The sequence below is a fragment of the Pristimantibacillus sp. Z349TD_6 genome (assembly GCF_056173205.1).
On record NZ_CM149662.1, the window covers coordinates 7,320,172 to 7,377,842 of the forward strand.

General features: G+C 41.9%; 46 protein-coding genes and 1 riboswitch (2 of these 47 only partly in view). Of the genes, 2 read left to right on the plus strand and 44 right to left on the minus strand.

Annotated elements, in window-relative coordinates:
• The 11 genes from argC to AC0VYE_RS31785 form a co-directional block, all read right to left on the minus strand.
• Nucleotides 1–1,027, minus strand: partial view of an N-acetyl-gamma-glutamyl-phosphate reductase gene (argC, locus tag AC0VYE_RS31735; RefSeq protein ID WP_475444755.1) — the 5' portion only. It extends 23 nt beyond the left edge of the window; the window shows 1,027 of its 1,050 coding nt (coding positions 1–1,027); the start codon lies at nt 1,025–1,027; its stop codon lies off the left edge, out of view.
• 324 nt (nt 1,028–1,351) lie between these two features.
• Nucleotides 1,352–2,236, minus strand: coding sequence for a YitT family protein (locus tag AC0VYE_RS31740; protein ID WP_475444757.1), 885 nt, complete (start codon nt 2,234–2,236; stop codon nt 1,352–1,354).
• 105 nt (nt 2,237–2,341) lie between these two features.
• Nucleotides 2,342–3,449, minus strand: a protein-coding gene (prfB, locus tag AC0VYE_RS31745) for a peptide chain release factor 2 (protein ID WP_441874784.1) whose coding sequence is annotated in 2 segments (ribosomal slippage) — nt 2,342–3,376 and nt 3,378–3,449 — 1,107 coding nt in all. Because the reading frame shifts where the segments join, the coding sequence is not laid out codon by codon here.
• A gap of 67 nt (nt 3,450–3,516) precedes the next feature.
• A complete protein-coding gene (gene secA, locus AC0VYE_RS31750; RefSeq protein ID WP_076266177.1) occupies nt 3,517–6,024 on the minus strand; it encodes a preprotein translocase subunit SecA in 2,508 nt (835 codons plus the stop codon).
• 140 nt (nt 6,025–6,164) lie between these two features.
• Nucleotides 6,165–6,710 carry a ribosome hibernation-promoting factor, HPF/YfiA family gene (gene hpf, locus AC0VYE_RS31755; protein ID WP_441874782.1) on the minus strand — a complete coding sequence of 182 codons (546 nt, stop codon included), beginning with the start codon at nt 6,708–6,710 and terminating at the stop codon, nt 6,165–6,167.
• Nucleotides 6,711–6,949: 239 nt separating this feature from the next.
• Nucleotides 6,950–7,147, minus strand: a complete 198-nt coding sequence (locus tag AC0VYE_RS31760) for a cold-shock protein (RefSeq protein WP_028608231.1) — start codon at nt 7,145–7,147, stop codon at nt 6,950–6,952.
• A 511-nt stretch (nt 7,148–7,658) separates the two neighbouring features.
• Complete coding sequence (locus AC0VYE_RS31765) at nt 7,659–9,227, minus strand: DUF2920 family protein (RefSeq protein ID WP_475444761.1); 1,569 nt, start codon at nt 9,225–9,227, stop codon at nt 7,659–7,661.
• Between the two features lie 197 nt (nt 9,228–9,424).
• On the minus strand, nt 9,425–9,553 hold the full coding sequence (locus AC0VYE_RS31770) for a hypothetical protein (protein WP_475444763.1): 129 nt from the start codon (nt 9,551–9,553) through the stop codon (nt 9,425–9,427).
• A gap of 44 nt (nt 9,554–9,597) precedes the next feature.
• Entirely contained in the window at nt 9,598–10,242 is a 645-nt protein-coding gene (hisH, locus tag AC0VYE_RS31775; RefSeq protein WP_475444765.1) for an imidazole glycerol phosphate synthase subunit HisH, read from the minus strand.
• Nucleotides 10,239–11,021 carry an imidazole glycerol phosphate synthase subunit HisF gene (gene hisF / locus AC0VYE_RS31780; RefSeq protein WP_475444767.1) on the minus strand — a complete coding sequence of 261 codons (783 nt, stop codon included), beginning with the start codon at nt 11,019–11,021 and terminating at the stop codon, nt 10,239–10,241. The genes hisH and hisF overlap by 4 nt, the downstream gene beginning before the upstream one ends.
• 28 nt (nt 11,022–11,049) lie before the next feature.
• Nucleotides 11,050–12,204, minus strand: a complete 1,155-nt coding sequence (locus tag AC0VYE_RS31785) for an N-acetyl sugar amidotransferase (protein WP_475444769.1) — start codon at nt 12,202–12,204, stop codon at nt 11,050–11,052.
• Nucleotides 12,205–12,974: 770 nt separating this feature from the next.
• On the opposite strand from AC0VYE_RS31785, the gene AC0VYE_RS31790 reads away from it, so the two are divergent.
• Nucleotides 12,975–13,319 (plus strand): hypothetical protein, encoded by a 345-nt coding sequence (locus AC0VYE_RS31790; RefSeq protein ID WP_475444771.1) that lies wholly within the window; start codon nt 12,975–12,977, stop codon nt 13,317–13,319.
• Between the two features lie 71 nt (nt 13,320–13,390).
• Here AC0VYE_RS31790 and fliS read toward each other — a convergent pair whose 3' ends face one another.
• From fliS to AC0VYE_RS31905, 23 genes are all read right to left on the minus strand, one after another.
• Entirely contained in the window at nt 13,391–13,816 is a 426-nt protein-coding gene (fliS, locus tag AC0VYE_RS31795; protein WP_076266182.1) for a flagellar export chaperone FliS, read from the minus strand.
• A gap of 72 nt (nt 13,817–13,888) precedes the next feature.
• On the minus strand, nt 13,889–14,242 hold the full coding sequence (locus AC0VYE_RS31800) for a flagellar protein FlaG (protein WP_475444774.1): 354 nt from the start codon (nt 14,240–14,242) through the stop codon (nt 13,889–13,891).
• Between the two features lie 212 nt (nt 14,243–14,454).
• Nucleotides 14,455–14,823, minus strand: coding sequence for a flagellar protein FliT (locus AC0VYE_RS31805; protein WP_076266183.1), 369 nt, complete (start codon nt 14,821–14,823; stop codon nt 14,455–14,457).
• A 62-nt stretch (nt 14,824–14,885) separates the two neighbouring features.
• Complete coding sequence (gene fliD, locus AC0VYE_RS31810; protein ID WP_475444776.1) at nt 14,886–16,358, minus strand: flagellar filament capping protein FliD; 1,473 nt, start codon at nt 16,356–16,358, stop codon at nt 14,886–14,888.
• A 135-nt stretch (nt 16,359–16,493) separates the two neighbouring features.
• Nucleotides 16,494–17,192, minus strand: coding sequence for an acylneuraminate cytidylyltransferase family protein (locus tag AC0VYE_RS31815; RefSeq protein ID WP_475444778.1), 699 nt, complete (start codon nt 17,190–17,192; stop codon nt 16,494–16,496).
• 105 nt (nt 17,193–17,297) lie between these two features.
• Nucleotides 17,298–18,341: a nucleotidyltransferase family protein gene (locus AC0VYE_RS31820; protein WP_475444780.1), complete on the minus strand. Its 1,044-nt coding sequence runs from the start codon at nt 18,339–18,341 to the stop codon at nt 17,298–17,300.
• A 264-nt stretch (nt 18,342–18,605) separates the two neighbouring features.
• Entirely contained in the window at nt 18,606–19,685 is a 1,080-nt protein-coding gene (gene neuB / locus AC0VYE_RS31825) for an N-acetylneuraminate synthase (protein WP_475444782.1), read from the minus strand.
• A complete protein-coding gene (gene neuC / locus AC0VYE_RS31830; RefSeq protein ID WP_256710790.1) occupies nt 19,682–20,746 on the minus strand; it encodes a UDP-N-acetylglucosamine 2-epimerase in 1,065 nt (354 codons plus the stop codon). Before neuC ends, neuB begins: the two co-directional genes overlap by 4 nt.
• A 52-nt stretch (nt 20,747–20,798) precedes the next feature.
• The gene (locus AC0VYE_RS31835; RefSeq protein WP_076266189.1) at nt 20,799–21,974 is read right to left on the minus strand and encodes a LegC family aminotransferase; all 1,176 of its coding nucleotides are present in this window, start codon (nt 21,972–21,974) and stop codon (nt 20,799–20,801) included.
• Nucleotides 21,971–22,972: an NAD-dependent 4,6-dehydratase LegB gene (locus AC0VYE_RS31840; protein WP_475444785.1), complete on the minus strand. Its 1,002-nt coding sequence runs from the start codon at nt 22,970–22,972 to the stop codon at nt 21,971–21,973. The genes AC0VYE_RS31835 and AC0VYE_RS31840 overlap by 4 nt, the downstream gene beginning before the upstream one ends.
• Before the next feature lie 20 nt (nt 22,973–22,992).
• Complete coding sequence (locus tag AC0VYE_RS31845) at nt 22,993–24,765, minus strand: motility associated factor glycosyltransferase family protein (RefSeq protein WP_475444787.1); 1,773 nt, start codon at nt 24,763–24,765, stop codon at nt 22,993–22,995.
• A gap of 145 nt (nt 24,766–24,910) precedes the next feature.
• Nucleotides 24,911–26,092, minus strand: a complete 1,182-nt coding sequence (locus AC0VYE_RS31850) for a flagellin N-terminal helical domain-containing protein (protein ID WP_475444789.1) — start codon at nt 26,090–26,092, stop codon at nt 24,911–24,913.
• 139 nt (nt 26,093–26,231) lie between these two features.
• Nucleotides 26,232–26,456 (minus strand): carbon storage regulator CsrA, encoded by a 225-nt coding sequence (gene csrA, locus AC0VYE_RS31855; RefSeq protein ID WP_076266193.1) that lies wholly within the window; start codon nt 26,454–26,456, stop codon nt 26,232–26,234.
• A gap of 15 nt (nt 26,457–26,471) precedes the next feature.
• Nucleotides 26,472–26,864 carry a flagellar assembly protein FliW gene (locus AC0VYE_RS31860; RefSeq protein ID WP_475444792.1) on the minus strand — a complete coding sequence of 131 codons (393 nt, stop codon included), beginning with the start codon at nt 26,862–26,864 and terminating at the stop codon, nt 26,472–26,474.
• 98 nt (nt 26,865–26,962) lie between these two features.
• Nucleotides 26,963–27,529 (minus strand): DUF6470 family protein, encoded by a 567-nt coding sequence (locus AC0VYE_RS31865; protein WP_339205360.1) that lies wholly within the window; start codon nt 27,527–27,529, stop codon nt 26,963–26,965.
• Nucleotides 27,530–27,541: 12 nt separating this feature from the next.
• Nucleotides 27,542–28,513, minus strand: a complete 972-nt coding sequence (flgL, locus tag AC0VYE_RS31870) for a flagellar hook-associated protein FlgL (RefSeq protein WP_076266196.1) — start codon at nt 28,511–28,513, stop codon at nt 27,542–27,544.
• A gap of 18 nt (nt 28,514–28,531) precedes the next feature.
• Nucleotides 28,532–30,091: a flagellar hook-associated protein FlgK gene (gene flgK / locus AC0VYE_RS31875; protein ID WP_475444795.1), complete on the minus strand. Its 1,560-nt coding sequence runs from the start codon at nt 30,089–30,091 to the stop codon at nt 28,532–28,534.
• Nucleotides 30,092–30,110: 19 nt separating this feature from the next.
• Nucleotides 30,111–30,614 (minus strand): flagellar protein FlgN, encoded by a 504-nt coding sequence (locus AC0VYE_RS31880; protein ID WP_076266198.1) that lies wholly within the window; start codon nt 30,612–30,614, stop codon nt 30,111–30,113.
• Between the two features lie 8 nt (nt 30,615–30,622).
• Complete coding sequence (gene flgM / locus AC0VYE_RS31885; RefSeq protein WP_076266199.1) at nt 30,623–30,889, minus strand: flagellar biosynthesis anti-sigma factor FlgM; 267 nt, start codon at nt 30,887–30,889, stop codon at nt 30,623–30,625.
• 108 nt (nt 30,890–30,997) lie between these two features.
• The gene (locus AC0VYE_RS31890) at nt 30,998–31,414 is read right to left on the minus strand and encodes a TIGR03826 family flagellar region protein (protein ID WP_076266200.1); all 417 of its coding nucleotides are present in this window, start codon (nt 31,412–31,414) and stop codon (nt 30,998–31,000) included.
• Nucleotides 31,415–31,528: 114 nt separating this feature from the next.
• The gene (locus AC0VYE_RS31895; RefSeq protein ID WP_475444798.1) at nt 31,529–32,413 is read right to left on the minus strand and encodes a ComF family protein; all 885 of its coding nucleotides are present in this window, start codon (nt 32,411–32,413) and stop codon (nt 31,529–31,531) included.
• Complete coding sequence (locus AC0VYE_RS31900) at nt 32,410–34,653, minus strand: ATP-dependent helicase ComFA (protein ID WP_475444800.1); 2,244 nt, start codon at nt 34,651–34,653, stop codon at nt 32,410–32,412. The genes AC0VYE_RS31895 and AC0VYE_RS31900 overlap by 4 nt, the downstream gene beginning before the upstream one ends.
• Before the next feature lie 194 nt (nt 34,654–34,847).
• Nucleotides 34,848–35,309, minus strand: coding sequence for a glycosyltransferase family 2 protein (locus tag AC0VYE_RS31905; RefSeq protein ID WP_076266203.1), 462 nt, complete (start codon nt 35,307–35,309; stop codon nt 34,848–34,850).
• Nucleotides 35,310–35,554: 245 nt separating this feature from the next.
• Nucleotides 35,555–35,638, plus strand: a riboswitch (cyclic di-GMP riboswitch).
• 31 nt (nt 35,639–35,669) lie between these two features.
• On the opposite strand from AC0VYE_RS31905, the gene AC0VYE_RS31910 reads away from it, so the two are divergent.
• Nucleotides 35,670–37,247 carry a SpaA isopeptide-forming pilin-related protein gene (locus AC0VYE_RS31910; RefSeq protein ID WP_475444803.1) on the plus strand — a complete coding sequence of 526 codons (1,578 nt, stop codon included), beginning with the start codon at nt 35,670–35,672 and terminating at the stop codon, nt 37,245–37,247.
• 152 nt (nt 37,248–37,399) lie between these two features.
• Here AC0VYE_RS31910 and AC0VYE_RS31915 read toward each other — a convergent pair whose 3' ends face one another.
• From AC0VYE_RS31915 to AC0VYE_RS31960, 10 genes are all read right to left on the minus strand, one after another.
• On the minus strand, nt 37,400–38,128 hold the full coding sequence (locus AC0VYE_RS31915; RefSeq protein WP_076266609.1) for a response regulator: 729 nt from the start codon (nt 38,126–38,128) through the stop codon (nt 37,400–37,402).
• Nucleotides 38,129–38,135: 7 nt separating this feature from the next.
• The gene (locus AC0VYE_RS31920) at nt 38,136–39,296 is read right to left on the minus strand and encodes a sensor histidine kinase (RefSeq protein WP_076266205.1); all 1,161 of its coding nucleotides are present in this window, start codon (nt 39,294–39,296) and stop codon (nt 38,136–38,138) included.
• A 76-nt stretch (nt 39,297–39,372) separates the two neighbouring features.
• On the minus strand, nt 39,373–42,078 hold the full coding sequence (locus tag AC0VYE_RS31925; RefSeq protein ID WP_475444806.1) for a stalk domain-containing protein: 2,706 nt from the start codon (nt 42,076–42,078) through the stop codon (nt 39,373–39,375).
• 191 nt (nt 42,079–42,269) lie between these two features.
• Nucleotides 42,270–46,652, minus strand: coding sequence for an Ig-like domain-containing protein (locus tag AC0VYE_RS31930; RefSeq protein ID WP_475444808.1), 4,383 nt, complete (start codon nt 46,650–46,652; stop codon nt 42,270–42,272).
• Nucleotides 46,653–46,834: 182 nt separating this feature from the next.
• Nucleotides 46,835–48,049 carry a methionine adenosyltransferase gene (metK, locus tag AC0VYE_RS31935; protein WP_076266208.1) on the minus strand — a complete coding sequence of 405 codons (1,215 nt, stop codon included), beginning with the start codon at nt 48,047–48,049 and terminating at the stop codon, nt 46,835–46,837.
• Between the two features lie 158 nt (nt 48,050–48,207).
• A complete protein-coding gene (locus AC0VYE_RS31940) occupies nt 48,208–48,483 on the minus strand; it encodes a small, acid-soluble spore protein, alpha/beta type (RefSeq protein ID WP_475444810.1) in 276 nt (91 codons plus the stop codon).
• Nucleotides 48,484–48,595: 112 nt separating this feature from the next.
• The gene (locus tag AC0VYE_RS31945; RefSeq protein ID WP_076266210.1) at nt 48,596–49,087 is read right to left on the minus strand and encodes a hypothetical protein; all 492 of its coding nucleotides are present in this window, start codon (nt 49,085–49,087) and stop codon (nt 48,596–48,598) included.
• A 79-nt stretch (nt 49,088–49,166) separates the two neighbouring features.
• The gene (locus AC0VYE_RS31950; RefSeq protein ID WP_475444812.1) at nt 49,167–51,257 is read right to left on the minus strand and encodes a hypothetical protein; all 2,091 of its coding nucleotides are present in this window, start codon (nt 51,255–51,257) and stop codon (nt 49,167–49,169) included.
• 213 nt (nt 51,258–51,470) lie between these two features.
• Nucleotides 51,471–54,053, minus strand: a complete 2,583-nt coding sequence (locus tag AC0VYE_RS31955; protein ID WP_475444814.1) for an S-layer homology domain-containing protein — start codon at nt 54,051–54,053, stop codon at nt 51,471–51,473.
• A 516-nt stretch (nt 54,054–54,569) separates the two neighbouring features.
• On the minus strand, nt 54,570–57,671 hold the 3' portion of the coding sequence (locus AC0VYE_RS31960; RefSeq protein WP_475444816.1) for an S-layer homology domain-containing protein. It continues 1,038 nt past the right edge of the window; 3,102 of the gene's 4,140 nt are visible here — the last part of the coding sequence; its start codon lies beyond the right edge, outside the window; it ends in the stop codon at nt 54,570–54,572.

Here is a 57,671-nt window from a genome sequence, read left to right on the forward strand (position 1 = left end):
GCAAACCGAGCGTCTCGTCCCAGCCCATCATCAGGTTCAAGTTTTGAATCGCTTGACCCGCAGCGCCTTTAACCAGGTTGTCGATAACAGAAACGATAGTTACACGATTCGTACGCTCATCGACGGCAAAGCCGATATCGCAATAGTTGGAGCCCCAAACTTCTTTAGTAGATGGCCATTGTCCTTCTGGACGAATACGTACAAACTTACGTCCTTCATAGTAGGAACGATAGAGATCAATAAAATCGCTAGTGCTCCGCTCGCCTTGAACGACAGCATACATCGTAGACATAATGCCGCGCGTCATTGGTACGAGATGAGTTGTAAAAGTAGTCACGACTGGCTTATTAGCCGTATGAGATAAAACCATTTCAATTTCTGGAATATGTTGATGCTGATTTAGCTTATATGCTCTTAAATTTTCATTAAGTTCTGAATAATGAGTGCCTAGCGACGCACCGCGGCCAGCACCGGAAACGCCTGACTTGGCATCAATAATGATGGTAGACGAGTCAATCCAGCCTTCTTTGACAGCTGGGAGAAGCCCTAACAGCGTCGCAGTTGGGTAACAACCCGGATTAGAAATAAATGGAGCATCCTTCACTTGGTCGCCGTATATTTCAGCAAGGCCAAACACGGCTTGCTTCAAGTAAGCCTCATCCGCTGCAGGCTTCTTATACCACTGCTCATATAAAGCTGGCGATTTCAAACGGAAATCTCCTGATAGATCTATAATTTTCAAACCAACTTCAAGCAAAGCTGGAACCAGCTTAGCTGCTACGCCAGCAGGTGTAGCTAGAAATACAACATCTGCCTTTGCTTTAATCGCAGCAGGATCGACATCATCAAGCAGCTCTTCGCTAATGCCAATGAGGTGTGGATATCCTTCTGTTATTGACGTACCTGCGCTGGATGACGAAATGACCGATGTCACCTCTGCCAGCGGATGGGATGCGAGCAATCGAATGAGTTCTACACCGCCATAGCCAGTTGAACCGATAATCGCTATTTTCACCTTTATGCTCATGTTAATCTCTCCCCGAAACTAGATGCTGCAAGCTGTCTTTTCCCCTGCTATGCAGCTTCATCTATTGCTCTTTCCGCACGCGGAAAGGATGTTTTCTTCCACAACTTATAATTGTACAACATTCGGAAGTTGATGGAAATACGCACATTGTTTCGTATTATTATACATTTGAATTCATATTAATACAACGAACAAATGATGATAATTTTGCTCAATTTATGAATTGTTTGAGAGATGCTTTCAACATAACAAGAACAAATGTTCTCGTTTCATTTTAGCACAAAAAGCTCGTTGTTGGTATCGTTTGGATATTATATTATTTCGTTAGCTGTCCAGCTTGAAGCCCTGCCCAATTACTTCTGCTGTATTGCTAATTATCACAAAGCTGCCAGAATCAATGGACTTCACAATTTGCTTCAGCTTCGGCACCTCATTTTGACCGACTACTACCATCAATACCGTACGCCCTTCGCCAGTATATCCGCCGTGACCATCAAGCCGCGTCAAACCACGATCCAAATCATTAAGAATAGCTTCGGCAACATCATCCGAATGGTCGCTGATTATAAAAGCTACCTTGGATAGCTGCAATCCGCTTTGTACAAAATCAATCGTCTTGCTTGTCACGAATAAACCAATCAAAGCGTATAGCGCAACCTCAGGAGAAATGATTATTCCAGCCGCAATAATGACGCAGCCGTCGAAACAAACGATCGCTAAGCTAAGCGGAAGGCCTGTGTAGCGATGTAATATTTGCGCAGCTAAATCCAAGCCGCCTGTCGAAGCCCCTCCTCGAAAAACAAGCCCGAGCCCTAGACCAACCCCGATACCGCCATAAATAGCCGCAAGCAGCGGATTGTCCGTTGGTGATGGCCAGCCGTTTGACAGCAGCACAAATAGAGGCAAAATAATCGATCCTAGCGCTGTTTTTGCGCCAAATCGTTTGCCAAGCAGCCACAAACCCGCAATAAACAGCGGAATATTAATCGCCCATTGCGTGATAGCAGGAGTAATGCCTGCTGCTCTTTGGACGAGAATAGATATACCCGATACACCTCCAGAAGCGATTCCATTAGGTACCATGAACATATTGAAGCTAATCGCTACGATAGCTGAACCAATCAGAAGCTGAACAATATTCCATACGGATTGGGTTCGTGGACTATAACTGCGTCCACCTTTTCTCCGCTTCGCCGTGCTTTCTTTCATCCCTTTTTATCTCCTCGCAAGCCGATTATCGCAAAAAGAAGAGTTCCACACGTTTACCGTGTTGGAACTCTTCACTGAAGCTATCCATTTGTATATGGTCGCAAATTACTCGTGACGAATCTGATGACGCAAATATCCATCGATAAAAGGGTCGATGTCGCCATCCATAACCGCGCCGACATTACCTGTCTCTACAGAAGTACGGTGATCCTTCACCATGCTGTATGGATGGAAAACATAAGAACGGATTTGGCTTCCCCACGCGATTTCCGATTGATCACCGCGTATATCCGCCAAATGCTTCCTCTGCTCCTCGATCTTCCGATCATAGAGCTTAGAGCGAAGCATCTTCATCGCACGTTCCCGGTTCTGAATTTGTGAACGCTCCTGCTGGCAAGCAACCACAATGCCTGAAGGGATGTGGGTAATACGTATAGCCGACTCCGTCTTATTGACGTGCTGTCCGCCTGCTCCACTTGCGCGGTACGTATCCACCTTCAGATCTTCAGTTCGGATTTCGATCTCAATGCTGTCATCGATTTCTGGGACTACATCACAGGAAGCAAACGACGTGTGACGACGACCAGCAGAATCAAACGGAGAAATGCGAACCAAACGGTGTACGCCTTTCTCTGCCTTCAAATACCCATAGGCATTAAAGCCCTTCACCAAAATGGTGACACTTTTAATACCGGCCTCATCACCGGGCAAGTAATCAAGAAGCTCAACCTTGAAGCCGCTCTTCTCCGCCCAGCGCGTGTACATCCTGTAAAGCATTAAACCCCAGTCCTGAGACTCCGTACCGCCAGCGCCAGGATGAAGCTCAAGAATCGCATTAAGCTTATCGTAAGGCTGATTAAGCAGCAGTTGAAGCTCAAACTCGCTAATCTTGCGCATGAGCTTCTCCACGCCGCTCACAACGTCTGATGCAAGCGACTCATCGCCTTCATCTTCCGCTAGCTCCAGCATCATCTGAAGATCTTCCTGCTCGCTGTTCATCCCGTCGTAATGATCCACAACTGACTTCACCGCATTAAGCTCAGAAATAACGCTTTGCGCTTTGTCATTATCATCCCAAAAATCAGGGAAAGTCATCTTCTCCTCGAAATTAGCAATCATTTCTTGCTTAAGATCTAAGTCAAAGGGACCCCCTAAGCTCTTGGAGCCGCTTGGCCATTTCACGCAGGTCTTGTTTAACCGTTATGTCTATCATAGCTTCCGCTTCACCTCAAAATAATGGTTCATTCTTTATTTTATGCCATGCTATTTGATGCCGTTCCTTACTTGCCGTGGCACTGCTTGTATTTCTTGCCGCTGCCGCAAGGACATGCATCATTACGACCTACACGGTCCTCACGCTTAGCAGGGCGCTTCTCCATAGCTTCTCCGCCGCCGCTTGTTGTAGTCGTTTGGCCTTGAGCTACTTCTTGACGCTCCAGGTTGCTCTCTACGCGTGCCTTCATAATGTATCTTGCAACTTCCTCGTGGATGCTCTCGATCATTTCCTTGAACATCTCGAAGCCTTCAAATTGATATTCACGAAGCGGATCCGTACCGCCGTATGCACGCAGGTGGATACCTTGACGGAGCTGATCCATCGCATCGATGTGATCCATCCATTTGCTATCTACCGCACGAAGCACAACGACTTTCTCGAATTCGCGCATCGTTTCTTCCCCAAGCTCTGCTTCACGCTCATCATAGGAAGCAACGACTTCAGCATAAATGTAGTCGATGATTTCTTCCTTCTCTTTGCCCCAAATCTCTTCCTTGGTCAAAGATCCTTCTTGCAGGAAGTTCGCTTGCGCATAATCAACGATTGCTTGAAGATCCCACTCCTCCGGAATATCCTCCGAACAGTGAGCTTCAACTATACGTTCGATGACAGGCTTAAGCATTTCCATAACTTCTTGGCGGATGTTCTCCGAACCAAGAATATCACGGCGCTGCTTATAGATAACCTCACGCTGCTGGTTCATGACATCATCATATTGTAGAACAACTTTCCGAATGTCAAAGTTATTGCCCTCAACGCGTTTCTGAGCAGATTCAATCGCTCTAGAAATCATCCGGCTCTCAATCGGTTGATCCTCATCCAGTCCCAGCTTATCCATCATGCCCATAATATTCTCAGAACCGAAGCGGCGCATCAGCTCATCCTCAAGCGATAGATAAAACTGTGATGAACCTGGATCGCCTTGACGTCCAGCACGACCACGCAGCTGGTTATCGATACGACGGCTTTCATGGCGCTCTGTACCAATGATATGCAAGCCGCCTAGTTCAGCAACCTCATCACCTAGCAAAATATCGGTACCACGACCAGCCATGTTCGTTGCGATCGTTACGGAGCCCGCTTGACCAGCGCGCGAAATAATTTCTGCCTCTTCCGCATGGAACTTCGCGTTGAGCACTTTGTGCGTAACGCCTCTGCGTTTCAGCATATCTGATAATTTCTCCGAGTTCTCGATAGAAATTGTACCTACGAGCACTGGTTGATTTTTACTGTGGCGTTCTACGATCTCTTCTACGACCGCTTTAAATTTACCGAGTTCGGATTTGTAGACAACATCTGCAATATCCTTACGGATCATGGAACGGTTAGTAGGCACTTGAATAACGTCGAGTCCATAAATACGCTTGAACTCTTCTTCCTCTGTCTTCGCAGTACCCGTCATACCAGCAAGTTTGCGATACATACGGAAGTAGTTTTGGAAAGTAATTGTCGCAAGCGTCATGCTCTCGTTCTGAACCTTCAGATCTTCCTTCGCTTCAATCGCTTGGTGAAGACCATCGCTATAACGACGTCCAGACATTAGACGACCAGTAAATTCATCAACGATGACAACTTCTTCTTCTTCCACAACATAATCCACATCGCGCTTCATAATAAAGTTCGCTTTCAGCGCTTGCTGTACGTGGTGGTTGAGCGTTACATTCGCATGATCGAATAGGTTCTCGATTTGGAATGCCTTCTCCGTCTTCTCAACGCCTGCCTCAGTCAGCATAACGCTGCGAAGCTTAATATCGATCGTGAAATCCTCTTCAGGCTTCAAACGGCCAATAAAGCGGTCTGCGGCGAAGTAGAGCTCCGTTGATTTAGCAGCCTGTCCAGAAATAATAAGCGGAGTCCGCGCTTCATCGACAAGAATGGAATCCACTTCATCGATAATGGAGAAATAAAGAGGACGCTGAACCATTTGTTCTTTGTATAGCACCATGTTGTCGCGCAGATAATCAAAACCAAATTCATTATTTGTACCATACGTAATATCGCATGCATATGCTTCTTGCTTCTCGTCATGCGACAAGCCGTGAAGATTACATCCGACAGTCATGCCTAGGAAGCCATACAGCTGTCCCATAAGCTCGCTATCACGTTGCGCTAGATAATTATTGACCGTAATAACATGTACGCCTTTGCCAAGCAATGCGTTCAAATAAACAGGAAGGGTCGCAACGAGCGTTTTACCTTCACCCGTTCTCATCTCCGCAATTTTACCTTCATGAAGAACGATACCGCCGAGCAGCTGCACATCAAAGTGACGCATGCCAAGCGTACGCTTGGATGCTTCTCTAACTGTTGCAAAAGCTTCAGGCAATATTTTATCTAATGACTCGCCTTTTTCAATTCTTGCTTTGAATTCCTCAGTTTTCGCGCGAAGCGCATCGTCAGATAAAGCAGTGAATTTTGACTCAATCGCATTTATTTCATCTACCGTCCGTTGGATCCGCTTTACCTCGCGCTCGTTATGGTCACCAAATATCTTTTTCACTAATCCGAGCATGGAATTCCCCTTTCGTAGTAACGCCTCTTTGCATTAAATTGTATCAGTTTGTCGACACCGCCGCAACGAGGATGATTGTAAAAGAAAAAGCCTCTCTCCATAAAGGAGAAAAGGCTCTTCAAAGTTGTGTATAATGATGGCTAGCCTTGCTCAATTAAACCGTATTTCCCGTCACTTCGTTTGTACACAACACTGACCTCTTTGTTGTCCACATTCGAGAAGACGAAGAAATTATGTCCGACCATATTCATTTGCAAAATCGCTTCTTCCACATCCATAGGCTTGAGTGCAAAACGCTTAGTACGAACGAGCTCTAGATCATCCTCTTCTTCCAGAACGCCCACCGCGGAGCCTTCTTCTTTAAATAGAGCGCGTACACCGCTGCTTTGACGGAACTTACGATTTACTTTAGTTTTATGTTTACGTATTTGTCGTTCGAGTTTGTCCGCAACCAGATCAATCGATGCGTACATATCCTCGCTTTTCTCCTCGGCTCTTAGCATGACACCGGTGAGCGGTATGGTCACCTCAACTGCATGTTTCCCTTTGGTGACGGATAGTGTTACGTTAATTTCGGAGGTGATTGGTGCTTCAAAATATTTATCCAATCGGCTGAGTTTCTTTTCGACGTAGTCTCTCAATGCGTCTGTCACTTGAAAGTGTTGACCTCGAATGTTGTAGTTCATGGGGAACTCCTCCTTTACATAGTCTTATTATAGCATATGTAGGCGTTCAAATCAAAATAGTTTTTTATCAATTTAGAATATTCAGATAAATAAAACTATAGAACTACTAGACTTGTCACAACTTAGTCACGGACACCCTATTTTACTTCAGACAACAAAAAAAAGCCCCGGTTTCCCGGAGCTTGGTAAGTTACTTGTTTAATGATCCAAATTATAGGTTGGCTGGATCAGCCGGATAATTACAGTTTAACTACGTTAGCTGCTTGTGGACCACGAGCGCCTTCAACAATATCGAATTCGACGGATTGGCCTTCTTCAAGAGTTTTGAAACCTTCAGTTTGGATAGCGGAGAAATGAACAAATACGTCGCCGCCTTGCTCAGTCTCGATAAATCCATAACCTTTTTCTGCGTTAAACCATTTAACTTTACCTTGCATGTGCAAACATTCCCTTCATCTTCAAATACTGTGAGGCATCGCTTTGTATAACCCACAATTTGACTATAACACCCACTTTATTGAATTGTCAAACAATTTATTGTAAGCGGATACACAAAGGTCTAATCGCACTACTCACACTTATCGGATGATGTCGATTCCTAGTTATTATGCCCTAAAGGTGAGCGTCATACGAATCTTCAATCTGCGGTATCTGCTCAAAAAATATTTTAAATAGCATTAAGCATGTAGACTGTTTTCCTTAGCTAGTTACAAACAAATTAATTAACCTTTGTTTCTTTATTTATGTTGAGGAAACACAAAGAAGACGGGTGATTGTAATGCCCGACTTCTTATGTATATTGTCACTACTAAATTTAGAGAAAAGCGATACGGTTTTGTTGAAGGATCATGAATTCGAGACTGGATTGTGGGATATGTCCGAATACGTGCTAAGTTGCTCCGACCATGACCACAAAACATTTGTTATATGGGAGAGCTATATCGACGTTTAATGGGTGATATAGGGTGTGATAATATGGTGCAGTTCTTTCTTCCACGCTAAAAAATAGGGTATAACTTGTTGTGATAACTGGTTATCCAACAAATCCCAGTCTTCATTGTTGAAATGTACAACAGTCATTGAAAGAGAGTTTTTGAACTGCTCATTAACTGAGCGCAGGTTATTTTCACCTAGGAATCTGGAAAACGTATCTATTTGTAAATTTATAGCTGTGTGTGCATCTAGTATATCCTGCATAACTCCAAAAGTTTCATTATAATCTCTGTCCGCTATCTTAGTAACGATAAAGTTAAAACCTTCATCTATTGACTCGCAAACATCCAATAATTTGCTCATTATCTGATATGAATTTATTAAATTATATTCTGTTTTTATGTTATCTGTTATAGTGACTTTCATTGTAAAATCGTTTTTGAAATTAAAAACATAATTTTTGATACCACAATTTAATGAGTTGACTTCATTATTACTAAATTCATTTTCACTCGTTTCTTTCACCAATCCATATTCCTTGTCTTGTTCAGCAACATGATCAAACAGTTTTCGAAGGGATGCATCCATTGCGTGTGCATATGTTTTAAAAAGCGCACCGTCAAGGTCATTCATTCCGACTCGTTTATAGTAGGTAGAATTATAATTAATCAACAGCGCAGTCACTTTATCTTTGTCTTCCACGGAAGCTATTTGATCCTCTTCGCAATGAAAAATATAATATCGTGTATCCGATTTAACCCTATGCTCTCTAACTAACAGATTACGAATCTGCTTATGAGAATCACCAAAATAGTAGGGTGATGTCTCATCCTTGATCGTCCAAGGATTGTTATATGCGAATGGCACAGTATAAAGTTTGTTACGGAAATTAACAGTAACAGCTAAATCAGTTTCTAATATTTCTCTACCTACAATATATTTCATTTCTGAACGTGAAAATCCTGAGTTGTCAATGATGACTGAGAATGTATGGGGTGCAAATTTGCCACAAAGCATAGCTATATATCCGCCGTATGAAGAACCGTAGGCAATTATTTTTTTCTTATTTACTGCAGGGTAATTTTTGAGAACTTCACCTAGCACAGTTAGGTTATCCAGAGCAGGTAAAAATCCAAAGGACTGGTACTCTTGCCGTCCCGTGATCTTTAAAGCTTGACATTGATGATCTAACTTGGATATTCCTTTGCTTTCTAACAGTTCCCCTACCTTCGTATAAAAATCGTTATCAGACGAAATATTATGCCAGTAAGTACTTGGAACTCCATAGACCGTTTCCATATTATGAATGAAGTGGTCGTCCAATTTCGTCTCGGTTCCTCGGTATATACCAAAATAATTCAAGGCGACCACTATACAATTATATTTTTCAGCAAGGTATGGATTTAATTTTTCTATTTGATAACTTGAATTAGCAAGTCCACCAAACCCTGGGATAGTTAGTATCAATCCAGTTTCTTCAGTTACACCGGCATCCGGTAACGTGACATAATAGTCCAGTTCTTCTCTGTCAAAACCTAACTCAATATCTGCATGAGGTTTAATTTTATAAACTAGAGTCCCCAAAGTCTATTCCTCCGATTCTATGTTGTTAGCGTGTTAGTTAATTGATATGAAGAGTTGTAACATTATGATAATTATCGGAAAAGCAATGCTCAATGTTTAATTCTTTTAACGCAGGGCTATTCTCAATTCTTCAACCGTAAGAGACTTAAATAAAAAAAAAGCCACCCTCAGGGCGGCAACTCAATCTTTTAATTCGATTAAATGACTGTCGATCGTGCTTGTTTGAACGTGTTTCCACTCGCTTGTGAAGCTGGTTGCTTATATCGTTTAGCTGCCTGAATCCAGGTTTCTTTTAAATCAATTGGATGGAAAAGCACTTCTTCCACAGGTTCTACATCCTTCTTTATATTCAATTCAATTATATATTCTCCTACTTTAGTTGAATAAACTGTTCTAGAATTTGAAGCCCGATCTCGCCACTTTTTTCTGGATGAAACTGGCACCCATAGACATTGGAAAGTTTGACGATGGCTGGTATATCCCATCCGTTATACTGAGTATTTGAGAGGGTCACCTGTTCAGAACTGGGCCTAGCCATGAAGGAATGAACAAAGTAGACAGCGCTCCCCTCCTCCGTCCCTTCCAGAATCGTATTTTTCCATGTTGACGTTTCTTTTCCACGTCTCAGCTCATTCCATCCCATATGCGGTACTTTATGGTTAGTACCTGTCGTTGTCCTGAGTGGAATGGGAATAACGACGCCCGGAATCAAACCCAAACCTTCATTATAACCAAACTCTTCGCTGCTTTCGAATAGCAATTGCATACCTAGGCATATACCCATTAATGGCTTTTCGCTAAGAGAAAATCCTTGAAGTGCCTCCACCAACCCGTGATTTTTTAACGCTCGCATGCCGCTTCCAAACGCTCCTACACCCGGCAACAATATGCGTTCTGATTGATTAAGGACTTGTGGGTTACTTGTTACTTCTACAACAGCCCCACAGAACTCTAATGCTCGTTTGACGCTCAATATATTGCCAGAACCGTAGTCTATTACAGTTACACGATTCATCTTTGTCTCTCCAGTGCCCTAACATGTTTAACTTTTATTTGTTGTTTCGCTGCATATAACCTAAGATCGACTAAAGAAATCCGATCATAGTGTAGTACGTCTGCCATAGCAACTGCGTCCGCATAGCCATCTTTCACTACCGCTTCAAAATGCCCCATTTCACCCATCCCGCCACTAGCAATTACAGGAACGGGGACCTGTGAACTTACCGCTTTCACTAGTTCACAGTCAAAGCCCTTCTTAGTTCCCTCTTGGTCAATGGAAGTCAGTAAGATTTCTCCAGCTCCCATCCGTACCGCTTCAATCGCCCATTCCACAACATTCAGCCCTGTAGGCTCACGCCCATTCTCAATGTAAGCTTCCCACTTCGCATCCCCGATCCGTTTTGCTTCTATAGACAAAACCATACATTGGGATCCAAAACGACGGGATATCTCTGTAATTAACTGCGGGTCACGGGTAGCTGCTGTATTGACAGCAACTTTATCAGCTCCTGCTCTCAGCAATCGCTGGACATCGTCAGAAGAACGTATGCCGCCCCCAACTGTAAAGGGAATGAATACATTTTCAGCTGTATATTTCACGATTTCCGCTAAATTATTACGCTCGTATAAACTAGCAACAGAATCCATAAAGATAATTTCGTCAATGCCCGCCTGGTAATATCGTTGTGCAAATTTCTGAGGATCTCCAACAACCCTCAATCCTTCTAAATGAACCCCTTTTATTAACTTGTCACCCTTGATATCGAGTCTCGCTATTATCCTTGTATTCCCCAATACAAATCACCGTCCTACTGAAGATCTACTATTGCCATATAGCACGTTTCAATCTCCAGTTATTCGCTTCTTTTTCCCATATATGATCTGCACGCCAGCTATCAACAACTTTCTCGAATTGTTCTTCCGTAATTCCGCAATACTCTAGGAATTCCTTGTAATACTTTTTTGGAAACTCTCCATCGTATTTCTTGACTAGAGCAATTCCTTCTTCGCGAGTGATCTTACCGTCACGGATCTCATGCGCGGTATCAGATGTCGTGCGCCCTATACCAAACTTAATGAAGCCCAAATAATAATGAAATCCGTCTATTTTGTCATCCAAGCTTGCATATTTGGAATATGTACCTTCTGAACGTTCAGAATTGGCATTAAATCCAGTATTTTCGGAACAATAGTAATAATTTTCTTGTGGATCCCAAAACTTATAGTATCCATAGAAATGAATCTCCGTCTGGTTTGCAATGATACTTTCATAACTAGGTGACTTATAGGGAAAAATATCTTGATCCGACACACCATGTTCTGACCAAAATTCTGGCGGAAGCCCCGAAAAGTAATGTTTGTCATGATCTGCAATTTCGCGGTTTGGCTTAAATGCATTCTTCATGTCCCCGCCGTACTCTACTTCGCCGTTCTCCCCATACATAATAAGAGAAACATTATTCTGAATAGCAACTTTTAGAGGAAAATTCGTCTGCCCATAAATGAAAGGCTGGAATGGATCACCAAGATGCAAAAATGATAGTTTGGTCATTAAACGATGAACTTTTCCATTTGGAGTACCTAATACGTTGTCGAAGCCTGATGCTATGAATTGATCCAGATTCTCACGACCTATTTGGGTTGGTAAGTGGGGGGCCCATGTTACCGTTAATGGGTTCATACCGTATTTGTATTTTAATTGATGCGCTACAAAACCTCCATCCTTGCCACCGCTGCAAGGCACAATGACATCATAAGAACCATCACTCTTACGATGTTTATCTAGCAATGTTATTAATTCCTTTTCACGCTGGTTCCAGTCCACATTAGTACGCTTATACCTGGCATAATTACAAGCGCTGCAAACTCCGTTCTCGTCGAAAGTTATCCGGGGTCTTTGGTTCGAAATCGTGCATTCTTTGCAATACAAAATTTGTTCAGGCAGATTGTATCTCCCTTTTACGTCTTGTTTCATCATTTTTATTATCCTTTCATAAGAGATTCGAATTTCTCGACATAATCGCCATTTGCTCGTTCAAAGTCATTTAATCGTCCAATATCAACCCAATATTCTCTTATCGGGAATACAGCTGCCTCTTATTTCTTCCCATAATAGTTTGAAACAAACTAGACATATCGAAGAACGTCATTGTTGGAATAAGCTCAAGCAGTTCGAGTTGAATCACATAGATACCGCTATTAATAAAATATTTCTTTACGGGATTTTATTCGATTTCAACCAGTCTCTTAATAAATCTGTAAGTGACTTGAAATTCATACACACACACATCGCAGCCAAAACATTCATCTCGTTGTGGTAATCTAGCAACTGCTTAAAATTAACTTTGGTCAACAAATCTCCATTAACAACGAATAGCACTTCCTAGGGTATGTCCTCAATTAAACTTAAGGAACCTGCCGTTCCCATACGTTCTTTCTCATAAATATACCAGATTTCTACCCCCAACGATATCCGCACTTGAAATATTCCATGATCATCTCTGCCGTATAATTTACTGAAATATAAAACCCATGGAATCCAGATGATCTGAAATTTTCCAATATAATCTCTCGCTGTCCGACTTCGCGGCAACTTATATCGTTAACAGCGATCACTGCTCCGTAACCATGGAGAACAAACGTTACCGTGTATTTACCTATGAAGGACCGCTTGCGGATACAGAAATTGCTAAGGTGTTATTATATTGAAAAGGTAAGTTTGATGCTGCCGTGTGTCTGTTTTGTATCGTGTGTACTGATCTCAGCTTGGATCTCGTTACGTTCCTAAGCTATTACCGTATACGCTGGCATATTGAAACGGGATACCGCTACTTCAAGGAGTTGCTTGGATTTGATCAATACCAATTATTTTCTTTTAAGGTCATTAATCGTTACTGGGTCATACAATTTCTGACCCAAAATCTCTTAGAGCTGCACCGAATGCAATGGTCCACACTTTCAACCAAGTTAACCCTTGGTGATGTGGTCAAGAGATTCCGTCACCAGCAAAAGGGGCAATTATTGCTCTATTACTTTGAACAAGCGATGCAAAAGAAGCCACTGTTCGACAGGGATCTGAAGATGAACTCATAACGCGCTAATGACCACATGCACTACCTGTCTGCCTTCTTTAGGCTCGGATCGTTAATTTTGCAAGATTCAAGTTAAATAACTGTCGATTGTGTTTGTTTGAACGTGTTTCCACTCGTTTGTGCCGCTAGCTGGTTATATTGTTTAGCTGCCTGAATCCAGGTTTCTTTTAAATCAATCAGATGAGAAAGCACTTCTTCAACCGGTTCTACATCCTTCTTCATATTCGCCTCAATTAATCGCATATTAAAATACTCATATAAGTGTAGCAAGTTTTCTGATATAGGATTAGAACGATCGATTGTAATAACAAACTCACTAACTATATCCTGAACCCGTAGCAGACTTGTATTTGCATCTGAATAACGTTGTTCTCTAATTGCTTCAATTCCTTGACGGCAAAAACGAATAGCGCCATCGTAGAGCATAATAAGTAGTTGTCCTGGAGTTGCCGTTTGAACTGTGTTTTGAAGATACTTATTACGTTGTTGAAGTTGCATTGTTTATCCTCCTAGAACTAAATTAAAATGTCATTTATGTGCTGTGTGAGTTCATCATCTTACAATAATGAATTAGCCTTTCTTATCGATAAGTATACCAGCCATTTCCCACATTTTAGCGACAAAATCCAACGTTTTCTCTGGAGGAATCTCACGAATGACTTCACCCGATGCACTGTCTAATACTTTCACTGAAATGATATTCGTTTGTTTATGCACAGAAAACTCTAGGTTTGTGCTTTTCCCTTCGATGGCCTTAATTGCTCTATCGATGGCCTTAACCAGCTGTTCTTCGCTAATTGCGACATGCTCACCGCGGGCCTCTGCCTTTTTCAGTTCCGAAGAACTTGAAAATTTCGAAAGTTGTTGAGAATCACTTACCGTACTTGAACTCTCTTTCACTGCCCCAATATTAGCTAAATCCATACTAGTAGCAACTCTAATCGACGGATTACTCGTCACTGTAGCCGGTATATTAGTGTTCATTACCTATCATTCCTTCCGCATCAATAGTCCTAGTTAATATATCGGTAACTATTCTCTTTTGCATTAGAAGAAATCTTGTATATTTTATTGGGTATATCACAATATGAATAAATAAAAATAGGCCTCTCCTAAGAGAGAGCCTCTGCCCACTATTATTTCTTTTTATCGAAAAATGCACCGTATGGAGAGTGTGAGTTACCATAATCCCCATATTGCTGATTAACAGCTTGGCTTCTCTTCATGTTCATTATTTCAGATCCCAAATTCTGTTTCTTACGATTCATTATTGGAAAAATTCTTTGATCAACTTCATATGCTGGTTGAAGATAGGTTTGTATCTGAATCTCGGTAAAAGAACATCCGTGTTCCAATGCTTCTGACACAAGATCAATCACCTCTTGTCTCTTATCCAGAAGTTCTACCCATTCTTCAGGCTCACTATTATCTTCTAATATTCTCTGCTCCAACGTAAATGTATATGATAAAAAATCGTTAAGCAGAGAATCTAGAGAAGTATTCATAGTATGTAACCCACTCCTTCTGAAGCTGTTAAAAAATGATTTTTTAAAAAAATCCAGCTAACTTAACCTAGTTGTTGTGATAACCAATTTCCTTGGGCATTCGCTTTACTCATCGCAGTTTCCATTGCGGTGAACTTCTTCCAATAACGACTTTCTATGTCCTCTAATCGTTTTTCCCATTTACTAATATCTGTATTAATTCTAGTTAGACCTTGACCAAGAATACTCTTGTCTGAAAATGATCCAGAACTTCCAGCTTTCTCTGTAAGTTTAGCCATCGTACCGTTAATTTGATCGTATAAACGCTCGATCAAGCCACTCTCGGAAAATTTAGTAGTAGCATCTGTTGAAGTACTCTTTTTAGTAAACAGATCCATTATAGCATTCCCATTTATAGAAATGGCTTCTTTTAGCTTCGTTTCATTAATATAAAGCTTCCCTTTTTCTGAATAATCACCCGTTGTAATTCCAAACTCACTTAGATTATCATATTTTGCATCCATTCCAGCGCCAGTAACATTCGCTGATAAAGCTAGACGCATTTGAGATAATGCATTAGATAACAAAGCATCTTGGCGCAGTAAGCCGCTCTTGGCCTTTTGTTCCCATTGTTCAACTTGCTTATCGGATAATGATTCCTTCTCTTCGTTTAATAAAGGTTTATAATCTCTGTAGGTGCGTTCACTTAACTTACCGTTTATCTTATCAATAATTTCGTTATATTTGTCTACATATTCTTTAACTGATTTAAAAACTGCGTCCTCATCGGGTTTTAGACTAATTTGTGCTTTTCCTGGACCTTTGATGTTAAATTCAACACCATCAAATGTAAATGTATTACTATTGATTGCATATGAAACGCCGTTAATAAGTGCGCTTCCTGCTGTTCCAGCTACAGCTGGTTTGTTTTGCGGGGGAACCGCTGCATTGCCCAGTTTAGATTGAAATTCAGTACTTATATTAATAGCTGGATATTTTCCATTCGAAGTGAACGTTATGGATTTATCATCTTGCATAAAGCTAGCTGTAACACCTGTTTGTGATGATAGTGCGTTAATTTTTGCTACCACGCTGTGTATGGTATCCGTGATGGTTACATCAATACTATGCTTATTAGGATCTGAACCAATTGTGAAGGCAAAATCCTCTGCAATTAATGTAGTCCCATTTACCAAACCATCTTTAATCGTAAACTTCGAGGTTTCAGCCTGTGCTGCTACAGGGGGCACCTGTAATTCTACATTATATATAGAAGCATTCGGACTCCCCTTTTGTTTTACAGAAACAATTGAATCATTATTAGAAGTTAATACCTTCTTTTGATAAGTAGATTGCAGCTTCATATCAAAGGTTTTATTTTTCAAATCGGATAGGAGGGCGTTCATTTCTCGATATTGGTCGCGTCTCCACTCTTCTGTTTGCTTCTTTTGAATAAGTTTATTTAGCGGTGCGCTCTGAGCTTTCATGAGATTTTTGACGATTGACTCTGTATCCATACCTGAAACTAAGCCACCCATACGAATTGGTGTTACCATAATATCCCTCCTAAATTTTCTTATTTATAACGGCTAGACTTATTCGAGGATATTTCCTCTCTGTAACTCTGTTATCGCTTCTTCCCAATCCGATACCACCAACAGAATCTTATCTCAAATATCCCAATGGCTGACTTATTGATGACTAAGTTTGTTTTTCATCAACAAATCACAAATTAAAAAATCCTCTTCTGTATCAATGTCATAGGAACGGTTTTTTGGCATGATATATGCGACCGTGTCATCGGTTACAAATGATTTGGCATCAGCTAACGTATCAACACTAGCTACATATACCGCCCCGTTCAATGCATAGACCTTCTTTAGATCCTGGCGACGTGATGCCTTTGACACCTGTGGAATAAGAGGTTGCAATCTATGATTCCCTTGAAGATTATACATCCAATATGGTGATTTTTCTGGTTCTGTTACGCTAACACAAGAAGGAGCATCAAACCCCAACATTGCGTCAATACAACCATCAATATCCTCTACGCTTCGCAATGGAGAAGTAGGCTGAAGCAGAATCACAAAATCATAATCAGGTAATTCGTTCAGAACATGAAAAACCATATCCATGCTTGATGTTTCATCCTGCGCAAGATGGGCAGGCCGTACAAAGGGGGCATCGCAACCATGAATGCGTGCAATCTCCATAATCTCTGAGTCCTCGGAAGATAAAACAAAACGATCGATATATTTCGATTTTTTCGCTTCTTCAATCGTCCAAGCAATGAGCGGCTTCCCTGCTATTTCCCGTATATTTTTTCGTGGAACACCCTTAGAACCGCCTCTTGCAGGAATGATGGCTAGACACTTCTTCTTATTAATCATAAGCTTCATTCCTAATCGAATATTTCAATGTCCAATCATCATGTCTATTAAATTTAATAGGTCTTCATTTTTACATCTGTACTTACCGCAAAATAATATTTAAGTTTAGTTTAGCTTAATATCCACATTGGCTTTTTCATAATCGTCCATTCTTCCGATATCCAGCCAATATTCTCTCAACGGAAAAGCAGCAATTTCTTTTTGTTGATCCATTATTTTTTCGAAAAGCTCTGGCATATCATAAAATTGCTCTTGGGGAACTTCGCTCAACGCTGCTGGATCAAGCACATAAATCCCAGCATTGACAAAGCTTTTGTGTATGGGCTTCTCAACAATGGATAACAATCGATGACTCTCCGTTTTGATGACACCATAAGGAATTTGATATTCATACTCCCGAACACACATGGTTGCAACTGACTTCGTTTCATTATGGAAATCCAGCAGCTGCTCAAAGTTTATTTTGGTTAATAAATCACCATTCATAACAAAAAAAGGAGCATTGGGCTTTTCTGTTAACAAGGAGAGAGCACCTGCTGTTCCAAGCCGTTTATTTTCTTCAATATATTGAATGCTTACGCCTAAATGAGCGCCATCTTCAAAATAGTCTTTAATCACTTCTTTTTTATAATTGACTGCCAGAATAAACTTTGTGAAGCCGAACTTTTTAAAGTTTTCAATAATTAACTCTAAAATGGGTTTGTCACCCACTCTAAGCATCGGTTTTGGAATGTCATTTGTAAGCGGCCTTAGACGGTTACCAAGACCTCCAGCCATTAGAACAACTACATTCTCTTTCTGTAATACTCCATCAATATCATCCGAAAACAGAATATATTGAATTTTCTTTTCATGATTGACAATTGGCAATTGCTTTAATCGTCTTTTTCTCATCAACTCTTTGTAATGGAATGTCTTCTGCCCTGCCTTTTCGTACACTGGCGTCTCATTCATTACGAGCTGGATGGGGGAATCAAGGGGTCTTCCCTTTAATATGCCACGCCGAATATCACCATCGGTTACGGTTCCAAGTAATCTATTACTCTCATCAACAACCACTGCGAACTGCAATGAAGAATTATCAATAACTTTCATCGTTTCAATAATCTCCATTGATGGGGGAATTAGAATCGGCTTCCAATTTTTCATCTTCACACTTCCTTAGTAGGCACACCTTACACTTTGCCATAATCATTGACCGACTTTAAACCGAGTGACCCAGAAACAATTCATACATGTCTTCCAATCGCCACATTATAAATAGTGACATCGCAATTCAATGTACCAGTCATGATGACACTCGAAGATGTGTTTACTATTGTATTATCGGCAATTATAGTGAAAAATTGAATAGTGTTACCTACCAAGAATTGAGCCCCAACAACTAGATAGACCTATGTAGAAGAGGTCTAATTATTCATTGATCAATTCATCTTCATTATAATTTTTCTTAGCGGTTGTACCTAACAATGACCAATATTGAAGAGGTGACATGCCAGTTCCTGGTCGTTTAACAATTATATTCTGTTCCGTAAAGGTGTCACCTTCCTTGATCGATGTTAAAGCAACTAAGCTTTTTCGAGCGACGGTTTGGGTTTTCAGTTCATTTTCTGTAGGCTTTTTATGGCCATCTCCCAATGACTCTTCTACAACTCGAATGGCAGCTGCCATTTGTTTTAATTCTTCAGGTTCCAAGGATGCGCGGTGATCTGGTCCTGGTAATGAACGACTTAGCGTAAAGTGCTTTTCAATTATCTTGGCGCCACGAGCTACTGCAGCAATTGGGACATAGATGCCTTCTGAATGATCAGATAGACCGATATCTACTTGTAAATCGCTTTTTAGCTGATCCATCGCAGTCAAATTAATGGCTGAGAATGGCGTTGGATATTCAGTCGTACAATGTAAGACGGTTACATATTGTTTCAACCACTTTTTCGCTTCATCCGTTTTATAAAATGCTCTGACAGCGGTTAAGTCCACAATTCCTGAAGGATATGCCAATCCATAAGCAATGAATGATAGCGCGTCGTGTATGTCTTGCATTGTGGCCATGCCTGTCGATAATATAATCGGTTTTTGTTTCGTAGCAATGTAATGAACAAAAGGAAAATTTGTTAATTCTCCTGATGAAATTTTAACTGTATGTATGCCTATCTTATCTACCAAAAAATCAACGCTTTCCTTATCAAACGGGGTAGATAGAAATTCTATCTTCTTTTCATCACAGTATAACTTCAACTGATTAAATTGCTCGTAGGACAACTCCAACTTTTTCAGCATTGCATATTGTGAAGTCTCCTCACCGATGTTTTCCACTTGGTAAGAAGCCTGCTTCGCTTGTTTCGTTACCAAATTCTCGGTCTTAAATGTTTGAAATTTAACCGCATCTGCTCCCGAACTCACTGCAACATCGATAAGCGCGCAAGCTAAATCAAATGAACCGTTATGGTTTACACCAGCTTCTGCAATAATATACGTTTGATGGCTCATATATCGTAAAACTCCTTCTGAACTGAGTAGGAAGGTAACTCTTTAAGAATACTTATAATCTTTGTAGATACATTCCCTGTGCCAAATATATGATCATAAGGTTCTTGAAATCGTAGAGCGGCCTCAATAGCATCTATAATAGAAGCTTCATTCAGTGCAGCATCGAACACAGATGATGGCCTCTGGCGTCCCGCTTGTCGATCACCGCAATTAACAGTAGGAGTCCCTAAATACGGAGCTTCAATTAACCCGCTAGATGAGTTGCCAATGACGATATCCGCATACATTGCTGCGCTTAAATAGCGAATCTGACCAAGCGAATCAACTAATCTTGCATTTATATGTGTTCGAACAAATTGTTCAATCTCTTCATTGATGTATCTACCGCCATTATCAGCATTTGCTTTAGTGAATACTAAATGCACATCGGAATATGTCTTTAATGCAGCAAGAAGAGCATGAATACCATCGCTCTCACCATTTGTTTCCGGATGGTAGGTAATGAGAAAAAAAGACTTGTCTTTATCTAGTGATAAATTTGCATATAGCTCTTTTTTGTCCATAAGAGGAAGCTTTTTAATATTTTCAATTCCTGGGGCACCAACTTTCCATACTCGATCAGGTGTCTCTCCAAGCTGAATAACCCGTTTTCGGTGCTCCTCTGTACTTACAAAATGCCAAGTTGCCATTTTTGTAATGGAGTGACGAATCGCATCATCATAAGCACCAAAGGTTAATTCACCACCATGGATATGAGCAATTGGTAGGCCTTGTATTAGTGCTACTTGTGCAACCGAAAGCATTTCGAATCGATCACCTAACAGGATAATCAAATCTGGATTTAAACGTACTAGCGCATCTGCAAATCCGATTATAGCCAAGCCCATTGATTTAGAAACACCTGTCGCCGTATCCGAAGATAACAATATTTCTATTTTCTCATTGATCTCAAAACCATCAGCTTCAATTTGCTTATACGTTTGACCAAATTCAGGGGACAAGTGCATCCCCGTCGCAATGACTTGTAACTCTAAATCTTGATCCGAGTTAATTTCCTTCATTAGCCAGTAATGCAACCCATATTCCGCTCTTGTACCTGTGACGACACATATTTTACGTTTGATCCTTATTTCCTCCTTTTAATGGAGTGGATGGAATGTTAATGACTCGTTTATTTAATTGGTTAGTTATAGAGAGATCCGACTTTGGACAATTGGAGTATGGAGCTAATTCGTTTAAGGGAGTCCAGATCGGTCTTGCCATCACGCCTTCGCTATTCAATTCATCAAGAACGAAATCACGAGAGTGCTTACTCTCATCCACTAACAGCGTCTGCAGCCAGTAGTTACTTTTCCCTGATGGCGGTTCTACAAATAATTGTACTCCTTCAACAGGCTCGAACAATTGCTCATATTGCTTTGTTAATCGTCTCTTCGAAGCAACAAATGTATCCATCTTCTCCAATTGCGCACAACCAAGAGCAGCATTGATATTTGGCATTCGGTAATTATATCCGATTTCATCATGACGGTATTCCCAACGATGTGGCATTTTAGCTGTTGTCGTAAGGAATTTTGCATAATCAGCAAGCTTCACGTCATTGGTTAATATGGCACCACCGCCACCGGTAGTCATAATCTTATTACCGTTAAAACTAAGGGCTCCAACAAGCCCGAACCCTCCAGTATGCTTTCCTTTGTAATAAGAGCCTAGTGATTCTGCCGCGTCTTCGACAAGAATAAGGTTATAACGCTCACAAACATTAATTAGTAAATCCATATCTACAGGATGTCCGAATGTATGCATAGGAACGACAGCACGAATGATACGCCCAGTCTGTTTATTAATGAGATGGCTATTCCTCATCTCACCAATCTCTTGAATATATTGTTCAAGTTTCACGGGATCGATTCCCATTGTCCGTTCCGAAACATCAATAAAATGAGGAACTGCCTGTAAATAGGAAACGGCATTGGCGGTTGCAATAAAGGTTAGCGCTGGAATGAAAACCTCATCATTAGCTTGTAAACCAGCAATCTTGAGAGCGATATGTAGAGCGGCTGTTCCATTAACAACAGCAACAGCTCGTTCCACACCTGTGTATTCTGCTAATTTAATCTCGAAATCATCGACATATTTGCCAACAGATGAAACCCATCCCGATTGAATACAATCTGTTACGTACTCCAGTTCTTTCCCACTAAAGGTTGGTTCGTGTAATGGAGTGAATGGTGCATTTCCGTGAATGTCCTTTATACTCTGGGCGATGCTTTTCCATTGATTGATCATATATTGTATACATCTGCCTTATATTGTGATAAGTTCTTTGGATTTGCGAACCATTCAATGGTCTCTTTCAAACCACGCTTAAACCCATCGATTCCCCCATAATTAGGCTCCCAACCGAGTAGTTCTTTCGCTTTTTGATTATTTGCCCAGAGTCGTTCCACTTCACTTTTCTCAGGACGATGACGAATTTCGTCTGTTTCAATTTCGATATCCACTCCCATAACTTCCGCAATTATAGAAGCTGTTTCACCAATTGAAATTTCGTAGTTGCTTCCGATATTAATGACTTCGCCAAGCGCTTTATCACTATTCAGAATGGAAACAAACCCATTTACAGTATCTTGTACATAGTTAAAGTCTCTCGTTGGACTCAGGGCTCCTAGTTTGATTGTCCTCGCGCCGGAAGCAAGCTGTGTAATAATAGTCGGTATCACAGCGCGTGCAGATTGACGTGGCCCATACGTATTAAAGGGGCGAATAATCGCTACAGGAGTCTCGAAGGAACGGTTGAACGCTAATGCCATTTGGTCAGCACCGATTTTAGAAGCCGAGTAGGGCGACTGTCCTTGCAAGGGGTGATCTTCATCAATCGGTACATATTGGGCAGTACCATAAACTTCGCTCGTTGAGGTATGAACGACTTTAGCTATATTAAGCTCACGTGCAGCCTGCAGCACATTTAGTGTACCTTTGATATTTGTATCTATATAAGTATCCGGTGAATGATAGGAATACGGAATCGCGATTAATGAAGCCAAATGCAGCACTTTATCACAATCTTTCATCGCTTCCTTAACTCCATAGGGGTCTCTAATATCCCCAGCGAAAACTTCAAAATCTGACTTATACGAGGAATGATCCAGCCATCCCCAAGAGTTAAATGAGTTATAATAAACAAATGCTTTTACATCATATCCTAACGCTACCAATCTCTCTGTTACATGTGAGCCTATAAAACCGTCTGCTCCTGTTACAAGTACTTTCCCAGATGTATTCAAATGCCTTCACCCCGGTTACACTATTTGAATTTGTTCAAACTTTCTTCAAGTATATAAATAATAGCTTCAATGACAACAACACTTACTGTAAGAAATTCAATTTGGATATCTTTGTTTCTTCTGAAATTTTCTGAGGATAGTATGTTTTCAATATCATAAAGCTTCCAAAATGTTGTCAACATAGCAGGCTGCAAATTATGTCTTAACAACCAATTACTCGTGATAATACTGTATAATGCATCACTTCTCTGTAATTTACTTAATATTTTTTGCATTTCTTTATCTGATGGAGAATTAGCAATCTTTAATTTTGTGATAGCAGTTTTCTGGTTCTCAAATTTCAATCTAATATCCGTGAAAAACTCAACTTGCCCTTCAATCACTGTTTTCATTTGTTCTTTAGACAATGAATACGATTGCTTATCCTTGATTACATCCTTAACCGGTTGCATTTGTTTTGAACAGTACTGTTGTAATACATCCTCGAGACTCATTTGAGTCGTATGCGCGATTTTCGAGCCCCCTTCGGTCGCATTAATGACGAACAGCTTATTATCGTATATTTGCTTTTCGAACCACAGTCTAAAGTTGATCCATATTTCAGTTGATGTTACCCTATCCCCGTAATAACCTTCAACTTTCAATTTTTCAACTTCAGAGAAAGTATAATTTGTAAGTTCTGCATCGTCATAAATCGTTCCACCCGCGTGAGACTGTTCCATCGTATTTCCAAATGCTAAATCTTGGCCCACTAATACAATCGGTGATGCACCAATATGTGTAGCAAATCCAAAGGCAACGTGAGCGCATGATACACCTGTTTTAAAATAATTTTCCCCATGGATATCGAACACATCACGAATCCAATTAAACTCACCGACATTCTCCCTCATAGGGACAATAATATCACCTTTAAATTCCTCGAAGATCCTTGGATAAAGAACCATTGGTCCTACCAAGGTAGTCTCAATTGGATACTCTTTATTTTGGTAAAAATAAGTATACGTTTCTTCTTGCCTCTCAATTGAACAAATAAAATCAGGTATAATGCCTTCATTACACAGCCTGCTGGCAATCGTATCCACTGCAATAATGATAGCCTCATTTTTTATCTTCTTTAAATGAGCTATGTTTTTATTCAAGGATGGACCTGCGGCTACAATAATAGCTGGCTTATCCACAAAAGCACTTTTCAAATGTGAAACGTCCTTCGATCTCAGCAGACAACCAATATTAGTCATCGTCTGATTAAAACCAATCAAGCTATCTTCAACCGAATTACCTAATATAAGTGCTTTATATTTAACCGTTTCGGTAACTTTTTTTACTAATGCTACACTTACATCTACACCATTTTTCCTGTAATAAGATGTGAAATAAAATTTAATACTCTTCATATAATAGACAAGTATGGTTGAAAACAAATTATCTAAGAAAAAAGATAATTTATTCAAATCATCAGCAAAAAGCATTACGCGTGAATTATTAAACATCCCTAAATCTTGATTATGTAAAGCATGATGAAAAAATGAAAAGTTAGGCTCAACGATAATAAGGTATGACTCTTTGCTCATGGTTCGAATGACAGTTTGAATCTCGTCAATGGAATTAATACCGACACATATAATGAGTTCCCGTTTGTTAGGATTAGGTTTATTCGATTCATCAAATTCATAATCTTGTTGATCATTCATAATCGTATGTTGAATATCTTCTTCTTCTGGCTGGCCTATCCAATGACTAGAATTTGCAGATAACAATTCAATATTCTTATCCAATAGAGTCTTAACCATGCTGGATGCTCCCTTATCTCACATAATCAATATTGCTAATTTATTAATAAATTGCTGCTGAATAACGTCTATTATGCCAAAAAATCCCCCGAAAAATTCGAGAGATTTTTTGGATTTTTCGTGTATTGCTACTCAATTGTATCGATTATCTCAACAATTGAAGTACGCCTTGTGGCTGTTGGTTAGCTTGAGCAAGCATCGCTTGTGCAGCTTGTGCAAGGATACTATTTTTCGTTTGTGCCATCATTTCCTTAGCCATGTCTGTATCACGGATACGAGATTCAGCAGCAGTCAAGTTCTCTGATGCAGCGCCTAAGTTGTTAATCGTGTGCTCAAGTCTGTTTTGAATAGCACCCAAGCTTGAACGTTGGGAAGAAACTTTTTGCATCGCGTTTTGTACCGTTTCAATAGCTGTAGCAGCACCGAATTTAGAAGAGATATCAATATCTTTAACTCCCAAAGCAGTTGCACGCATATCACTAACCGAGATGAACGCTGTTTGACCCGCATTTGCACCGATTTGTGTCATGATCGAACCAGCAAGATCGTTAGTAGCAGCTTCAGCCTTGCCGAAGACAAACGTCAAGCTCTCTCCGACTTTCATATCAGTAGAAGGGTCAGTAATAGTCAGCGTTTGATCTGCTGTGAAAATACCAGTTCCTGAACTGAAAGTAATGGCATTTGAAGTAACTGTGATACCTGCTGTAACTGCTTTACCGTCCGGTCCAACAATTGAGAACGTGCTAGTAGTAGAAGTTCCGCCTGTTTTAACAACGATATACGCGCCGTCTTTCTTTGAACCCGTAGAAGCAGCAGTGTTAAAAGCTTCTGCATTTGTCGTATCAATTTTAACACCCGAGTTATTGTTGATTTTACCAAAACCAGCTACTGCTTCAGTTACACCTTTAGCAGAACCGTCAAGCAATTTCTTTGTATTGAACTCTGTTGTGTTACCGATACGGTCAAGCTCAGTTACCAATTGCTTAACTTCAGCTTGAAGCTCTTTACGGTCAGAATCTGTGTTTGTATCATTCGCAGATTGAACAGAAAGTTCACGCATACGTTGCAAGATGGAATGAGTTTCGTTCAATGCGCCCTCAGCTGTTTGGATCAAGGAAATGCTGTCTTGAGCATTTTTTGAACCCATATCTAGACCGCGGATTTGACCACGCATTTTTTCGGAAATTGCAAGACCTGCTGCATCGTCGCCAGCACGGTTAATTTTCAAACCAGAAGACAATTTCTCGATGTTTTTGCTTGTTGCTGCTTGGTTAGCACCCAATTGACGGTGCGTGTTCAAAGCTGTAATGTTGTGGTTAATAATCATTAGTATTTCCTCCTTGAAATTTTCGTATTTCCGCATCCTTGCGGAAGCTTACGATAATAGTTCGGCCGCTCTATTATCGCGCTACTATATTTATCGGAATCCTACTTCAATTGTTTATAGCTTATAATTAAATATACGATTATTTTTTAAAAAACTTTGTAACGTCCTCTATGGATAAAGAATTAATAGCTGCTGCACGATTTTCAGCTTGAATAGCCATATATATTTCTTTACGATGAATATCTACTTCCTTAGGCGCCCTTATCCCTAATTTCACATTGTCCCCTTCTACGCCTAGAACAATAATTTCAACGTTTGTTCCAATCATAATGGACTCATTGCTTTTACGTGATAAAACAAGCATAGCTTTTCTACCTCCCTAGGTTTGATTGAGCGGAGCACGCGAGCTGTATGTATTATCATGGAGAATGAGCTGTTTCCCGAGCAGCGTTCTACGATTCAAAATAATCGGGGCAAGTAAATTGATTGTTGCATTCGCAAAGTCTGTGTTTATGGTCAGTACAGACCAAATCTCGACCTCTTCTTCACTGGTGATTCCCAGTTCTTCTTTAACATGATCGGGGAGCTGCCATTCATACTCTGGATAAAATAAGAACGGGTCTGCAACCAATAAAGATATGGATGGTTCATCACCAGCCTTCATTAGCTTCATCGGCAGATTATCTCCTACCTCTTCGAATATGAATTGAGTCAAGTGCTCAAAGCCTGGAATGCCCTGCTCAAACTTATAGCTAGTTTGTTCTGTACTCACATTATAACCCCCTAATAGGATAACTATTTTATTAAAAATAAAAACTATAGACCTATGCGTTTTACGCAATTGATCCATAGTTTTAACATTAACGATCTCTAAATAAGTTGGTCAATTTGTGGTGGAATAATCTCCACTTTAGGATATTGACTCATATATATATCTAACTTGCCGCGCTCATATTCAATAATGGGCTTGTTCACTTGCACGTTATAATTCACTCTTCCAGGAGTCGTATCAATAGTCAGTTCACCAGGTATATATTCAATATCAATATTATCATAGGAAGCTTCCCCGACAAAATCAAACTCAGGAAATGTTCTTTGCCACTCCCTGGCCATCTCTGCTATCGGATTCCCTCCCAAATGAATCGATGCCATCTGATCGCCCTTCTGCACAATACGTGCAATGCCCTTTAAAGCGATATCGGAAGCCATTGAATATATTCTACTCATCGTCTCTAAATTGTTTCCAAGCGCTAAAGCATCATAAACGCGATCCTGATTAATTTCGAGCCTTCCTTTTGTCGTCTGAAAATGCTGTTCCGGGCGAATTTGTTCCATCTCTATTGTAGGAGCTGGCTGCTCAATTCGTTGTTTTCCCAAATCAGCATCGATAAAAAGAGCTGCATCCTGCGTACGTATCTGAATCTGAGGAATTTGCATGTTAAGCTCCACCTATCTCAAGAAATCAACCAAACTTGGACGTATAAGCTGTGCTCCTACTGATAGGGAAGCTTGGTACACGTTTTCCTCTGTTTTCATATTTGTAATCACTTCTGCCATATCTGCATCTTCCGTTTTTGCCTGAACCGTTTTTAGATTAATTTCGATATCCGCTAGTCTATTTTGAATGATATCAACTCGATTGACCTTTGCTCCGACTTCAGCTCTCTTCGAAAGCATCGTATTCATACGAGTCTCTACCTGACTAATTAGTGCGGAAATTCCTTTTTGATCACTTGAACCCAACATATCATGTGCACGTTGAAGCAATAAGAACACGTTGTCACTGCTTTCAATCTCTGCTTGAGTTGCATTTGGAGATATCGCGTTACCAAAAACTTCATTACCCGTTATATTTATTCCCAATTTCATACCCGCGGATAGTTCATATTTAATGGAACCAGTATCTGAGTTTACTTGATATGCTTTTAACAAAGGTGGATCAGCTACTAAATCCACTTTTCCGTCTGCACCCAACGTCGGATAAGGCTTATCACCCGTCAATTCCCCATTAAATACTTGTTTACCGTTAAATTGACTATTACCAATTTCAACCATTTGATTGTACATCTGTGATATTTCGACTTTAATCGCGTCAAGGCTTGTTTGTTCGAGCGTCCCGTTTGCGCCCTTAACTAACAATTCCCTAAAACGCTGCATAATATCTCCCGCTTGACCTATAGAAGTGTCCGTATATTCCAGCATAGATAATGCAGAGCTTACATTTTCGGAGTATTGAGTGTTAGAATCTATCTCACTCCTGTATCTAAGAGCAAAAGTAATACCAACCGGATCGTCGGAGGGCTTATTGATCTTCATACCCGTGGAAAGCTGGTTTTGTAGGTTGTTCATACGCCCCATATTGTTCGATATATTACGAAGCAACTGTGTATTCATCATCGATTGTGTTACGCGAAATGACATCCCTTACACCTCCATGTTTTACAGACCTACACGGCCCATCCCATTAATAACTTTATCTAAAATTTCATCAATCATCGTCATATTTCGAGCAGCTGCATTGTATGCATGCTGGAACTTAATCATGTTGGACATTTCTTCATCTAGCGAAACTCCGCTAACCGATTGTCTGCGGGATTCAACTTGGTCGACGATAATTTGTTGATTCGCTTGCATACGAGTTGCTTCCGCAGCTTGTACACCTAACTGGCCCACAACAGAACGAAAATAAGCATCAACCGTGTTTTTATTTTCACCTGTCCCCGCGTCGAAGTCGAAACGAGTATCCCTCATTTGTGAGAAAAGGACAGCCAAAGAGTTGTTACCGCTTATAACTGACTCTGAACCATCTGCATTCGTAGCTACCCGCATAGATGTCGCAATCAAATTAGAATTTGCAACAATTGCAGGATTAAGCGTGATGTTGCCGGCATTCAATCCAGCAGTACCGCCGTTTGCATCTGTAAAGAAAGGCAAACCCGCTTCTTGTCCAGCCAACGAATAACCAAGCTGATGCAATCCATTCAAACCTTTTACCGTAACTTTTGTATCTTCGTTCAGTGTACGATTTGTGCCTGTATAGGTTACGTTATTCAATACTGTTCCTTCTGGCAAAACAGATCCTTTAGGCAGCGTAACCTCAAACTCGCCATTCGCCATCGTTTGAACGAGATTATTAAGTTCTCCGATGTACCCCTCGACGTAATGATCTCTTGCATATATCGTTCCATAAATAGCACCGCTATTTAAATCACCATTAGCAACCGCTGTAGTAACTGCTGCTGAATCCAGAGAAGCAGTGGCTGTTCCTTGCACCAGCTCCGTACCGCCCATCGTAATGCGGTAGCCGCTCTCTTGGTCTTCTACGCGAATATTGATTAGCCCCGAAAGCTGATCTGTAATCAAGTCACGCTGATCCCGCAAATCATTTGCGTTATCGCCTAAGCTTTCAACCCGTCTAATCTCTCCATTTAACTGGGCAATGCTTGTTGTAATTGAATTAACGGTATTTAAGTTAATCTCTACATTTTCCGTCAAATCTGCTTTTAAATCGCCGAGCTGCTTAGCTGTGTAATTAAAAGAATCCACAAGTGCCATCGTTTGTTCCATAACGACTTTGCGGCCATCCGCATTCTCAGGGTTTTTGCTGAGGTCTGACCACGAATTCCAAAAATTCGAGATCACCGTTCTAAGACCCGTGTCGCTTGGTTCATTAACGATACCCTCTAATTTAGAGAGCGTGTCGAGCTGAACTGAGAAATTACCCAGTGATTTATATTCATTGCGATACTGATTATCCAGAAACTTCTCTCTAATCCGAGTGATGGAAGACGCCTCAACGCCTGTACCCAGCTGACCAGCTGCTGTTGATTTGGAGAAACCAACCGCGTCTATCGGTCTTGATGCAGTCATGTTCACCACTTGGCGTGAGTAGCCTGCCGTATTCGCATTTGAAATGTTGTGTCCAGTTGTATTCAGAGCAGACTGAGTGGTAAATAAGCTGCGCCTTGCCGTTTCTAAGCCATGAAAAGTGGATGCCATCGTATATTGTCCTCTCTTGTTACGTTTTCATATTAAAGCGGCCATTACGATTTAAGGCCATGCCTTGAACAGCACGATGATAGGTCGCTTCTTCCTCAGTCGGACCAAGCAGCAAATCTTGCGTAAAATGCAAATGCTCCAGAGTCATCCTTACGAGCTGTTGATTGAATTCGTTAATATCTTGAAGTTTCTTAAGTGCTGCCGACAACTCATTCCATATCGCCTGAAGCTGCTGCTTCTCATTCGCTTGGTATACAGCTTGTATGAGCTTCTCCATTTTGAACGAACGATGGGCAGTCAGCTTCTGATCAAGCATATATTTCCCTATCAAAAAGATACGCTGCTGCTCCAGATCCATGATCCGCTGAAGACTCTTCTTCTCTTTGCTGGAAATATACGAGAGCGTCTCTACTTGGTTCACTGTAATAGCCGACGTCTTCGCGTTGCCGTATTCAATAAGCTGCAGGTGCTCGTCTAAAAGCTCTTGCAAAATCACGATGATTTGCTGGATGTACTCATTCATTTAGAGGATTACTCCTTCAGGAAGGGAAGCAGCTTCTCGGCAATCTTGCCAGCTTCCACATGATAGTTGCCTGTTGCTACCGAACGCTTCAGCTGCTCAATATGTTCTGTTCTGTCCGCTCCGCTTGCTTTGCTTGTCGATAGCAATTCCTTAGCTGCAGCAGAGATTTGAACCTCGTCCTTCTGCTTTGCCTTGTCTGCTCCGCCTACTCTGGCTTCCGAATGCTTCTGGTAAGGATTAAGCGCTCCGATACGATTCGTCTCATTTATTTTCATTGTTTACCCACCTCATTATTTACAGGAACTAAAAAAGCCGATTACCTTTACAAGTATTATCGGCTTCAGTCAAGTGAAATTTTATAGTCATCAAAATATTAACTTAAATCATTTATCATTGTATCTTTCTAAGCCTTTATAAACACCCGTTTGCTTGTAAGCACTTTTTAAATCTTCTTTTCGCGATATGTCTTGGAACATCTGCTTCTTATCCTTCTCAATTCGATTGCGACAATTGTCGCAAAGATGATTATCACGAATCAAAGTTCCGCAAGATTCACAAGGGTATGACATATTAGGTGCATTCATAATGGAGATGCGTCCCTCGCGTATGAACTTCGTAATCTGCTTAATCGAAACACCCGTAGCGTCAGATACCTCAGTAATAATTGAGCCTCTAAATTCACGCAAATAGTTTGCACAAAGCTCATATTCTTTATCAATTTCTCGCATGCATGCCGGACACACGTCTCTAAAGTTTTTTGCAAAAAGCTTACCGCAGCGAGGACAATTATCTAGGTTCATCGCTCTGAGCCCTCCTTTTTTTGTAAAACCATACTAGCTATTAGTTACATTCTAATCGATAGCATTAACTTTTTCACTATCAATCTAATTATTAGATCTATCAGCCTAGCTGAATTATGAACGAGCCCAGGTCAAAATATAGATATCGAGCGGAAGCTCCGCATTAAGGTGCAAAGCCTTAGAGCAGGCTTCTGCTGTACTTCCAGTTGTGTAGATATCATCGATTAAAAGTATACGAACAGCTCTATCATTTAGATGATTTTTGCTATGGGATTCAGAGGCTAATAAGCTCAAATTGTTCGTATTCACTTCAAAAAGAGATTGTGTATCGCGCATTCTTTCGGAGCGCGTTTTGAAGCTTTGCTTCTCTGAATGTCGCGAACGAATGAGCAATTCTATAAGCGGCAGCTGAAAACGCCTCGCGATATGGCTGGCTAGCTGCTGAGCTTGGTTGAACCCCCGATCAGCTTCTCGTTCTTCACTTACAGGAACGTAGGTAATAGCATCCCAGCAGTCTGCTATTGATATTTTTGGTTTACGACTGCTGCTGCTTGCCACGATAAACTGTTGAATGATTTCCATGGTCATCGCCTCGAATGGAGGCAAAAGCATATCCCCGAGCAAAGGGGCAAGCTGCTCATTGCCCCTGTATTTATACAAGGCGAGCATGGCTCGCATCGCTTGATTATAATGAACCGCGCTGCGGTTGCATATGAATGCGCCATGCGGACGACGTGTGCAGTCTTCGCATGGGATGCCGCGCCCGCATCTACGGCAGGCGATGCGGGTCAGCCATGGTATTGCGGAGAGGCACGCTACGCAAAGGGAATTACGAAGCTGGGTCGTCAGCTTCGCGTGGTTGTAGCTGCTCGCGCTGCGAGCCTCGCTTTGCGGTTTGCCGCATAGGAGACATGCGGCAGACGTTGGAGCGAGCAGCTGCGCAGATGTGGTGAAAGCGGATTGCAGACGCTGCAGCCATGCTTTTGGCGAGACGTTCATTTTGGCGAGCCTCCTTTGGGTGTGGGGAGCAAGTAGCCTTGCTTGCGAGCCATGCGGTTCATCGTTTGAATATGGCGTACCGCCTGCAACTGAGGGCGATTGCGATCATGGCTGCAAAAGTACACACGACCGAATGGATCATCCGCAGAGCGGCCAGCTCTTCCAGCCATTTGAACCAGTGAAGCCTCGTCAAATAACCTTCCGTCCGCGTCGAGAATATAGACATCGCTTTTAGGAATCGTGACGCCCCTCTCTAGAATGGTAGTTGTGACTAGTACTCGTATATTCCGCGAGCGAAAACGCTGAACCTTCTCTGTTCGTTCTTCATCCTGTGAAGAGGTTGCTGCAACAGCAGGATGTGATAGAGCAGCACGTAATAAAGCCGCCATAGGCTCGGTTTGAACAATTTGCTGTACGAATACAAACAGCTGAGCACCTCGATCAAGCGATGACCGCATGGCCGCTAACAGCTTTGACGGCAGCTTGCGGTGCTGGAGCATCTGCTTTACTGTTGGCGTTTGTAGAAGCTTGGGCACTGGAAGCGGATGACGATGATATCGAACAGGTACTCTTGCATGAGGCAGCTTCCCTCGTTTTGCTGCTCTTTGCAGCTCGCTAGGCGGCGTAGCAGACAGCAGCAAACGAGCAGCGCCTGGCGCACAGCTCTTATCTGCTGCAAAATGCAGCAATGGGTCACCCGCAAAAGGAAACGCATCTAGTTCATCAACTACAACGAGATCAAAGCCTTGATAAAACCGCATCAGCTGATGCGTTGTGGCAAGCGTAATATCTCCGCTTTCCCAGCGCTGATCACTACCACCGTATAATGTTACGACTGACGCCTTAGGAAAAGCTTTCCGAATACGCGGGTCAAGCTCAATCACCACATCACGGCGCGGTGTGGCAATAAGCGCCTTTCCGCCGTGCAGCAGGACAGACTCAACAAGCGGAAAAATCATCTCCGTCTTGCCAGCCCCTGTTACAGCCCAAAGCAGAAACTCTCTCATCTGGCGCTGCTTGTCCAGCTTTGACAATGCCGTGTCTATCGGCGGCTCTTCCACAAACTGCAGTGCCTTGGCTGCTGCAGCTGTCTGCGCAGGGCTAAGCCCCCATTTACCAAGCCGCTGTTCATACGTCAGCTGCCTCAACCCCTTACCAGAGCCGCGAACCGTCGTCTCTGTCCAATTCAACCCCGCGCGCTGCCCCGTAATGAGCAGCTCACATTCCCGGCTTCGCCCCATCCCAATGCACGCCATGCAATAGGCGCAGTGCCTCCCGCACGCTGCACATGCCGTGCGGTGCATTTGCGCCTCGCCGCTCCCGCAGCGCAAACAGCTGCGCTCGCGCCTGCGGCGCCCTAAAGCGTCCAATCGCCCGCCACCCACGGCGGCGATTGATCCACTCAGGCGCACCTGCCCGAGCAGCGAAGCAAGCTGGAGCAATTCTCTCCAGCTTGACGCGGCACCGGGACAGCTTGCGCTAGACAACAGGGCGTGCGCCTCGCTTCGCAAAAGCGCACGTCCCTGCAGCATACCCGCGGCAAGCTTCGCTCCTGCCGCGATCTCTCCCAGCTCTGCAGCGCTATAAACTCGCGCTCCCTCGCCACCCACACGCTTAGCGCTGCTATGCTTTTCACCATTATTCGCAAGCGCTGCTCCTCCGATTTCCCCAACGACAACGCCCCCTACCTTCTCCCACCTCTCCACTAAACCAAAAAGCCTCTCTATCGCCAACGCTCCTTTCCGCTTCCCTCGATTACCCAAAAAACGCCAACGACTCCCGAAACTAATCTTACCATTATGAACTGCTTGCTCTACTCCTCCACTGTGTTTCCGATAATTTCTCTCCAACTCACTAGATTTCTGATTACTACTATTCAACCCGCCAGCTGCTGCATCTCCACTCGCCCCATCAGCTATTGCTTCCTCCGCACATGCCGCCAACAGCTCAATCGCCTCATAATCAGCATTCCGTCCTCCTTCATTCAAACTTTTACTCGCACCGTTTCTGCCGCCGCTGCCACGTTTCATAGCCGCATCCCAAAGCTCCACTGCAACGCACGCATCCCCGAGCGGCAGTTCTTCTTTTAGCAGCCATCCCTCCTCTGCGATCTCGTTGTTCAAGAATCCCGCTTTACCAAATGTTCCATGCATCCAGAAGTATTTATCCACCATTGCCTTGATGGTCAGTCGAGCCTGCCAGCAGTCTTTCACTTTCACAACATACAATTGTGCCTTCATCTCTATTCGCTCCCTCGACACTTTATAGAACTGACTTCATAATTCATCTGTTATGTTAACTATGGCCTCTCCCTTCCCTGACAAAAGGAGAATGATGTTTGCAAGCACTGTAAACAAAAAAAAGCACACCCAACAACGCATTTGCGTTATTGAGTGTGCTTCACTCCGACTATTTCATTACCGTAGAGTATATACTAAAATGGCATTTTCGACAAATCTGTCGGATTTTGCAAATCAATTAGCACCGCATGATCGGAAAGCGACACAACTCCTTCTGCCTGGAGCAGCCATAGCAGCTGAGTTCCATCCACACCCTCTGTTTGAGAACGCTTACTGCCTTCGCTTTCAGACAACGGATTAGATCCATTAGAGTGAATCCTGACCTCATCGCCCTTTCTAGCTAATCGTTCAACAATAGCCAGTGTCTCCTCTGTAACCCCTTGATCTACGATCGTCAAACGAACGTTTTTCCCCATTCGCCGAGAGAAAGAAAACAGCGAACGTACATACCATTCCATATTGTTTTGCTGAACGTCAGCAACGAGCACATAATGCTTGCTGGATTGCTGGCGCCCTCGCCAAATTCGATACGCCAGATGCACCGACAATGCAGCCAAAGCATAACAGCCAATAACAAGAAGTAGAAGTTCAAACATGGCGGCCACCTCCTCTTTGTGACACTATATGCCATGAAGAGCCCACTGGTTCCGCAATCAAGGGACAAGGTGACAAAATGTGTGTTATGCCAAAAATATATCCTGCTTTATGATGATTATTAGTCATTTTCTGACAAAGAAACACCCTTGAGCAATTTCCAATACATGTTATCATTTTAATATGAAAGCATGCATATATAACCGGTGCACGCATATAGAAAGGGAGAGTGGATTTTCACAATCAAAATAACTAGGGAAGCGATGAAGTATAATCTACAATTGGACACTTGGATTATATGGAGCTAGTAGTGTAACCGGCCCTCTTGGAACCCCACTACGTATCTAAGAGGAGAGTGAAAGATGCGTTATTTTAGGAAAAAAATCAGTTTAGCCCTGGCTCTGTTATTAATTTATTCATTGTCGCTTAGTTCCCTTGCCATGGCGGAAGGTGATAGCAATCAAGGTACGAATGCTGCAGCACTCGTAGATGAGAATAGCTGTCCACAGTACTCATCGGATCGCAAGGATGTCATTGCCACGCATTCCAATATCGTAGTCAATAATAACGGAACAGCTACCGCTACGTTCCAGACGTTAAAAGATTGTGTTAGAGTCAGCTTCTCCGGCTATGAAGGCCCTGCTGACTGGGCACCTGGACCCGGCGATACAACCATTCCATACAACAAGCAAACATTTTTTGAGGGACAGTCTATTATATATCCCAAAGCAGGTACTTACTCCGTTTCGATTAACATTCCACGATGCTTGCCTTATCAATTAGATATCTATAGCGGAGATTTAATTAAGACATTGGGTCCCGGCGCTCATGGTGACAAAATTTTAGCATGGAATCTAAAGCTTTCGAACAGCTGCACGGGTAGTATCATCATCAACAAACATTTAAATGATGTCGAGGGCGCTCCTCATGCAGGCATTACCTTCGAGCTTTGGAAAGACGATAAATTAGTCAAAAGCGGCGTTACCAATAGTGACGGTATTTTGCAATTCAACGAATTGCCTATCGGCACCTATACATTAAAAGAATTAACCTTAGATGGCTTTACCACCGATTTAGTGGCTACCCAGCAGATCGTAGTAACCACAGATAAATCTGTGCAAAAAGCAGTTATTAATACGGCTAAGCTCAAACTTGAAACGGCCTGCTCCGCCGACCCGAATAAAACAAGAGCTTGGAAAGTAACCAATGAGAGTAACATTGAGGTTTCTTATTCATGGGAAATTCCAAATTCCACTCAAACAGGAAATGGCGTAATACCTGGAAAAGGTTCCGTAAGCTTTTCAACGAATACGGAGCTCGTCAACCCAACTGATCCACAAGCTGTACCTAATACGCTGAAGATCCATTGGGGCAAGGAGAAAGAGCTTTCACTTGTGAACGCAGGCGAAACCTGCTCTACGCCTACTCCAACACCGTCATCGACACCAACTCCTACACCTGAGACTACACCTACTGCTACACCAACTCCTACACCTGAGAGCACACCTACAACTACACCAACTCCTACACCTGAGAGCACACCTACAGCTACACCATCTCCTACACCTGAGAGCACGCCTACAGCTACACCAACTCCAACACCTGAGAGCACACCTAACAATACACCACCTTCCACACCTGTGAGCACGCCTAACAACACGCCTACTGCAACAACTACAGTAACGACAACACCTACATCATCACCTGAAGCAACACCTATTGTTGAAATTGATGATGAAGATCCACCTGTTGGAGGAGTTACTGAAGGTGGAGAAGGCGAGCCGCCAATCGATCCTGTTGTTGCTGTAGATGAAGATCAAGTCCCGCTTGCTACTCTGCCAAAAACAGGCGAAAGCAGTCCGGTTCCTTATTATCTCATCGGGGCATTTGCCCTTTCAGCGGGATTCATTACTCTTCGCAAACAAAAACAAAGAAAATAATTAAGATGATATGTTCCAAAACGCACTCTTAGGCTGTTCTTATATAGCTTAGGAGTGTTTTTCTTTTCCACAACATTATTTGCAAACAAAAAAAACCCGCATCAACCGATACGGGATTTTGCTCGATATGTAAGTAATGATCAAAAAGGCTGCTACAGTGTAACCCATCCATATTTGATCGATTGGATAACAGCTTGCGTACGGTCATCAACTTCCATCTTTTGCAAAATGCTGCTCACATGGTTTTTAACCGTCTTTTCGCTAATGAATAAAAACTCTCCAATGAGCTTATTGCTCTTGCCCTCTGCCATAAGCCTTAACACCTCTGCCTCACGGCGTGTTAATGGGCTTTCATCGCCAGCAACGAACTTAACTCCCGGTTCCTGAGCAGCTGCAGCACCTGAGACAATTCCCATCTCATCCAAATACGTCATACGGCGAAGCTGGTTAATGAGCTTGCCTGTCACTTTAGGATGGATATAGGCATGACCTTGGACAACGGAACGAATGGCGTTAATTAGCGATTCTGCCTCCATATCCTTCAGAAGGTAACCCGTAGCCCCTTTACGAAGGGTCTCGAATACATAGCTCTCATCGTCGTGGATAGATAAAATGATAACCTTAACATCAGGAAACATACTTTTTAATCGTTCAGTCGTCACGACACCGTTCTCTATAGGCATATTAATATCCATCAGGACAATTTCAGGTATGGTATGATTGCAAAACTCTAAAACTTGAATGCCGTCACCACATTCGCCGATAACTTCAAGATCGTCTTCCATATTTAGAATCCGCTTAAGTCCTTCACGAAACAGCTGGTGGTCATCCGCAAGTAAAATTTTGATTGTATTCACATTGCTTGCAGCTCTTTGGATCATCATCATCTTACTCCTTTCTAGATTCGGCAGTAGTAGGTATATCTATTATAATTTTCGTCCCTCTACCGGGATTTGAGTCTATATCCATCCTTCCCTCTATTAGCTCAATGCGTTCTCTCATCCCTACCAATCCAAAATGTGCGTTTCGAGTAGCATCCTGCTCGATTAAATCGCTGTTAAATCCAACGCCGTTGTCTTGAATTACGAGTGAAATATGCTGTGGCTGATAGTTAATCTCGAGCATTACATGTGAAGCGCTCGCATGTTTTAGTGCATTGGTAAAAGCTTCCTGAACTAAGCGGTATATCGCCGCTTCCATTGCAGAGGGCATCCGAGTTTCTTTACCTATAAGCTCGAATATGGTATGTATTTTTGTTTTCTCTTCAAAATCCTGAGTGAATTTTCGAAGAGTCGGCACAAGCCCCAAATCATCCAACGCCATCGGGCGCAAATTAAATATAATTTTGCGAATTTCCTCAAGGCCGGAGCGCACTTGTCCTTTTAAATCTACTAATTCTTCCTGCACCATCACAAATTCCTGCTTGATTAGCATACGTTCTGCAATTTCTGTTCGAAGAACGATATTTGCGAGTGATTGCGCGGGACCATCATGGATTTCCCTGGCGATCCGTTTACGCTCTTCCTCTTGCGCCAAAATAATTTTCAATCCCAGCAGCTGCCTGGTTTTGGCAGACTCAAGAATACGAGTAACCTGATTAAGATCACCCGATAAATATTCAAGTACGACATTTATTTGCGAAGCAATCGTTTCAGCACGCTCGATGGAATTTTCTACATTTCGAACACGTTTTTGCAAATCATCTCGACGTGCTTTCAAGTAGGATTCCTTCTCGCGGTACACCATCAAATCCAGCTGGATTTGTGTAGCCTTCTCATAGGCAGACTTAATGTCATCTTCCTTGTATCGCACGAAATCCCGGCTCACTTCTGTCAGCCTTATACGCGCACGGCGATAGTCTTGCTCCAGCTGGTCAACTTTGTCAATTGTCTTCACCGTTTCTTGAAGGACAATTTCAAGCTCCTGCTCGAGTGATTCTAGCTCCGTGCGCGCGGATTCACATATTTCATAAATCTGGTATTTGCTGTCTTCCATCACTTCGATTGCGTTTTTAATGACTCGATTTATATCGACTGTAAGGTGGTCCACTGTAGATCGGCAACCTTTCTATATTAAAGGTTAATCTACTCTATCATACCACAGATTGGATATATTTCGTCCATCGTTAATCGATGGTAATCTTTTTCGCTTTCCCGTCATACCCGACCTTTAGGCCTAGTTTCTCTGAAAATAAACGGACCGGAATGAGCGTCCGATTATTACGAACGATAGGCGTAATATCTGACGATTGCAGAGCGCCATTTAAAATAAGATCCTTTTTGCCGAGTGTCATTTCCATCAGCTTATTGCCGCGAAGAACGGTGACTTGACCCGTTTTCCCGTCAAATAACAGCTTCGCTCCCATGGCATCGGATACGAACCGGACAGGTACAAATGTCGTTCCATTCAAAACGATTGGTGCTGAATCAAGTGTAATCGCTTTTCCATTAACCGTCGCAGCAGATTTGCCTACAGTCATAACGACCTTAGTTTGTGAATCAACCGTTACGGAAGGCGGATATTGCAGCTTCATATTATCTAGTCCAATAGAACCTGTTGCAGAACGCTCATCCTGCCCTTCGGCGATCGTCACAACGTAAATTCTTTTTAGTTTAACAGGGAATTTCATCCCTACAGAGGATAAATTCATCTTCACATTCTTCCAGCCGCTCCAATCAAGCTGTTTTGCAAGATCGATAAGATGTGCTTTGCCATCCGCATCAATGAACTCTGCGCGCACCCAGTTCAAGCTGTTATCGCCATAAAGATCAACCGTCATGGAAGTAGGTGAACCCTCAATCGCACGACCGTTTGTATTAAATACTACATACGATGCTTTAGTTCCTGTGCCGTTTGTGAAATCATAATCCAGCTTTAATGCTTTCGAAGAAGCTTGTCCTTGGAAATCGGATACCAAGCTTACGCTTCCTGTTGTTGTCGCAGGCGTGACCTGTGATGTAATGGGGTAGGTCGATTTTTCGAAATCCTCAAAGGTGCTTACTGCTTCCCCTTGTGTGAATGGAATCATTGTCGGAAAACCATCATAACGAGCAATGGCATAACCTGTGCTTGTACCTGCGTTAACCGACTGCACAGTTAGGTTATCGCCGTTTCTCGATGCGGTAAATCCAACAAACTCCCACTTCACGGAGTCAGCGCTAAGCTTATATGAATTTCCGTTTTTCAGCTTTACAGTAAGCGGAACAGAAATCGTTGCTCCTTTTGCCAGCACACCTGCATTCGTATCAATGGAGAGCGATGCAATTTGATCCTGTCCAATCACTTCAATTTCTTGTTTGGTAGAGATCGCTCCTGATTTCACAGTGAGATTCGTTTTACCCGCCTTTGTGGCAGTAAATTCATTGCCTTTGAACGTGCCAATGGCTTTCTCGGTACTCCATACGGCAGATGAATTGTCTACTTCAAACGGGTTATAGTACGTGTCATAGCCTTTTAATGAATACGACGATTTTTGACCGATAAACATAACATTAGCGCCGCTCACAGAAATGCCTTTCAACGAACCTGCTGGAGCAGTTGTGAATACGCCTATGCCGTTTGCAACACTTCTTTGGGTGGTGCCATATTGCGTAGGATGCGATAGCTTCAAATCATTTGTTCCCAGTGGACGCTCGATCATCGTTGTAGAACCGCCGCCATCCAGATTGACGCCTTTATATACGCCTAGCTGCAGCATAATTTGCTGAAGCTCCTTCAAGTTTACACCCGTATTCCCGCCGCTGCGCTCACTCGTGATGAGATATACTTTAGTGCCATCCTGTGAATAACCAACCGCTGAACGAGATGTATAGGAAGAGCCGCTTACTCCTGTAATATCGCGTGAGAATGGAGCTACTGCACCCGCATTGACTAACAATGTATGACCGCCAGCCATCATTTCAAAAGAGTTCGGATCAACCTTCGCTCCCGTCGTTTGCGAAACGAGCGCATAATCCGCATTGATCGCTTGCCCAACCTGTAAATGCTCCTTCACATAATTAGCAGCAAGGCCATGTGACCGGAGTATGTATCCATCAGCAGGTGCTTGACCTGCGATTGCTTTATCGATTGAAATCTCCTCAATTACGCCATTGCGAACTAATACTTCGGTAGGCGTGGAGCCTGAGTTTTTCGGGCGTTCTGTACCGCCCCAAGCACTTGTATAGATATACATCATATTGACATGGCTATAATTAGAGCCCGTTGTCTCCGGAATATAAGCAGATTGGTTAAGCCCTTCCAGCGGGAAGGTAGAGCCGTCTGCTGCCGTTACCTGGCCATTGAAGCTATAGTTGTCAATCATCGGTTTGCGGTCTTTAGAAACCGAGAATGCGTACATCCCCTTCAGCTTCGCAGGACTCGACATAAACATGCCGCTTGCGATTTGCCCGCCAAGCGGGGCGCCCTCATTGCCCATTACGAATACGTCTGCATTAATGCCAGCTACGGCTCCGTTTTCTTTTGTCATATTAAGTATCGTATTTAATTGACCTATGCTATTATTTTTTCCACTCATCGCATTTATAGATACGTAGGGATTTGTAAGATCGATTTCAATGACATGCACATCGGTTTGCACCTTGGAGCTGCCGCGTGTCGTTTGGAATACATAGTCAAGGCGCTTGGCGCCTGCTGTTATAAATGATTGCTGCGACAGCTTAAGCGTAGGGTCAGCAGCTGCCTCTGCCGATTGAATGACTGCCGTCTGCCAGCTGCTAGGCAAGATTGAAGCTAAAGGCTGTACTAGCAATGCTCCACCTAATACGACGATTATAACCCGTTTTCCTAAGCCTTCTGACTGCCGATCTATGATTTTTTGAAACTTACTCATTAGATTTACAACTCTCCCATCCATTAATCTATTAGTTATAGACTACAAGAGTTGTAGAAAAGTTACGCATGATAGAAGACTGCTATCGCTTTCTATAGGGTGATAGATATCAGCTATGTACATCGTGGAAATGAATGACATAAAAAGAGCAGCTCGCCGTTTGGGCGAGCTGCTCTGCTTTGGTTCAATTATTACGATGAAAGGAATTTCACCTTCTGCAGCAAACGAAGAAGCATAACCGTTCCTTCTGCACGAGTTGCATTGGTTTGCGGACTCAATGTTGTTGCTGTTTTACCGCTAATCACACCAATGTACACTGATTTCGCCATGTCTGTCTGCGCCCAAGCGCCTACCTTGCCTCGATCCGTATACTTCTTGAGATAAGTTGCGGCCGATTCTGGCAGCTGCACCGTTAGACCAGCCACCTTCGCTGCTCTAATCATCATAACGGCCATTTCCTGACGTGTAATCGGGTTGTTTGGCTTGAAGGTGCCGTCCGTATTGCCAGCGACGACTCCAGCCGCTGAGGCGGCTCCAATATACGCCCCCATCGCTGTATTTGCATTTACATCCTTGAACTTAGCTGCTGCACTCCTGTCGCTGCTGAGGCCAAGCCCTTTGGCGATATAGGTCGCAAACTCACCTCGTGTAATAGCCTTCTCTGGTTCAAACTTCGTTGCCGAGCGCCCTTCCACGATGAATTTGCGCGACATGATATGGATAGCAGAAGCTGCCCAATGCTTCGATAGATCGGAGAAGCTGGCTGAATTGCTAACAAGCGCATAAGCGCTGTTTCCTTTTCTTTTAAAAGTTGCTGTCGTCTTCCCGCCGCTTGTCGTAAGCTCGGTCGGAACATAGGAGAGCCCTCCTGTTGTTGGATCGAACCATACTACGGCAGTATTTTTAAAATCTGCATTTTGGTACGTCTGGATTGTTCTTGAAACATAACCGCTAAAATCATTGAATGGCTTTTGAATCGACCCACTCACAGCATTAATATCAAAATGATAAGGACCTGCAAGCAAGCTTGTATTTGAGCTATTAATTTTTGTACTGATACTACCAGTTAGCGTTGATAACCCTTGGTCAATGCGAATGATTAATTGACCAGTCGCGCTATTACCGTTTAGTAACGTATTAATTTTCATATAATCTGCAGCATTTAATTGCAGCTCATATGTGACATCTCCATATTGAACAGCAAATATCGAGTTCGAATTCAAGCTATACGCTGCGTCAAGCGCATTGATTGGAACAGCTACAATAGCAGCTCTCTCTGATGCTGGCACTTTAAAGGCTACACGCGGACTAGTTAAGCCAGCTGAGCGAGCTGTCTGAAAAGCTGTAAGGAGCTTATCGTTCGAAATGGTATATCGGTTGGCTTGAACACCAGCAGGTGATACGTCAAACATTGTCGTTGCTGCCGTTGTTTTCAAGCCGATGCCGCCGCCATCAGACGTTTCAAAGTCACCTGATAACCCATCAAGTATCGTCGTTTGGTTCGCAGCGTTTATGTTCGTAAAGCTATTGATCGTTGAACCGCTGTTTGTTCGAAGTCCTGACGCAGTTGAATAGTAAGTTACTGAAACCGTCTCTCCTATGGCAAAAGGAGAGGCTAACGTTAGTATAACGGACGATCCGCTAACATCTACCCTCGATATCGATTTAACAGAATTACTTGCGTTAACAGCAAACTGAACGGTAGACGGCACGTAGCTTGGATTTAATGATTCTGCAAAATTAATCGTAAGCGTAGAGCCTTTTGCAATGACGCCATAAATGTTGCCATTTTGCCCTCCGCTGCCTCCACCACCTGTGGTTACATTGTTAAAGGAAGGTGCTGCATTGCCGGCAAGATCTGTTATTAACGTTACGGATGCCAAATAGGAAACTGCCGTAATCTGGCTTCCTGTTACAGCTGATGAAAGGGTTAATAAAACTGTGCTTCCAGAAATCCGAACCTGAATAACAGAGCGTGCAATATTATCTACCAGTACATAAAATTGCCCCACTGTTGGAACGCTTTGTGGATTTAAACTTTTATTATAGCTCAGCGTAACGATATTACTGCTCACGCTAATGGACTGAAGATTAGGTGTACCTGTGTCTGGCGTACTATAGAGGCTGTAGTTATTAAATGCTGCCAAATAGTTACCTGCCGTATCACGAATGGGATACGTGCCCGGAGCATAGGTCACATAGACGTTCTGGTAATTTTGTATCGAGCCATTAATCGTTAACAAAATATTGCCGCCTGTGCTTGAGATCGAAGTTGTACTGTAATTCACTCCGCCCGCATTAACCGTAAATTGCAAATAGGCGTAGCTATTCACAGTCGCTAGATCCTTGTTAAAAGATAAAGTAATCGCTGTACCCGAAGCATTCCCGCTTACAATGGTTGGTGCTGAGACATCCTTAGCACCTGATACGTCCTGATTTGCAATACTAATCGCTTCATTTCCTGAAGTATCTTGAATTGGGCTAACTGCTGCTTTGGAATAAGAGAGCTTCACCACTTGTCCGGCCACAATAGGGCTCGATAACGTTAGAATAACTGTTTCTCCGCGAACTTGAACACCGACAACAGAACGAGGCGCTCCATTAACTGTCGCATAAAAGCTTCCTGTCGAAGGTACTGCGTGCACATTCAGATCTTCATTATAGGTCATCGTAATCGTTGATCCGCTCCACTCGAGCTTGCTTAATGTAGGAGCTGTCGTATCAGAACCAAATGATTGAAAAGTCCATTGATATTCATTTAATATTCCAGCAAAGCTATTGCCAGCCAAATCGGTTACTGCACTCGCATCAATCGTTACATAATAAGAAGTTTTTGCAGTAAATGGCTGTGTTGGCGCTATGACTAACACATTATTATTGTTACCATCAACATAATAGTTTGCCGTGATCGGCTGCAGTGATTTGTCTCCAATAGGGTTAAATAGGATTGAACCCGTTGCCCCTTTTTTTATCGGTTCACTAAACGTCGCTGTAAAAGCTTGATTTAGCCCTACTGAAACCGCATTGTTAAGCGGGTTCAATAAAGAAAGAGTTGGTCTTACTGTGTCTTGAGATACCGTAAAAGACCAATATGTCGATGAGGATATTCCTGCAAAATGATTACCTGCTGCATCACGAATAGCGCGATTGCCAATCGTTATATAGTATTTCGTATTGTTGACGAAAGCTTTCTCAGACTCTCCGTTTATCGCTTTATTGGGGTCTATCGTTATCTGATAGGTACCGCCGCCAGTCACGCGTTCCGAAGTAATTGGAATAGTACGGAACAAAGATCCTGTTGCAGCTTCTCTTATTTCAATGACTCCGCTGCTTGGGAAGACCGGTTCATTAAAATTAATTTTGAGTACAGAATTTAAGCTGGTGATAGATCCATTCGCTACCGGCAGTAATTCTGTTGCAAGAGGCGGAGTGGTTTCATAGCCTGGGTCTGTACTAAAATTCCAAACGGATGCTCCAGCAATACCGTGATACCATTGAGATCCATTCGGATCTGTCTGGGTAAAGGCTCCAGCATCAATTAATACATAATAAGCTGTATTTGGTTCAAAGTTAGAGCTTGGCGTTATTTTTACTTGATTTTTGGTTACTGTAATTCTCGATGAAAGAGCACTAAAACGCTCAAAAGTAGTATTATTGCTAATTCTGCGTATTTCAATATATTTGTCCGCACGTGCTTGTATAGCTTTATCAAAAGTGATAAACAGCTCTGAGTTTACTGGTACGGAAGTAGCATTATCTGCAGGAACAAATGGTGCAGCTACGTTGACCGGTGCTGCGTCCGTTGTAAAAACCCATGATGTGCCGTAATATAGGTTCCCCGCCGCATCTTGAAATGCAGTATCTGGAATTGTAACGGTGTATGTTGTATTAGGCTGCAGCGCTGCAGGAGGTTGAATGACGATTAGGTTCGTCCCGCTGCCTCTTACCGCGTTGGATGTAACAGCAATAGTACGGCTGTCCTCAACCGAGCTAATTTGTATGTTGCCACTTGCAACATAAACAGGCTCATTAAATGAAATCGTAATCGGTGTAGTCACCGCAATTGGAGCGACAGTCGGCGCCAAGCCCGTATGAGAAGGCCTGGTTACATCAACTTCAGCAACGGTACGAAAATTCCAGCTGCTGGCACTTTTTATACCTGCATAACCAACACCATTGGATTGGTTAACAAACGCACCGGCATCTACCAATATGTAATAATTCGTGTTTAAAGCAAAATTATTAGACGGATCTATTGTCACGACACGCTGCGATGAATCAATAGTAATACGATTAGACGATAGAGGTATACTCTCTACCAAGTTGCTTGTTGCATAGTCATAAATATTAATAGACGTTGAACTAGAGCCTTTGCTTACATTTTCATCAAAGGTCATCTTTAAATCAGCGGAGATCGATACGTTAATTAGATCGTCGGCTGGGCTCAAACTAAGTACGACGGGACCGGAAGCTGCTGCTGCCGCTTGCTGCGGAGCCGATGACCAGCCTGCTAGGCTTAATTGGAGCAACAGCATAACAGCGATAAACGAAGATAGCTTGCTCGTTCGATTCATTTCAATTCACTCCTCAAAAAATTACACTCGTACCTTATTTGTCGGTTACTAAGCATGAAAAATTTAGGTTAAACTACTTTTTTGTACCGAATGAATAACAAAAAAGCCGTCCATGAAGTAGTCATACTACTTTATGGACAGCTTTTTTAGCCTATAAAGGCTCTTATATTGTATATCGAATCTTAAACTCCGCTTTGAACGCCAGCGTCTGCTTTAAGCTTCTCCGCTTTGTCAACGCGTTCCCAAGGAAGATCAACGTCTGTACGGCCGAAGTGACCGTATGCAGCTGTTTGTCTGTAAATTGGGCGACGTAGATCAAGCATTTTGATAATGCCTGCAGGACGAAGGTCAAAGTTGCTAGTGATGATATCAACAAGTTTATCTTCACCAATTTTGCCTGTTCCATACGTATCTACGTTAATTGATACCGGTTGAGCAACACCAATTGCGTAAGCCAGTTGGATTTCGCATTTGTCTGCAAGTCCTGCAGCTACGATGTTCTTAGCTACATAACGGGCAGCATAAGCTGCTGAACGGTCAACTTTTGTAGGATCCTTGCCGGAGAATGCGCCGCCGCCATGACGAGCGTAGCCGCCATACGTGTCAACGATAATTTTACGGCCAGTTAGACCAGCATCACCTTGAGGTCCGCCAATTACGAAGCGGCCAGTTGGGTTAATGAAGTATTTTGTATCAGCATCAAGCCATTCCACTGGAACAACCGGCTTAATAACATGCTCAAGAATATCTTGTTGGATTTGCTCAAGCGTGATTTCTTCCGCATGCTGTGTAGAAACGACAATAGTATCTACGCGAACAGGTTTACCGTCTGCATATTCAATTGTAACTTGCGTTTTACCATCTGGACGAAGGTAAGCAAGCGTCTCGTTTTTACGTACTTCCGACAAGCGGCGAGCGATACGGTGAGATAGCGCAATTGGAAGCGGCATAAGCTCAGGTGTTTCGTTTGTAGCAAAACCAAACATTAGACCTTGGTCGCCTGCACCGATATCTTCGTTTTCTTGCTTCATATCTTTGCCATCACGAGTTTCAAGCGCAGCGTTAACGCCTTGCGCAATGTCAGCTGACTGCTCATTGAGCGAAGTCAATACTGCGCATGTGCTGGAGTCAAAGCCGTATTTGGCACGAGTATAACCGATTTCTTTAATCGTACGGCGTGCAATTGAAGAAATATCAATAAAATCAGCACGGCTGCTAATTTCACCAATAACAAGTACAAGACCTGTTGCTACAGAAACCTCACAAGCTACACGCGCGTATGGATCTGCTTCTAGAAATGCATCTAAGACAGCATCGGATATTTGATCACAAATCTTATCCGGGTGGCCTTCAGTAACTGATTCTGATGTAAACAAATGGCGTCCTTTAACCGACATCCGTATCAACCTCCTACAACCTTAATATTAATAAGTGCGGACATTCTACACAAAAAATGAACCTTTTCCCGTAGGAAAAGGTTGTTTTACAACTCTTCTAAAACAGTATGATACCGAAAATGTCGCTTTGTGTCAATGGACGCCGGAATTTCCAATAATTATTGATAACCGCTAAGCACTGATTCTGCTTGAGCTATCAGCCTTTTGGTGATCTCTCCGCCCACTGAACCAGCTTGCCTCGTCGATAAGGCTGACCAGTGTACGCTGTGGCCTCCGGAACCAGAGGATGCCCCTAGTTCGCCAGCAAATTCAGTGTCCGCTCCTTCGCTTGCATAGCCGCCTGAGGTTAAACCAAATTCTGCAGCAATTTCATATTTCAGTTGATTTAATGCTGCTTTACTTGTCGGTACTACTACTTTATTCGAACGACTCATAAATGACACCTCCAAAGAATGTAGGAACACAATTGTATTGTGCATCCTTTCATCTTCTTTGAAGCGTATAATCTATTGTCATTTCGGGTAAAATGTTGAACATCCATCCATATTATTGCAAGCTGTATTTCCCTTTAACCAATACCGTCAAGCCATTCTTTTGATTAGGATCTGGCAATATGCCGCGGCCCTCACGTGGGAAAAGCAATAAATGGTTGGTTGGAACAGCTTTCCCTTTAGTTAAATCCGTGCCGCCAGTTAGATCAGCTATACCGCTTGCGTCAGAGCTATAGGCAATTGCCTTGCCTACACGTACAATGACCTCTGTGCCTTGGCCAGCCATTAGCGTCTTGCCAGCTGGCACTGTGACAACTTCCAGCGCGGTGTCCGCGACAGGCGTCGTCGTACCGCCTCCAGGAGTGCCTCCGCCTAACTTGGCGAGTTGTTCATCCACATAGCTTTTAGTGACAACAGGGTCTTCTACAGAGCCCGGAGTCAGCGCATTTGATTCCGCTTCAAGCGGTGATGCAAAGTTTACGCCGACCCACACACCTGCTCCTACTAAAACAACTGCAACTAAACCGCGTATTACCTTTTTCTTCACTTTTGGAAGTCTCCTCTCTATCTCTCATCTCCTATAAAGATACTAGATTTAAGTAGGAGAAACCAGTTTTTTTATAAGTTTAGTGCTTACCGTCTAGCCAGTTAATTGATGATGAGAATGAAATAGGCATAGTTGCTAATTTCTTTCTATTGCCGTTAAAAGTCTCATAGATATTCAATTGGTAATTCTCCCAAAGCAATGTGTCTCCCATTTCTTTATCAGGATCACTGTAATTCGCTCCAACTTTCCACTTCACGCTTTTTTCAGCTTTTCCTTCAAGATCTATCACTTGTGAAATAAGAACCTGTTTTGTTTCCTCATGTTCAATTTCAAATACCAATTGTGATTGTGTGTATCCATCAAAATTAACATCCTTTTGTACATTACCTCCAACCTTGATATCCATTCTCGTACCGTTCATCCATACATTAAAGAAATTCATATCTACGGTATATGGTCCAACCTTCAACCCCGTAAAGCTGCTGCTAGCTGACTTTTCTTCTGGCAAAGTAAATTGCGCCGCTCGCAAGAATCCCTTTGCGGTTGCAGTTCCTTGCAATAAACCATTATCGTCAAATGCTTCACCCATTAAAAGCTGAATACCTGAGCGATCTACATTTTGCGGTAATTCTGTCCATACGATGAGCTGATCTTTACTTTCTGATTTAATCGTGTTCGTTGCTTTCGTGAATTTGGCTTCATAAAGATTTCCATCTGTAGTTTTAAAGTACCCTGCCAGTAATGGAAGAGATCCAATTCTTTTTTGTTTATTTGTCAACTCAACGAATACAGCGAACATATCCGCTTTGTCTCCACTATATGTTTTAACATCAGTAACAAGAGCATTATACGGGGCCCCATTATTTTGCTGAACAAATACAGAACCTAAATCTACTTGCTTAACGGGTACGATCGTTGATTTTGTAAGCTCTCCAATTTCCGTAACTGTTTCTCCCGTTTTTTGTGATAGTTTCAGTTTAAACTTCTTCCATGAATAGTTGTACGGAATCGATCCAACATAACTAATCGTTGTAAATGCGCCTGGGGCTAATCCAATGTCGCCGACTTTCTTAATCGCTTTGCCATTTAGCTTAATATTGTCATCAACAAGGAGCAAACCTGATAATTCAGGTAATGGTAAATACACAGATCCATTGTTTCTCACAATTAAATCAGCAATGATATTGTCATCGTTATTCCAAGGAAATCTCTGTACGGCATTTAATTCCACCTCATATGTACCATCATCATTCGTAAATGTTGTTTTGGTTGAAGTAGACGTTGTTGTAGTTACTTTGAATGGAATATCAAACACGACAACCGGTATTTCAACTTTATTTGTTTCAACGCCAACATTATTAGTAACTATAAGCTTCCAGCCAGTTGTCGCAACAGACAAAGGGATGGATCCTGTTAGCTGAACCGCATTAAGCACGGATGGTTCTAATGTCAGTGTTTCATCTGTTTTATTTCTTAAAGCCAGCTTATATAAGCCTTTAGGCGTTTGGGCATAATAGTTATATTGCGGTAATGGTACACCGAATTTCCCTGTATTTCGTGCTACATAAGTCAAATTTACATTATAGTTTTTTGCAGACTTTGTTATATTAATTTGATCAATGCGCAAGTTGACTAAAGAGTTATTAACTAGCACACCCTGATAGCCACCTGCTTTAACAAAGTTAGAGTATCCTTTTGGAAAAGTATACTGCCCAATCGTTTTTTCATATCCAGAAACGCTAAAATCAAATTTTATAATATTTACAACGAGTTGATCCAATGTAACTTTTGATCCAACTTCACTATAATAAGTTAAAGTTGTTGTTGTTTTTGGTAAAGCCTTCTTTTTTTTGTCGGCTTCAAGTAAGGTCAACGTATATTTTGTTCCTCCCGTTGTCTTTAATCGGGCCCAATAATCGACCAAGTTAATTGCGCTGCTGTCGCCATTATAAATGGTAAAAGTAAAGCTCGCAGTTGCTCCGGTTGCACTTGGAATTAAATTTGCATCTGTTAATTGAATATAGGATGATTTTGTAATACTTACCTTCTTAAAAACATTGGAAGCCGTTGCAGCTTCAACCGGCTTTGGTACAGGTACAGCGCTTACCAGTACCACTAATGCAAGAAAGAACGATAATAGCATAGACATTCTTTTAAAACTCTTCTGCATTTTCATTTCACTCCGTATCTTTTGGTATACATATCTAGACGCAAACTTTTGCCAATAAGTTTCGCATAAAATTAAATTCCTTCATATTCTCCTTTCGCTAGAATAATGAATATATCCTCATTAAAATATAACCTTTTATTGTGAACGATGTATGAACAAAAAAAAGGCTGAGAGACGAGCTCTCAGCCTTCTTCCATCATGCGAACATGATTACTATTTTCTTTTTACTACGATTACAGCAGCTTCTTTATGATCTACATCATAAACGCTACCAGTAGTAGCTACAGTTACGCTAGCAACAGTTGTGCTGCTTGCAATAGTACCATTTTGCTCTTTAACATCTGTGTAGTTACCAGTGTAGATAGTGTTACCATCTGCAGATACTACGTATACAACAGTGTTAGGAGTAATGATGTAGTTACCGTTGTTGCTACCAAATGTGTTTTCATTTTGGTTAGCAGCAATTGAAATTGAAGTCAATGAAGTTCCAACAACACTTACAGTATCATACAATTTGCTTGTGCCTTCAATATCTGTCAATTTGATGATAGTGTTTTTAGGAGTTTTCTCAATGTCAGTGAAGAATGCTGAACCAACAACTTCAGTTGTAACAGTTTGACCACCTACGTTTAATGAAACAGTGTAAGTAGAAGCAGTTGCTGAAGTAGCTGTTTTGTTAGCTGATACGAACAAGCCGTAGATTGCTGGACCTGTTTCTGCATTTGCATCTGTATCAGTTTTCAAGATGATGTAGTTAGCAGTTGCACCAGTAGCATTTACATAAGCTTTATCAGCTTTTGTTACTTGTGCTAGTGTACCTACAGCCAATTTACGATCAGCAAGATCAGTTGCACCAAGCTTAGTAGCATCAATTACAACAGTGTTAGCATTAATGATGTATTTTGTAGTTTCATTTAATGCTGTATCAAGAACGATTTCTGTAGCAGACACTTTAGAAACATTGTATCCAGCGTCTTTTACATTTGTTTTAGCTGTAACGCCAGTTAGTTTAGTATCAGTGAATACCAATTCAACCAACTGTGACTCAAGTGCTTTAAATGCTGTGTAAAGAGAAACATCAGTGTATTTCACTTCGTTTTTGTTAGCTTTAACATCGAAGTAAGTTACTTTTGTTTTCTCAACAAACTCTTCATTTTCAAGTTGTTGAGCTTTTTTAGCTTCAAGAATAACTACGAAAGGTTTGTTAACCGCCGCTTCTGGAGCAGATGCTTTTACGATTTTACCGTCTGCACTTAGTAGAAGAGTAAACTCTTTACCAATGTTTGCAGCGATCAATGTAACAATGTTATCATTTGCAGCTTTGTCTGCTTTTTCATACACTTTACCAGCAACAGTGTATTTAGCAGTACCATTTGAGCTACCTACAGATTCAAGTTTACCTGTAGCTGTGTTGCGAACTACATTAACTTTAATAGCAACGTTACCGGATTTAGTAACAGCGCTGATTACATCATCTTTTTTCAGGTCAGCAACTTTAGCTACTTTACCGTCGATAGTTACAGATGTAGTATCATTGATGAATGCGCTAGTTTGGTTCGTGTTAACACGAGCATCACGGTAAGCATTTTTCTCTTCAACCGAAGTTACAAGAGCATCTTTGATTGACCATTTTTCAGCAGTTGCAACGCGAACTTGATCGTTAACCAAGTACAATGTTACAGTGTCGCCTGTGCTTGCAGTTGAAAGTGCTGTTTCTTCACCGTTTACGAAGTAAACTGTGCTAGCAACAGTAGCTTTTGTTTTAACTTCTGATCCTACTTTGATTTTAACGGAACCAGCAGTTTGGCCAGCTTCCAAAGTACCAGTCAATGTAGCAGCAGTGTCTTGTGCGTCAGTAATTGCAAGAACTTTACCATCTTTACCTTTAACAACTGTTACGTTGTGACCAAGCAAATCAACTAGTGATTTACCGCCAGTAACGATGAAGTTAGAAGCAGTAGCGATAGTATCAGTTTTCAACTCGTCGTTACCTGCAGTGTTTTTCTGAGTCCAGCGAAGTTTAACTTTGCCGTCAACTACAGAAGCTGCAAGAAGCTCAGCTGAAGAAGAGTTACCAAGTTTCGAAATCAATGTGCTGTTGGAAAGTACTTCGTTACCATCAACGTTGTACGAAACCAATTTAGCGTTAAGAGTGTTAGAAGTAAGTTGAGCTACAACACCACGAAGTGCTTTTGCGCCAACATTAAGATCAACGTTGTCGAACAAGCCAAGGTCTTGTGCTTTCAATAGGTAGTTATAAGGCCATACGCCTGACAACTTTTTCTCTTGGTAACCAAGGGAACGAACCAATACTGCTACAACTTCTTCAAACTTAACTGCATCGCTTGGACGGAAGTTTTTAGTACCAGCATCACCCAAGATGAAACCTTTAGTTGCAGCTGCGTTGATGTAGCCTGTGTACCACACGTTTGCTTTAACATCTTTAAACGTAGGTTTAACAGATTCCATCAATTTAGCTGCGCCTTCGTTACCGGAACCGATAACGATTACTTTCGCAAGTTCAGCGCGAGTAATTGTGTTTTCTGGTTTAAATGTACCATCTTCATAACCTGAAATGATTCCTAGTGCAGTTAGTTCTTCAACTGCTGATTGTACCGGTTTGCCAACAACATCAGATGGTGTTGCTGCAAAAGCTGGAACGGATAATGGTAGTACTAGCGCAGTAGCTAGCACAAATGCTGCTATTTTTTTCTTCATAACCTTTATTTCTCCTCCTCTAAATACGTGCGGTTGTTGAGAGTTTTGTTTAAATAGTGAATTGCTCTTTTCCCTCATAGCCGATTCACCCCCTTTCCAGAGTTGAGCACAGATTTGATATAAATGATGTCTACAATCATGATAAACCCATTTGTAAAATCATGTCGTAGAAACTTGTAAAAAATGCGAGAACATTGCTAGAGTCACGGCACCACTTTAACATTATACAATGGGCAGGTCGTACCGTAAAGAGGAAGTTGAGAATTCATTCCAATTTGTTTCCAGCATGAGTAGGTCTCGCGCATCAAATCATGTGTTTGTTACAACGTCATGTATTTAAACGCACGTGACAATGAAAAGTTGCGATGTTCTTAAAAAAACTTTAAAAGTTTTTTCTTTTTCCGTTTTTTCTTAATTATGTACATCTAACTGTAATCTACTCCCTGCTTTGTTAGTATAGCTTGTTTTCATAGAGCTCGTCGATGCTAAACATTTTCCATGGATAAAGTTTCTCTCTCGAGGCAAATGCTTTAATGCCGTAAAAAAACTGGCCGCAGAAAAAATCCTGCGACCAGATTTTTCTAACTTATACTTTTAACCGATCTTAGGAAGCTTACCTAAATCCGCCAAAATTCGAGCTACGATAATTGCAGCATCAGAGCGCAACAAATTCGAACGCGGTTCAAACACTGAACCACCTTTTGGATTGCTTGGATCTACAGGAGATCCGAGAATATATTTTTTCTTTGCAATAGCAAGTACAGAACTTTTCGCGTAGAAATTGACGTTGCCAGCATCTTTAAATGTTTTCTCAAGATCTTTATCGATCTTCGAGGAATCAGTAGCTAGTTTCATGTCCAGTGCTCTTGCAATAATAACAGATGCCTCTTCCCTAGTCAGAGCAGCGCTCGGCTGGAACGTACGTGGACCCGTGCCTCGTATGATACCTTCTCTCGCTGCTGTCTCTACATATCTATAATCCCATAATGCATCTGGATTAACGATAGCCGGTACATCATCAAAATGCGGCTTGCTAAGCTCATAGTTTAGCGGAATATCTAGCGCCTTAACCATCATTCTTGCAAATTCACCGCGAGAAATATAAATATTGGAACCAAAATCATCAAACCCAGCTGCATTCATAATTCCTTTGGCATAAATCGCTTCAAGGAAGTTTCTAGCATACGGATGTGACGTCATATCTGTATAGGAATAAACCATTTTACCAACTACATAATAACCAAATTTATTGAACGGAACCGTAATTGTGTTTTTCTTCACATCTACTTTACCGCCAATATTTTCCCAATACTTTGCTTTAACATCATAACGATAGACTGTGATAATCGTTCCAATGCTGTCCTTCATGTTCGGATCGAAGCCAAGCGTCAAGGTTCCCGTCTTAGAAGTTACCAACTCGCGATTGTCAGGGCGATCATCATAAGTAGGAATCTTTGTTCCGCCCGTGCCCTTAGCGTTCGGGAATTGATAAGGGTCTACACCCATTTTCAAAGGATCGTATGCACCCGTAGCAGGATCATCTGCCAAACCTGCATCAATCCAGTAAACAGGGCTTGCCTTTGTAAACCTTGTCGGGTAAGACAATCTGAATCTTGTCCCGAAGCTTTCCATAATAATATTAAAATTCGGCGGCCACGCTTCTAATTCACGGCGATCAACAACCCCATCCTCTGGATTGGCAATTGCAAACAATAAATTATGACCACTAAATACTTGGTTCTTTAAATTTGCAGGTACGTTAAAATCTGTACGGATCAACGTTGTACCCTTTTCGAATTTTAACGAAAGCGCTCCATCAAAGATTTTGTGACTGCTATCCATCGGCTCCATGAATTGAGCACCCGGAATATTCGTTGGAGCATACGTTATCTCAATGCTGCTTTGCACCTTGTCATTTGCACTTGAAATAATAAAGTCAATTTTGTTTTTACCGACTTTCAGCTTATTTACATAGACACGATAGGTGTTTTTATAAAGCTCTTCAATAGTTGCTGGATTATTATCCGAATCATAATCAATTTTCTCAGCAATTTGCTTGTTGATGGTAACAGAGCTTGCACCTGGTGCATCAATAATAACCTCAATGAAATTTTGGTTCACGATCGCTTTGTTTGGCAAAATCGGACGCAAAATCGTATAAGGAAGCGAGGTTGGATCCACTTCAAGTCGATAAGAAGCTTTAGGACCAGTCTCTCCATTGTTGTATGCAGTGAAAGTATACACACTCGAACTGCCGTCAGGATTTAGAGCCTGCGAGTTTAATACAAACGAGAACGTCTTGGTGTCTATATCATAACGTACAGCTAGGTTAGCAATATTATTGGTAGTACTTTCATTAACTTTACCTAGAACTGTTGCGCCCTTCATAATGACTAACTCATTGCTCAAATTCCAACGAATTGGCGTTTTAAGTGAGCTGCTCTCAATCTTCAAAATGTATTTATCTGGATCTGTAAGTTCTGTACTATCTTTCATCAATTTAATATTAGCTTGGATATTAGCCAAAATATCCGTGTTCGTGCTGCCAGTAGCTATCAAATCGATAAAATCGAACGTACCAAAAATATTCATGTTTGCTTCGTTAGTCGTGAAAATTGCGCCGCGCTTCACGAAGTTTGGATCATTCGGAACTGGTTCCGTATATTTGCTGCTGTAAGGATAGATACTTGTTCCTTCTACTGGTATAACCGGCAGGTTTGTTGGAATCAAATATAATTTGATCTTTTTCTCATAAGAGTTTTTACTTCCTTGGAATACGAATTTTATCTCATTCTCGCCACTAAACAATGCATTGAATGCATTTGTCCTTTGGCCTGGAACAATTTCAAAATTAGTTACAGGTTTGCCCGCTTGCTGCTGCAGCTGAATCGGCGTGTTATTCACATAGAAAAATACTGTTTGAGCTTCATTTGCTTGAAAAGTGTAACGAACCTCAGAAGTATTATTAATATTATTCATAATACCTTTAAAGTCACTCAAAGCGCCTGAAATAGCCGCTGTGATTCGTTCAGATTGCAGCTTGTTCGTGTCATCATATACAGTCATGTTGTCAAATACACTTGTATAGCTTACATAAGGTCCGAAGAGCATTGTAAACTTAACATCTTTCGTCACGCCGCCAACTTTAAGCGTTACCGTTTGAGTACCTTCAAACGGGAGTTTGTGAAATACAAGAATTTCACGCTTATATACTTTTCCATTAATGTTTACAAATTTATTGATCAAATCACTCGATACATTTTTGATGTTGCTTACGTCATCGAAATCGTAGCTGCTCGGTGCAGCTGCATTGGAAACATTTTTGATCCCTGTAACTGAAACTAGATTAGCCGTCTTCGATACATCAGCATTACCAACCAACACTTCCATCGCGAAAGGAACACTATAGATATTAGCTCCTTCAAGCGGAGTACCTGTGAGTGATTCACCTGTCCCTGTTTTATAACCATTTAAATAATTAATATTGTCGATGAACTGAGCCGCTCCATTGCGAAGCGAGAAACTCATTAGCCCAGTACCTTCACTGCCATTTTGGCCAAGCGATTCTGTTTTTGCGTTTTTTGCTGTTAATTGAATATTATAGACCTTATTATAATCCAGCTTACCCGTATGATCCGTACCGATTGGTCGAGTGAAATTATAAATAAAGAATGCTTCCTGACCCGTATAAGTACC

What these genes read in the sequence shown, in the direction of transcription:
- AC0VYE_RS31845 (WP_475444787.1), bottom strand. Translation starts at nt 24,765, where the DNA reads ATGGTTAAGACTCTATTGGATAAGAATATTGAATTGTTATCTGCAAAT.
- AC0VYE_RS31905 (WP_076266203.1), bottom strand. Translation starts at nt 35,309, where the DNA reads ATGTTTGAACTTCTACTTCTTGTTATTGGCTGTTATGCTTTGGCTGCA.
- AC0VYE_RS31880 (WP_076266198.1), bottom strand. Translation starts at nt 30,614, where the DNA reads ATGAATGAGTACATCCAGCAAATCATCGTGATTTTGCAAGAGCTTTTA.
- AC0VYE_RS31815 (WP_475444778.1), bottom strand. Translation starts at nt 17,192, where the DNA reads ATGATTAATAAGAAGAAGTGTCTAGCCATCATTCCTGCAAGAGGCGGT.
- AC0VYE_RS31895 (WP_475444798.1), bottom strand. Translation starts at nt 32,413, where the DNA reads ATGAACGTCTCGCCAAAAGCATGGCTGCAGCGTCTGCAATCCGCTTTC.
- AC0VYE_RS31835 (WP_076266189.1), bottom strand. Translation starts at nt 21,974, where the DNA reads ATGATCAATCAATGGAAAAGCATCGCCCAGAGTATAAAGGACATTCAC.
- hpf (WP_441874782.1), bottom strand. Translation starts at nt 6,710, where the DNA reads ATGAACTACAACATTCGAGGTCAACACTTTCAAGTGACAGACGCATTG.
- AC0VYE_RS31890 (WP_076266200.1), bottom strand. Translation starts at nt 31,414, where the DNA reads ATGAACCTAGATAATTGTCCTCGCTGCGGTAAGCTTTTTGCAAAAAAC.
- flgM (WP_076266199.1), bottom strand. Translation starts at nt 30,889, where the DNA reads ATGAAAATAAATGAGACGAATCGTATCGGAGCGCTTAATCCTTACCAG.
- AC0VYE_RS31950 (WP_475444812.1), bottom strand. Translation starts at nt 51,257, where the DNA reads ATGCAGAAGAGTTTTAAAAGAATGTCTATGCTATTATCGTTCTTTCTT.
- flgK (WP_475444795.1), bottom strand. Translation starts at nt 30,091, where the DNA reads ATGGCATCCACTTTTCATGGCTTAGAAACGGCAAGGCGCAGCTTATTT.
- AC0VYE_RS31900 (WP_475444800.1), bottom strand. Translation starts at nt 34,653, where the DNA reads ATGAAGGCACAATTGTATGTTGTGAAAGTGAAAGACTGCTGGCAGGCT.
- neuB (WP_475444782.1), bottom strand. Translation starts at nt 19,685, where the DNA reads ATGAGCCATCAAACGTATATTATTGCAGAAGCTGGTGTAAACCATAAC.
- metK (WP_076266208.1), bottom strand. Translation starts at nt 48,049, where the DNA reads ATGTCGGTTAAAGGACGCCATTTGTTTACATCAGAATCAGTTACTGAA.
- AC0VYE_RS31940 (WP_475444810.1), bottom strand. Translation starts at nt 48,483, where the DNA reads ATGAGTCGTTCGAATAAAGTAGTAGTACCGACAAGTAAAGCAGCATTA.
- AC0VYE_RS31740 (WP_475444757.1), bottom strand. Translation starts at nt 2,236, where the DNA reads ATGAAAGAAAGCACGGCGAAGCGGAGAAAAGGTGGACGCAGTTATAGT.
- AC0VYE_RS31805 (WP_076266183.1), bottom strand. Translation starts at nt 14,823, where the DNA reads ATGAATACTTCTCTAGATTCTCTGCTTAACGATTTTTTATCATATACA.
- AC0VYE_RS31850 (WP_475444789.1), bottom strand. Translation starts at nt 26,092, where the DNA reads ATGATTATTAACCACAACATTACAGCTTTGAACACGCACCGTCAATTG.
- neuC (WP_256710790.1), bottom strand. Translation starts at nt 20,746, where the DNA reads ATGAAGGAAATTAACTCGGATCAAGATTTAGAGTTACAAGTCATTGCG.
- AC0VYE_RS31800 (WP_475444774.1), bottom strand. Translation starts at nt 14,242, where the DNA reads ATGGATTTAGCTAATATTGGGGCAGTGAAAGAGAGTTCAAGTACGGTA.
- AC0VYE_RS31820 (WP_475444780.1), bottom strand. Translation starts at nt 18,341, where the DNA reads ATGAAAAATTGGAAGCCGATTCTAATTCCCCCATCAATGGAGATTATT.
- secA (WP_076266177.1), bottom strand. Translation starts at nt 6,024, where the DNA reads ATGCTCGGATTAGTGAAAAAGATATTTGGTGACCATAACGAGCGCGAG.
- flgL (WP_076266196.1), bottom strand. Translation starts at nt 28,513, where the DNA reads ATGTCATTTCGCGTAACACAATCGATGATGAATACACAGTTGCTTCGT.
- AC0VYE_RS31785 (WP_475444769.1), bottom strand. Translation starts at nt 12,204, where the DNA reads ATGATGAAACAAGACGTAAAAGGGAGATACAATCTGCCTGAACAAATT.
- AC0VYE_RS31955 (WP_475444814.1), bottom strand. Translation starts at nt 54,053, where the DNA reads ATGAGGGAAAAGAGCAATTCACTATTTAAACAAAACTCTCAACAACCG.
- AC0VYE_RS31910 (WP_475444803.1), top strand. Translation starts at nt 35,670, where the DNA reads ATGCGTTATTTTAGGAAAAAAATCAGTTTAGCCCTGGCTCTGTTATTA.
- AC0VYE_RS31760 (WP_028608231.1), bottom strand. Translation starts at nt 7,147, where the DNA reads ATGCAAGGTAAAGTTAAATGGTTTAACGCAGAAAAAGGTTATGGATTT.
- fliD (WP_475444776.1), bottom strand. Translation starts at nt 16,358, where the DNA reads ATGGTAACACCAATTCGTATGGGTGGCTTAGTTTCAGGTATGGATACA.
- fliS (WP_076266182.1), bottom strand. Translation starts at nt 13,816, where the DNA reads ATGCAACTTCAACAACGTAATAAGTATCTTCAAAACACAGTTCAAACG.
- csrA (WP_076266193.1), bottom strand. Translation starts at nt 26,456, where the DNA reads ATGCTTGTTTTATCACGTAAAAGCAATGAGTCCATTATGATTGGAACA.
- AC0VYE_RS31865 (WP_339205360.1), bottom strand. Translation starts at nt 27,529, where the DNA reads ATGCAAATTCCTCAGATTCAGATACGTACGCAGGATGCAGCTCTTTTT.
- AC0VYE_RS31925 (WP_475444806.1), bottom strand. Translation starts at nt 42,078, where the DNA reads ATGAGTAAGTTTCAAAAAATCATAGATCGGCAGTCAGAAGGCTTAGGA.
- AC0VYE_RS31930 (WP_475444808.1), bottom strand. Translation starts at nt 46,652, where the DNA reads ATGAATCGAACGAGCAAGCTATCTTCGTTTATCGCTGTTATGCTGTTG.
- AC0VYE_RS31915 (WP_076266609.1), bottom strand. Translation starts at nt 38,128, where the DNA reads ATGATCCAAAGAGCTGCAAGCAATGTGAATACAATCAAAATTTTACTT.
- hisH (WP_475444765.1), bottom strand. Translation starts at nt 10,242, where the DNA reads ATGAATCGTGTAACTGTAATAGACTACGGTTCTGGCAATATATTGAGC.